Source organism: Devosia sp. P3_B2 (assembly GCF_056402875.1).
The window spans coordinates 274077-328097 of record NZ_JBFUGO010000010.1 but is presented as its reverse complement, the minus strand read 5'-3'; the positions used below and the strand labels follow the sequence as shown (position 1 = coordinate 328097).

Sequence of the window (54021 nt, the reverse complement as noted above, 5' to 3'; positions counted from 1 at the left end):
CCCAGTGGCCAGGTAGCAGTACCAGCCCGAGGTCGGCCTCGTCGCCTTCCCGCTGGAAGCCGCCCCAGCCGGCGAAGGCCCCGTCGATGCGGATGGCCCACGGCCCGTAGCCGTTCTTCTGCCACTGCGCATCCTTGCCTTTCGCCCAGTCTATGGCGCGGGGCTCGTCCCAGTGGTCACCGGCGAGCGGCATGTGCCGTCGCACATCCGGATCGTTGAGTAACCCGACGAGCTCGGCGGCGGGGATGCCGGACAGCGGATGGAAGGTGATTTCGGTCATCGCCGGTTCCTGTCGAGCAGTGGGGCAGTATATCGCAGCCGCGCCGCTGATGGGCGCCCCGGCTTGCCAGAATTGCCGAGCCGTGACAGAACCCGGGCCAACAACAACGGGGAGGGCGCTCCGCCATGGCCAGACTAGTCGGCTTTTATCCCGGCTCCTTCGATCCTCTGACCAACGGCCACCTCGATGTCATCGAGCGTGCCTGCAAGCTGGTCGATACGCTGGTGATCGCGGTGGGGACCCACCATTCCAAGAAGCCGCTGTTCAGCCATGAGGATCGCGTTGCGTTGCTCAAGGCGGTGCTCGAGCCGATCGGCAAGCGCACCGAGACCGAATTCCAGTACGTCGATTTCACCGGCCTGATGGTCAATGCCGCCCGCGCCGCCGGCGCCAAGCTGATCATCCGCGGCCTGCGCGATACCACCGACTACAATTTCGAGATGCAGATGGTGGGCATGAATGCCCAGATGGCGCCTGACCTGCAGACGGTCTTCCTGCCATCCAGCCCGCATGTCCGCCACATCTCGGCCACGCTCGTGCGTCAGATCGCCGAGCTCGGAGGCGACATCAGCGCCTTTGTCCCGCCCATCGTTTTGAAGGCACTGAACAAATAATGTCCGATCCTATCAAGCGCGCCGGCATCATCCTCGGCATTCTTCTCGCCGCGGTCGCCGCCTTTTTCACCGTTTCGATCGCTGCCCCTGCGCACGCCCAGTCCGGCAAGCCGCACTGGATTCTCGAGCTCAAGGACGGTGTGGTCGATATCGAGCTGCTGCCCGAACTGGCGCCCAACCACGTGGCGCGTGTCATCGAGCTGACAGAGAAGGGCTTCTACAACGGCATCGTGTTCCACCGGGTCATCGACGGCTTCATGGCGCAGGGCGGTGACCCGACCGGCACCGGCATGGGCGGCTCCGACCTGCCGGACCTGAAGGCCGAATTCACCACCGCGGAGCACTTCACTCGCGGCATCGTCGCGGCGGCGCGCTCCAGCGACCCGGATAGCGCCAACTCGCAGTTTTTCATCATGTTCGCCGACGCGCCGCACCTCGATGGCCAGTACACCATCTGGGGCAAGGTCGTTTCGGGCATGGAGTTCGTCGACCTGATCAAGAAGGGCGCCGGCGACCAGCCGGTCCAGGACCCGGACAAGATCATCTCCGCAAAAATCGAATACAAGTAAGGAAGGCCCATCTGATGGCTTACGCTGATCCCGAGAACACCCTCGTCATCGAAACCACCAAGGGCAAGGTGGTCATCGCCATGCGCCCGGACCTGGCGCCGAACCACGTTGCGCATATCAAGAAGCTGGCGCGCGAAGGCTTCTACGATGGCATCGTGTTCCATCGCGTGATCGATGGCTTCATGGCGCAGACCGGCGATCCGACTGGCACCGGCACGGGCTCGTCGAAGTACCCGAACCTGAAGCAGGAATTCAACGCCGAGCCGCACGTGCGCGGTGTCGCATCGATGGCCCGTTCGCAGAACCCGGACAGCGCCAACTCGCAGTTCTTCATCGTGTTCAACGACGCCCGCTTCCTCGACCGCCAGTACACGGTCTGGGGCAAGGTCATCGAAGGCATGGAAAACGTCGACCAGATCAAGCGCGGCGAGCCGGTGCGCGATCCGGACTCGATGATTTCCGTGAAGGTCGCGGCAGACATCGCCGAATGATCCGGCTGGCCGCAATTGCCCTGAGCCTTTGCGGCCTCGCCACCCCGTCGCTGGCGACGGAGTGGGTGAACTGCGCGTCGCCCGACGGCGGCGCCAGTTTCGATATTCTCGTCGGCACCACCGACGTGCTCTCTGTCGCTGGCATGACCATCACGGTCGGCGAGAAGGTGTGGGCGACCGACCCCGCCTATGGCCCCGGCGATCCGGTGAGCGTCGGCCAGGCGTTCGAGACCGACACGATGATGCTGGTCGACGCAGTCGATCCGGGTGTCACCACCAAGATCGCCGAGCTGCGCCTGTTCAAGGCCACCGAGGCCGATGCCTCGATCTATGCGGGCACACTCCGCATTCCCGGGCAGGGCGCCTGGGCGGTGAGTTGCACCGGCCCCTGATGCGCGTCGACGATTTCGATTTCGAACTTCCCGCCGAGAGCATAGCGCTCCATCCCGCCGAACCGCGGGATTCCGCGCGCATGCTGATCGTGCGGTCCGGCGAGCCGCTGGAGGATGGTCGGGTAACCGATCTGTTGCGGGTGCTCCGCGCCGGCGACGTGCTGGTGGTCAACGATACCCGCGTGCTGCCGGCCGAACTGATCGGCACTCGTGTCCGGGGCGAGCTTCGCGCCAATGTCAGCTTCAACCTGCACAAGCGGGTGGATGCCAATACCTGGCGGGCCTTTGCACGGCCGGCCAAGAAGCTGCACCTGCTCGACCGATTGGAGCTGGGCGACAATGGCTCGATTGGCGCCACCGTCTCGGGCAAGGGTGAGACGGGCGAGATCACGCTCGAGTTTGACCTCAGCGGTGCGGAACTGGACGAAGCGATCAAGGCGCATGGCGCCATGCCGTTGCCGCCGTACATCGAAGCCAAGCGCCACACCGAAGAGCGCGACAAAACGGACTACCAGACGGTCTACGCCGCGCGTGACGGCGCCGTGGCTGCGCCGACGGCGGGGCTGCATTTCACCGAGGGCCTGCTGCAGCAGCTGGCCGATCTCGGGGTGAGCGTCGAGCGGGTGACACTGCATGTCGGGGCAGGGACCTTCCTGCCGGTGAAGGTCGACGACACCAAGGACCACGTGATGCACGCCGAGTGGGGCGATATCCCCGCGGCGGTGGTGGAGCGCATCCTTGCGGCCAAGGCCAAGGGCGGGCGAGTGGTGGCCGTGGGGACGACCAGCCTCAGGCTGCTGGAGACGGCGGCGCGGGCCACCGGGACGCTGCAGCCGTTCGTCGGCGACACGGACATCTTCATCACTCCAGGGTATCGCTTCAACGCGGTCGACATCCTGATGACAAACTTCCACCTGCCGCGCTCGACGCTGTTCATGCTGGTCAGCGCCTTTGCCGGGTTCGAGACGATGCATGCCGCTTATGCGCATGCCATCGGGAACGGATATCGGTTCTATTCGTATGGAGATGCGAGCCTGCTGTTCCGGGCCGATCCAGCCTAGGTCGGTCTCAATGGCATCCGCGGCGAGACAAACGTCGAGTGCCCCGCAGTCGTTCGCGTAGTACTTCCCTGCATTTGCTTGCCGCGCGTGACGGGAATATCCTCAGCTTGCGGAGGGGAACCCTCCGTCAACAGGGAGGAGCGAAAGATGTCAAAATACATTCTGCTACTCAACTGGACCGACCAGGGTGCCAAGACCGTCAAGGAGTCGACCAAGCGCTACGATGCCGCCAAGGAGGCCGCCAAGGCCGTCGGCGGTACGCTTGAAACCATTTACATGACCTTCGGCGCCTATGACCTCGTGACCGTCCTCGATGCCCCCAATGACGAGGCCGCTGCCACGTTCGTACTGCGCACGGGCATGGCCGGCAATATCCGGGCGACGACCCTCAAGGCCTTTGCCGAAGCCGACTATCGCAAGATCATCGGCAGCATCTGATCGCCGGGCAGGGTGACAGGCGCGCGCCGGCCCGCTAATAGGCGCGCATGACCGACTTCTCCTTCACCCTGCAAGCCACTGACGGCATGGCCCGCCGTGGGCGGATCGACACCTCTCGCGGCGACGTCCAGACGCCTGCCTTCATGCCCGTGGGCACCGTCGGCACCGTCAAGGCAATGTATCCCGAGCAGGTGCGCGAAACCGGCGCGGATATCCTGCTCGGCAATACCTATCACCTGATGCTCCGCCCCGGCGCCGAACGCGTCGCGGCGCTCGGCGGCTTGCACGACTTCATGGACTGGCAACGGCCGATCCTCACGGACAGCGGCGGCTTCCAGGTGATGTCGCTGGCAAAGCTGAGGAAGCTGACCGAGAAGGGTGTCACCTTCCGCTCGCATATCGACGGCACGGCGTACGAGCTGACGCCGGAGCGCTCGATCGAGATCCAGACGCTGCTCGACAGCGACATCATCATGCAGCTCGACGAGTGCATTCCGCTGCCGTCCGAGCACAAGGAAATGCTGCGGGCGATGGAGCTGTCGTTGCGCTGGGCGCAGCGGAGCAAGGACGCGTTCGGGCATCAGCCGCATCGCGCACTGTTCGGCATCGTGCAGGGTGGCGATGACGCGGAACTCAGGGCGAAGTCGGCGGCGGGGCTGAAGTCGATCGGCTTCAACGGCTACTCGATCGGCGGCCTCGCGGTGGGCGAGCCGCAGGAGACGATGTTCCGGGTGCTGTCCGAGATCACGCCGGAGCTGCCGGCGGACAAGCCGCGCTACCTGATGGGCGTGGGCAAGCCTGATGACATTCTCGGCGGTATCGAGCGGGGCGTCGACATGTTCGACTGCGTGCACCCGACGCGGGCCGGGCGGCACGGGCATGCCTACTCGCGCTTCGGTGTCATCAACCTGAAGAACGCCCGGCATAAGGACGATCCGCGTCCCCTCGACGAGACGTCGCCGAACCCGAATTGCCGCCGTTTCAGCCGCGCCTACCTGCACCACCTGATCCGCACCGAGGAAATGCTGGGCGCAATGATCCTGAGCCAGATCAACCTCAGCTACTACCAGCAGCTTTGCATAGGTGCCCGTACGGCGATTGAGGCTGGAAGCTTCGCCGATTATGCGGCACAAACCCGAGCAACATGGGCAGCCGGCGACTTGCCGCCGCTCTGATATCTCCCGGAGAACAGCGTCATGGCCACCCCCCGCAAGTCCCTCCTCAACCCGCTGATGAAGTCGCGGAAGCGGCTTGCGGACACGAACATGCGCGAGCTGTTCGCGGCGGACCCCAACCGGTTCAAGACCTTCTCGGTGAAGGCCGGCGACCTGCTGCTCGACTATTCGAAGAACCGCATCGACGAGAAGGCCATGGCCGCGCTGTTCGACCTGGCGCGCGCCGCCGGCGTCGAGCAGCGGCGTGACGCGATGTGGAAGGGCGAGCACATCAACACCACCGAAGACCGGGCGGTGGAGCACATGGCGCTGCGCTACATGGGCGACAAGCCGGTCAAGGTCGACGGCAAGGACGTGATGCCGGACGTGCGCGGCGTGCTTGCGGCGATGAAGGTGTTTTCGGACGCGGTGCGGGATGGCTCGATCAAGGGCTCGACCGGCGAGGCGTTCACTGACATCGTCAATATCGGCATTGGCGGCTCGGACCTTGGGCCGGCGATGGTGACGCTGGCGCTGGAGCCCTACACAAGGGCGGACCTGCGCGCGCACTATGTGTCGAACGTCGACGGCGCTCATATGCATGACACGCTGAAGCGGCTCGACCCCAAGCGCACGATGTTCATCGTGGCGTCGAAAACCTTCACCACCGACGAGACGATGACCAACGCCGCAACGGCGCGGGCATGGATCGCCGGTGCGCTGGGCGAGGCGGCGGTGCCGGATCATTTCGCGGCGCTCTCGACCAACCTCAAGGCCTGCGCGGATTTCGGCATCAAGTCGGATCGCATCTTCGGATTCTGGGACTGGGTTGGCGGGCGCTACTCGGTGTGGTCGGCGATCGGGGTGCCTGTGGCGATTGCCGTCGGGTACGAGAATTTCGAGGCGTTCCTCAGGGGCGCCTACGAGATGGACCAGCACTTCCTCAAGACCAAGCTCGAGAAGAACCTGCCGGTCATCATGGGCCTGCTCGGCATCTGGTATCGCAACGCCTGGGGGTTCTCGACCCACGCCGTGCTGCCGTACGACCAGCGGCTCAGCCGTTTCGCTGCTTACCTGCAGCAGCAGGATATGGAATCGAACGGCAAGTCTGTGACGCTGGCGGGCAAAACCGTGGACTATCCGACCGGGCCGATCATCTGGGGCGAGCCGGGCACCAATGGACAGCACGCGTTCTACCAGCTGATCCACCAGGGCACCGACGTGATCCCGGTGGATTTCCTGATCGCCGCGCAGCCGCATGAGCAGCTGCCGCCGCACCACGACAAGCTGGTGGCCAATGTGCTGGCGCAGTCCGAGGCGCTGATGCTGGGCAAGACCAAGGACGAGGTGGTGGCGGAACTGACGGCGCAGGGCCTCGACAAAGCCAGGATCAAGGCGCTGACGCCGCACAAGATGTTCCCCGGCAACCGGCCGTCGAACACGCTGATGTATCCCAAGCTGACGCCCGAGCGGCTGGGCAGCCTGATCGCGCTCTACGAGCACAAGGTGTTCGTGCAGGGCACCATCTGGGGCGTCAATTCCTACGACCAGTGGGGCGTGGAGTTGGGCAAGCAACTGGCGAAGGCGCTGCTGCCCAAGGTGCAAGGCACCGAGACGGCGGCCAACCACGACAGCTCCACCAAGGGGCTGGTCGAGGCGTACCTCAAGCTCAAGCAATGATCGAGGCGGTGGAAGAGCAAGGGGTGAAGAAAGCAGCGCCGGTCGGGATCGATCCCGATCGGCTCGCGGCCACGTTTGCCGATTTCGGCCTTGGTGTTCCCGCGGCGATCACCGAACTCCTTGGTGGCGGCGCACGCTCGTTCCGCATCGACCGCGTGGACGGCCAGCCGGTCGTGCTCAAGGTATTCAACGACGCGCTGCCGTACGCGACCGGCAAAGAGACTTATGCGTCGCAGTTGCTACGCGACCTCGATGTGCCGATGACTCGCTTCCTCGCCTCGGACGAGACCCGCACCCGGATGCCGTTCCGCTACACCATCGCCAACTACCTGCCTGGCAGGCAGGTGATGACCTTCAAGGACGCGCCGGACGTCGGCGACCTCTACCGGCAGATGGGTGAGATGCTGCGCCAGCTGCACACCGTGCCGGTGCCCGGCTACGGCGCCTTCGATGCGGACGGCCTCCACGATCCGGTGTCGACCAATACCGAATATCTCGCGCGCCGCTTCGCCCACGGCATCGGCCAGTTCCGCCGCTACGGCGGTGGCGAGGCGCTGGCGCAGCGGCTCGAGGCGATCTTCGCCGCCCATGCGGATGTCATCGCCGAAAGCCGGGGCGCGGTGTTCGCGCACGACGATTTCCAGCCGCACAACGTGCTGGGCGAGCGCGGCATCGATGGCCGCCTGCACCTCACCGGCCTCCTCGATTTCGGCAATGCGCGGGCCTCCGACCCGATCTGCGACCTCGCCAAGGCGCTGTTCTGTTCGGAGCACGATGCGCCGGGCTCGACCCCGCACATCCGGGCGGGCTACGGCTCCATCGATCATCCCGATCCCGAAGCGGCCCTGTGGATCTACACCCTCGTGCACCGCGTCACGATGTGGATGTGGCTGCGGCATGTCGGGGTGATCCTCGAGGGCGAGCGGAATGACCTGATGGCCGACCTCGAGGCAATGGCGGAAGCCGGGAAGTACACCGCGTGACGATCACGACTGAGGCCGACCTCGAAAAGCTGAAGGCTATCGGCCGGGTTTGCGCCGTGGCGCGCGATGCGATGGCGGCAGCGCTGGCGCCGGGGATCACGACGCAGGAACTGGACGACATCGGCCGGCGCATTCTCGATGCGGCCGGGGCACGCTCGGCGCCGGAGATCACCTATGATTTTCCGGGTGCGACCTGCATTTCGGTGAACGAAGAGATCGCGCACGGCATTCCGGGCGGACGGGTGATCCGGGCGGGCGATCTGGTGAACATCGACGTTTCGGCGGAACTCGATGGAGTGTTTGCCGATACCGGTGCGTCTTACCTCGTGCCGGAGGCCGATCCGCGGCTAGTGGCGCTGTGCCGGGATGGCAAGCGGGCGATGTGGGAGGGGATCCGCGCGGTGAAGACGGGTGCACCGCTGAACGGCATTGGTCTCGCCATCGGCGCCTTTGCCAAGAAGCACCGCTACACGCTGATCGAGAATCTTGCGAGCCACGGGGTGGGCGACAGCCTGCATGACGAGCCCGGTGAGATTGCCACCTGGCCGGACAAATCCGACCGGCGGGTGATCACCGAGGGGCTGGTGTTCACGGTCGAGCCGTTCCTGTCGCTGGGCGGAAAGCTTGCCGAGCAGCGCGACGAGGACGATGAGTGGACGCTGGTGGCGAGCCCGGCGGCGCCATGCGTGCAGTACGAGCACACCGTGGTCGCGACGCGTCGTGGCGCCATTGTGGTGACCGCGGCATAAGTGCGGCGCTGCGCTGAATGGTTTCTGAAGGGTCGGTTCCAAACGCGTTCAAAATCAGTGCGCTAGGGTGAATTCAACGCTGCAGATGCGGCACTGATCGAACCCAAGGACTACTGAAATGACCGTTCTCAACACCCTTCGGCAGACCGGCCGCGCCGCGGTCCTCGCCGTCGTCCTCGCCGGCACCGCCCTGAGCGCGGTTCCAGTGCAGGCAGCTCCTCTCCAGGGCTTCTCGCTCGACGTGAAGCCGCAGGGCGGCGAAAACCAGAAGCAGCTCCAACAGTACAAGAAGAAGGACTTCGGCCCGAACGACTTCTTCAACTGGTGCCTGACCGACAAGCAGATCCGCAAGGGTCTCATCAACTACGGCTTTGAGGACGTGCACATCGTCGATCACCTGAGCAAGAACCGGGTGCGCGTCGAGGCCGCCTACGACGAGTGGTACTACTCGTTCCGCGTCAACCGCTGCTCGGGCGTCGTCGACAAGATCAAGAAGCTCTACCCGATCTGGGAAGAGGAAGACGAAGACGACGACGATTGGTACTGAGATCCGAGTGGGGGAGGGGCCGGAAACGGCCCCTTTCTCGTTCCTAGAGATCGATCCGCCGGAACAGCCACCACGGCATATCGCGAACGATACGCATGATCAGCCGCCACCGGCGCGGCGCATATTGCACCGGGCCGCCGTGGTCGGCAGCGCGTCGCACCAGCCGGGCGACCTCATCGGCCGGAACCAAACGTCGCCCGGGCGGGCTGTTGGCGGTCATCGCCGTGGCGGTGGGGCCGGGTTTCACCACGACAGCGCGCGGACCCTTGCCTTCGAAGCGATGCGCGATGCCTTCGACCAACGTGGCGATGCCGGCCTTCGTCGAGGCGTAGATGAAGTTCTTCCGCCGACCGCGATCGCCGGCAACCGACCCAAGCACCACCAGCGAGCCATGGCCCTGCGCTTCGAGCAGGTTGGCGGCGGCGAGCGACCAGAGCGCGGTGGAGGTGTAGTTCGTGGTCATCATCGCTGCCGCCACCGCGAGATCGTTCGCCGCTTCGGTCTGCGTCGGCATGATGGCGTAGGCGATGTGGATGTGGTCGACGCCGCCAAGACTGGCAACGAGGCGCGGCAGTTCGGCGGCCTGATCGGACGCGGCCAGATCCACTACAGCGGTCTCGCAGCGGCTGGCGCCAATGGGCAGCAGGGACTGCGCCACAGCCTTCAGCCGATCGGCGCTGCGACCGACCAGCAGTAGCGACGCACCCTCCGCGGCGTAGATCCGTGCGGTGGCTTCGGCGATACCGGAATTCGCCCCGAGGATCAGGACGCGAAGGGGACTATTGGTACGGCTTTGCGATTCGAGTTCGTGCATGCGTCACGGCTTATCAGCCATATTGAAACATGGCGTTACGGCGGCTCGTGCCACAATTGGAACTGCGAAGTGACGCCGCGGATGGAACAGAGGCTCGTCTGCCATTTCGTCGGCCAAGGCGGGAAACCGGAAAAACCGCAATGTTCCCCGTGCCCATCGTGTCCGGTTGACACGCGGCGTCACTGCTAGAAGTAACACTGCAAACGCCCAAGGGCTGCACGATAGCGACAATTTGAGCGACCGTGTTTCTGCCCCATTGCCGTCCTGCCCGGGCCACACTGGCTCCCTAGCGTTTGTTGGTATCCGCAGCAAATCGGGGGGCATTCCGATGACTGCCTTGACCATCCGTTCGTCCGTCCTGGACGACGACATCTCCAGCGCGCTGGAGCGCGAGAAAAGCCTGTTCGTGGCCCGCAACACCGATCGTTGCAGCCACCTCCTGGTCCGCTTCGGGCCGGACGAGGCCGACAACGACAGCTTCATGATCAGCGCGGCCTTCACGCTTGATGCGGCGCGCAACTGGCATCGGGTCGAAGTGGCGGTGCCGATGCAGGAACTGCGGCGCGAGGACGGGCCGGACCGCGGCCTGATCACCGCCTTTGGCGAACTCGATGAAGGGATCAGCGCGGCACGCATAGCCCGGCTGTTCGCCCCGCTGTCCGTAGCCCAGCGCATGGCCGGGGGGCGTCGCGACTAATTGCAACCGATGGTGGCCGTTATCACGGCCGGGGAGCACATATGAAGACCTGCTGGTTCATCGTCATCGAAAGCATGGACTCCTGGTGGGTCGACTGCGAGGGCAAGTCCTATGGCCCATTCGATACTCGGGATGACGCCCAGAACGAGGCGAGGCGGATCGCCATCACCTATGGCGACGAGGGCCGCCGCTCCGAGGTGTTCGCGCCCGCCACCGACGGCACCCATCGACGCATCTGGGTCGGCCCTGATCCGGGCCGCTAGCGCTGGTCGTTGTAGGGCACCTTCACCGAACCGACGCGGCGGGCGAGCGCCGAGAACGATAGCGCGCCGTCGTCGGCGACGGTGGCATTGGCCATGCGCAGCAGCCGCGCGGGGAACGCCAGGGCATCGCGCTCCGCCGGCCGGAGATTCTCCACAGAGCGATTGTCGTTGATGGCGGTCTGTTCCGCCGCGCGCATGGCGTCGTCGACTTCCTGGCGGGACACCAGCCCCTTGCTGATCATGGTCTCGTGCATTGCCGCGATGACCAGGTAGAGGCCTTCGAGCTGCAGGTTGGCAGTGTTCATGGCTCTGCGTCCTTCCCTCTCACTGAAAGAGGCGGGCTGTAGCCCGCCTCCATTCGATGCTGCGCCAATCCTCAGCGGATGAACAGTACGATGATGATGATCAGCCAGATGGGAACGCCCAGCAGCCAGAGTCCAAGTCCTCTCAGCATTGTTCTTCTCCTCTCTGTCAGACCCGACGGAACACCGAGTGAAACGCGGTGCCCTTGTCGCGGTGATTGCCACCTTGCTGCGCGGCCCAGAACGCGCCGACGGCGCTGACCAGCAGCGAGGCGGCAGTCAGGAAGGCGGCGACGATGCCGGTCTTGCGAGCGGTCTCGGCGGCAGCCGCGGCGTCAGCCTTGGCCTTGTCGACGGCAGTCATTACGTCGTTGACACGCGTGGTCGCTTCTTCAGCGGTGAGGCCGGTGTTGGCCGCAACCACCTGGGCCAGGTAGGCCTTGTCGGGATCGCTCACCGATCCGGCGAGGGCGCCCTGGGCGATGATCCGTCCGGCTTCGCCACGAACCGCAGTGGTGTCAGTCGCAGGTGCGGCGGGCGCGGCGGTTGGCGAGGGCCGGAACAGCGTATCAACGAAGTAGGCGTTGGGATCGATGACGCTACCGGCGTCGTCAGCAACGGTGGCCGCGGCGTTGGTCAACGTCGCCGCCGCGCCTCCGACGGCATTCGCCGCCGCGGTGATGCCACCGACGGCAATCAGTCCGCCGACGACAAGCGCGCCACCCCAGACGAGCAGGCCATGCGCACCATCACGCACGTCGACCTCGTCTTCGTTGGCATCATGGTGACGCCGGCGCAGCCGTCCAGTCACATAGGCGCCGGCCATGAAGCTGGACACTTCGACCCAGAGTAGCCAGAGCGCCGCTGCGATCGCGATCCAGATCGGTGCAACATCGGGGCCGGCGTGGAAGTTGACGAAGCTGAGCCCGATCGCCGAACCGAAGCTGAGCAGCACCAGCGAGATTGCCGAAGCAATCACGATACCGGCGATGATTGCCGGCCAGTCGACATAGGAACTGTTGTCGACATTGACGGCTGGGGGCGCCGTGACGATGACATCTGTAACCGAGGGAATGGTCATGGTGCGTCCCTCAACGAAGGCCGAAGAAGGACAGTACCGCCAGGATCACGACCACGAGGCCGACCAGATAGATAATGCCGTTCATTTTCTTGTTGTCTCCTTGACCTTTACGGTCATGGAGAAAGTCGGATCGAGGCCATTGGTTGCGCCAGATCGGTAGATATTCCTAGTCGGCGTCCTTGGTGTGCCGATCGATCTGTTCGAGAGTGCTTTGATCGCGTTCGACGCGGTCGGCGATCATCTTCTTGAGCTTGTGTAACTCTTGGCCGGTCAGGTCCTCGGCGCCGATCAGCCGGTTGTCCGCCTTGCGTACTGCGAGGATCAGGTCGTCGAGCTTTGCTTGCACGGCCTCGCCGTCGCGGTTCTGTGTGTGCTGCACCACAAACACCATGAGGAAGGTGATAATGGTGGTCGCGGTGTTGATCACCAGCTGCCAGGTTTCCGAGAATCCGAAGAACGGCCCGCTCGCCGCCCACAGGACGATGAGCCCGCAGGCAAGAGAGAAGGCCACCGGCTTGCCGGCGCCTCGGGAAACGAGGTTGGAGAAGCTGTGGAAGAAACTCTGAGACATGATCGAGCCCTGCATCTGTGACGCGTGGCTATCAATCGATGGGGTGTGCAGCGAGTTCCATGGCGCTTGGCCTTGAAACTGCGCGAAAAGTGGTACGCCCGGATCGCCCGCAGAGCTTAGCGATGCGTGTGGCACGGTTTGTGGCACGCCCTCGTAGCGCGGTGCACCGCCAACTAAGATCAGCTGACCGTGCGCCGACCAAGCACGATCGCCGTCGCTAACGAAGTATCAGCGTCGCCATCGTTAGGGCCCGCTTCGCGCCAAAGCGGACTGTGATCCTTTTTGCGCATGGCTCGCCGATGCGATCAGCCAGTATCCGTTGGGAGGCGCTCCTGATCCAGCCTAAGGGCCCCCTCTAAGTCATCCGCTCGGACCTCCAGTGCTTTCACGCCGCCAGTGTTCGGCAGGATTATCGTTCTTGTCAGAAGATGTGCGGTCCAGGAAACGTCCAGGAGCTCTGCCTGACACGGACTTCGAACGTCCCCGGATTGTGTGGTTGCTCGAGGCCTGGAAGGGCGAATGGGTGACGGAAGGTCACCCATTCGGTTGTGGCGGTGTCGGATGACATGGTTCGCTCTCCTCGCTGACTATGTGGACGAAGCTGGCTCCATCGCATCGAGCAGCGCATCGACGCGGATGGTTGCGAAGTTCGAGAAGGTGTCCGACACAGCGTAGGGCAGAATGATGCGGGCGCCGTGACGAATAGCGCCGCAGGTATAGACGACGTTGGGGACGTAGCCCTCGCGCTGCGATGGATCCGGATAGACCAGCGGCTCGCGCGAGCGGGCGAGGACCTTCGTGGGGTCGTGCTTGTCGAGCAGTGCGGCGCCGATGGCGTAGCGGCGGACCGGGCCGACGCCGTGGGTGAATAGCAGCCAGCCTTCGTCGAGTTCGATCGGCGAGCCGCAATTGCCGATCTGCACGAACTCCCAGGGCCATTCTGGCTTCAGGATCGGCATGCCACCCTCCCAGGTGAGCAGGTCGTCGGAATAGATCAGGTAGAGGTTCTCGTTGTCCTGCCGGCCGATCATGGCGTAGCGACCGCCGATCTTGCGAGGGAACAGCGCCATGCCCTTGTTGCCAGCAGCACTGCCTTTGAGAGCGCGCATTCGGAAGCTGGCGAAGTCCTGTGTCTCGAGCAGTTCCGAGCGGATGCCGCGGCCGTCATAGGCGGTGTAGGTGGCGTAGTAGGTCTTAGTTCCCTCATCCTCGAAGCCGACGAAGCGTGCATCCTCGATGCCGTTCGACTGAAACGAGGTCATCGGAAAGATGACCCGCTCGCTGATGTCCTCGCCGGCGTTGAAGGCGAACTCCACCGGCTCGTCGCTAAAGGGCGGAATCGGCGTCTTGAGGCGCGGCATGCTCGCCAGCCGAGCCGTCGGATCGATGGCGACGCTGCCATCCTTCGAGATCGTGCCGGCCCGGAATGTCAGCGACGACACATGCCCCTCTCCCACCGCCCGTAGGCTCAGGATGAAGCGCAGTCCACCAGGTGGGGCGAGGCTCTGATCGGGGTGAGCAACGATGCTCGGATTGAACAGCGCCGAGGACTCGAACGAGTACTCGTGGAGGAAATAAGCGCCGATCAGCTGGCGCTGAACCGGGGTGAACACCAGGTGTTCCGAAAACGCCTCTTCCATTTCGATGGCGCGGGCATCGAACCCGGCGAGCAGGTTCCGGTGCCGTCCGTCGAAATTGTGCAGCACATCCTTGAGCTGCTGCGACGCACTTTCGGCATCGAGCGAGAGGACGCGATCGACGATGTGATTGGCGCGGGTCTTTTCGTGCGGCTTCAGGTCTTTCGGCTCGGTGGCTGGCTTGAACGGCCGGACGATCACCCGAGCCGGATCAGGTCGCAGGTAAAGTGCCTGCCGGTTGAGGAAGGTGACTGGCGACAAGGCGACCTCTGAACTGTTGATGATGTGGTCTCGCGGGGCGGTACAGCAGCGGCAGCGGCTGCAAGACGTCGACGCGTTCGATACGCCGCATGTCAGCGAGTCCGAGCAGGTACGAGACGACGGACTCGCCGCCACAGTTCTCGTTCGGACGGTCCGGATGGAGACCGTCCTTGCAGCTGCCGGTCTCGACATCGACCAAGGGCTTGCCCAGGTCGTTGCTGCCGCGGAACCACGCGAAGGCGCGCCGGGCGGCAGCGCGCCAGCGATCGTCGCCGGTGGTTTTCCAGGCTTCGAGGCAGGCGGCTATGGTCGCTGCAGCTTCGACCGGCTGCTGGTCGAAGGCCTTGGGCGGTTGCCGGACGTCTCCAAAACCTTCGGTGCCGACCGGGCGGAACAGCCCGGATGGGGAGGTCTGTCGCTGCAGCAGCCAATCGAGGGTCCGCAGCCCAGCCTCCGCGTAGCCGGGCAATCCGGTCGAACGGCCGCAGACGATCAGCGCCTCGCAGATGCGGGCGTTGTCGTAGGCGAGCCCTTCCTCGAACCACACCCAGTCGCGGGTCTCGACGTGGCGCAGCAGAGCGACGAGCCGATAGGCCAGCCGCAGGCGGAACTGCGAGGCGAAGTCGTCGCCTGACTGCACCTCGCAATATGCATTGAGCCCGAGCAAGGTGAACGCCCAAGCCCGCGGCGAGCCGAAGCTCTCCACCGGCGGCAGCGCTTCGGCGAACAAGGCTGCGGCCCAATGCCTACGTGTTGCGCTGACATCATCGCGGGCGGTGACACCGAGCGCCCACAGCGTGCGGCCGTGGCTGTCCTCGGAGCCCTGCTCCTCCAGCCAGCGGCGGTCGAAGCCCATGAAGTTGCGGAAGCGCTTGGTGTCGCGATTGAAGGCGTGCTGAACGAAGGCGGCATAGGCCGAAGTCATGGCCTCGGGCAACTGGTCGGCAGTGAAGCCGTGCAGCGAATTGGCAAGCAGCAGTCCGCGGGCATTGTCGTCGACGCAATAGCCGTGCGAGCGGTCCGGAATGGTGTGGATGGCGTGCTGGAACAGTCCGGTGTCGTCGGTCATCGCCTGCAGGTGGCCGATCGAAATCGGCGGCAGGAGCCGGCCATCACCCGGCGGCGTCATGATGTGGATGCGGGCCGGTTGCGGCGCCTGTCGCTTTTTGGCGACCGCCTGGAACAGCTCCAAGTAGCGCTCGGCAGTCTGCGTCCAGGTCATCGAACGGCTGGCGGCATAGGCGCGGTTTCGCATCGCGCGGTGTAGCGGCTCATTGCCGAGCACGTCGGCAATTTGGGCACCCATTGTCGCGGCGTCACCGAACGGCACCAGTATGCCGCGATTGTCCGCCAACAATTCCAATGCATGCCAGTAGGGCGTCGAGACCACGGCCTTACCGAGCCCGAAGCTGTAGGCCAGCGTACCCGACGTCATCTGCGCCTGGTTTAGATACGGCGTGACGTAGACGTCGCACATCGAGATGTATTCGAGCAGCGTCGGCCGGTCGACGAACTGGTCGAGGAACACGACGTGCTTGGATATCCCGAGGTCCGCTGCGCGCGCTACGAGACCCTCGCGATAGGTCTCGCCCTGGTCGCGAACGAGGTTGGGATGGGTGGCGCCAAGCACGACGTAGACCGCATCGGGCCGGCTCTTCAGCACCGCCGGCATAGCATCGATCATTACCTCGATGCCCTTATTCGGCGACAACAGACCAAAGGTGAGGATCACGGTCTTGCCGGCAAAGCCGAGCCGCTCCTTGGCGCCGTCGGGTTCGACGAAGGCGAAATCTGGAATGCCGTGGGGGATCACCCCGATCTTCTCAGGCGCCGCGTCATAGCTGCCGATCAGCAACTCGCGGCCTTTCTCGGCCATCACGACGATGCGGACAGAGATCGCGAGGATTCGTTCCATAACCAGGCGCTGTGAGGGGCTCGGCGACGCCAGCACTGTGTGAAGCGTGGTGACTACCGGAACGGTGAGCCGATCGAGCAGCTTGAGGATATGTGCGCCCGCCTCGCCACCGAAGATGCCGAATTCGTGCTGGAGCGAGACCGCATCATACTCACCCGCGTTGATGATCTGGGCAGCGCGGACGTAGTCTTCCTCATGCTCTTGCCGCACCTCAAAGCTCACGACCGGAGGGTAGACGTAGTCCCGCCCGCTATCGGTCATGGCGACGATGGCCGTCTCAATGCCGATCGGCGAGGCAGCGACCGCTTGCTGCAGATCGGTGGTGAAGGTGGCTATGCCGCAGCGACGCGGCAGTGAGTTGCCGATGAATGCTACGCGGTGGATGGCCTTCATGACTGCCCGCTCCACGGCAGCGTCGGCGCGCCCTTGGAGGAGCGGCCGAGGCCCAGCTCCGGAAAGCGCTCCGCCATCACCTCCATCGGGATGCCGTTACGGCTCTGCAGCAGGGCGGCAATCGGGCTGTTGGCGACATAGGCCATCAGCCCCTTGGCACCGCGCTCGCCGGTGCGGACCGTCGCTCGGTGCCCCTTGAGAAACATTGCTTCGCCGGAGGCGACCTGCATCAGGTCGAATGCCGCCTCGCCCTCGAGGATCAGCACCCAGGTTTCGCTCATCGCATCGACTTCCCAATGCGAGTTGGGCGCGAGGTCGATGCGCTCCAGAACGAAGTAGGGGCTCTGCGCCATTACATTGCGCACATCGGACAACCGGGTCGGGGCGAGCTGCGCGGTCGCCGGTCCGGGGGTAGATGCTCCGACACCGCCATCGAGATGCAGCTCACGCTGCCGGCCGTAGTCGAACAATCGGAATGTCGCGTCGCTGCGCTGCTGGATCTCGGCAATGACGAGGCCCGCGCCAATGGCATGGATGGTCCCCGCCGGGACCAGCAAGGCCTCATCAGCCTTTACCTCCTGCCATTGCACCAGCTCGGGGATCGAGCCGTCGGCGATGGCGGCGCGCAGCTGCGGCGCCGTCAGCTCGCGCTTCAGTCCGAGAGCGACCCGTCCCTCCGCGGTGGCGGAGAGCACGTACCAGGCCTCGGTCTTGCCGTGCGGCAGGCCGATGGACTTGGCGAACGTATCGTCCGGGTGCACCTGGATGGAAAGAGGTTCATCGGTGAAGAGGAGCTTCAACAGCAGCTCCGGTTCCGGCGCGTTACGGTCAGCACGCTGGAACCAAAGCTCTCCTACGGCGACGCCATCGTGACCGAGTTCGCTCCACGGCCGCAGGTCGGTCTTGCCCCAGGGTTTGCGCACCACCGTCGTCGATGAAAGTTCCATGGTCATGGCAAGTCTCCTGGGGTGGTGGGGGCGATGGGCGGGGCGTCGATGACGCCGCTATGCGCGCTTCTTGTTCGATGGGGAACTGGAGAGATTGGCCTTGGCCAGCAGTCCATCGGTGGCGGCCGGCGCCGCCACCTTGATCTGCTTGGGCTTCTTGGCTTCGCGATTGCTGTGTTTCTGGCTCTTGGCCATAGCAGGCTCCTTGCACCGATGGTGCGGTTGGGAACGACGGTGGGGGTAGGGGTCAGACCGATGCGAATGCCCGCTCGGCGAGGTGCGGGTGAGCGGCAGCGACGCCGAAGCCCCGGCGGCTCGCATAGAAGCCGCGGCTCGCCAATGCCGTCGAAACACCATCGCAGTGGCCGGCGAACATGGCGTCGTCGTTCGAAACGGTCGCGATGTAGCGCCAGGGCTGTCCTGTAGGATGGTGCGGCAGCGCCGCAGGGTTGTCCGCGTCGCCGACGAGAGACGGACCACCAGCCCGCGCCCCGAGTGGGGCGCCGGTTGCATAAATCTTCAAAAGCACTTGATGTCCTAAGTCTGCCCAGCGTGCCGAGAAATCACGGCACACCGATATCAATCAGCTCGGGCAGCAGGGAGCTTTATAGCTCTGCGCCTTTTCAGGCGCGTTGTCCAATTTATTCGGGATCGCAATTATCGCGGGCCAGACCAGATACTTTTGAGGTGGACGTAAAAGCTTTAGCTATCGGCAGTTTAGCTCGCTACTCGAACGAATTTGTGGGACGCGCCGGTAAACCGAGTGATATGCCCGCCCCAAGGAGGAGCGCCGATGGCCACCATGTACTTCGTCCAGGGCTTCCGCTCGAAAGGGCGAAAGCTCGAGCCCGACCTGCCGCAACCCGCCAGAAGCCCCGAGGCAGCAATCGCCGCCGCCGAACGATTGTCGCCGACACGCTCAGGCGTCTGGGCCTACTCCGCCAACATCGACCAGGAAACCGACACCTACGACGAACCACGCGAGCTGTTTCGTAGCGGCACCCTGCCTCCCGGGCTGGGGGAATAGCAGCTTGCCTGTTCGGGGCACTTCGACCGGAACCGACATCGACCCTTATTTGTTCGCTTCCTGCAGCACCATACCCGTACTGCGGTCAGGCGCCGCTTCCTCGGTCCCCACTCCCACCTCCTGGCCTAGGTACCCACCCGCAACCCGACCGCACGGCCCGCATCAAGGCTGCGCTGCGGAACCCGGAAGGGTACGACGCCCGGTCGCTGCCGGCTCAGAAGTTCCACGCCCAGATCATCTCGTTCGACCGAGCGGCGTGATCTACACACTGGCACAAATCTGGCACAGAAAGTAACTCTCTGACTGGAGAGTTCCTTAATAACGGCTCTAAAGTACTGAGTTGATTGGAGGATTTTGGTACGCCCGGATGGATTCGAACCATCGACCATCCGATTAAAAGTCGGATGCTCTACCACTGAGCTACGGGCGCCCGGGGCGGGATATGATCCCGCACATGTCAACGATCCTGCCACCTGGGCGGATCGGCGCGGAACATAGGCATTGTGCCCCTGCTGTCAATTGCTATCGGCGAATGGCCGTCAGTTGAGCAGTGGAACCGGCTGGCCGGCATAGGGGGTGGGCTCGCACGGCACACCCGCGCGATCGAGCCGGGCGCAGAGTTCGACGGCGGAGGCGCGGTCGACCAGCGGGCCGGCGACGATGATCTTGCCGTCGGTGCCGTCCTTGTCCGCGAGCACCGGCGACAGGCCCACCAGCATGGTGCCGACCTGCGCAAGCATCTCCTGCCACTGCGCCTCGGCAGTGTCGGGCTGCACGGGGAAACCCAGCGCGACGCCGGGAGCGGTGCCGTCGGGAATGAGGGGCTGCGGCATGGTGCCGGCGAGCGGCACGACCTTCAGCTTCACCTCGTCCGAACCGGGGAGGAGGGGACGCTGCTGCACGGAGACGGAGCCACCGTCGGTTTCGAAGGTCAGGGTCTTGCCGGCGGTGATGGAGCCGGTGGGGGTGTTGTCGACGGCAGTGGGCGCCTTGGCTTCGGCGGCGCGCTCCAGCAGCTTGGGCACGCTGATTTCCAGCGCACCGACGCGCTGGGTCACGGCGCCCGCGGCTTCCTCGTTCATCGAGAAGCGCTGCAGCAATTGGGTGTTGTCGCGCTTCATCTTCGACGTCTCTTCCTCGAGCGTCGCGACTTGGCTATGAAGCTGGTTGAGGGTCGAGCCCTCTAGGCGCGAGGCATGCAGCGCGCCGTAGACGCTAGCAGGGATCAGGCCGGAGAGATTTGCGCCAAGGATTGCCACGGCCCAGATGCCGAGCGCCGTGATGCCCCACAGGGTGACGTCCACCGAACGAAACTGATCAGCTGCCTTGGCCAAAAGTCATATCCCTCCAAAGCCCACGAATCAGGGCCATTTGTGACTTTACCACTCCGTAACCGTGTTATCGGATTCCCAACAACTTGCTGCCATAAACACGGGGGAAACGATGACCCTGAAGAGGGCCCCTCATGACTGAATTGCTGTCGATCATCCTGGCTGCGGGCGAAGGCACCCGCATGCGCTCGGCCGTGCCGAAGGTGCTGCACCAGGTGGGAGGCCTCTCTATCGTCGGCCATGTCGTCAATGCCGCGATAACAGCGGGTTCGAGCCGTGTTGCGGTGGTGACCGGGCCGGGACACGACGCGGTGCGGGAGGCGATCAACGTCTTCGCTCCTGCGGTACAGTTCTTCGAGCAAACCGAGCGCAAGGGTACCGGTCACGCCGCAGCCATGGCACGCCCGGCGTTCGCCGATTTTGGCGGCTACATTGCCGTCATCTATGGCGATCACCCGCTGCTGCGCCCGGAGAACTTCCGGGGAGTGCTCGATCGGCTGGACGCCGGGTGGGACGCGGCGATTCTCGGCTTCGAGCCACCCGATACGCTGACTTATGGCCGGCTGATCACTGACGGCGAGCGCCTCCTTGCCATTCGCGAGCACAAGGACGCGACGCCCGAGGAGCGCGAGATCGGGCTCTGCAATGCCTGCATTCTCACCTTCCGCGCCGAAGTGTTTCGCTCGCTAATCGACAAGCTCGATGCGAACAACGCTGCGGGGGAGTACTACCTCACCGATCTGGTCGAGCTCGCCAATGCCGCCGGCTACAACGTGAGCTACGCGGTCGCGCCGGAAGTGGATGTGATGGGCGTCAACGACCGGGCGCAGCTCGCTCGGGCCGAGGCGCAGTTTCAGGAACTGCGGCGCGACGATTTCATGCGCGCGGGGGTGACGCTGAAAGATCCGGCGTCGGTGTATTTCTCGTACGACACCGAGATCGGGCGGGACGTGACGATCTTCCCGAACGTGGTGTTCGGCCCGGGCGTGAAGATTGCCGACGGGGTCGAGATCCGGGCGTTCTGCGATATCGAGGACGTGAAGATCGGCGAGGGCTCGAGCATCGGGCCGTTCGCGCGCATCCGCGGTGCTGCGGAACTGGGCAAGGACGTGCACCTGGGCAACTTCGTCGAGGTGAAGAAGTCGGTGCTCCATGACGGCGTGAAAGCCGGGCACCTGAGCTATCTGGGCGACGCCGAGATCGGGGCGAAGACCAACATCGGGGCCGGGACCATCACCTGCAACTATGATGGCGTGAACAAATCCAAGACCACCATCGGAGCGAACGCCTTTATCGGCTCGAACTCGTCGCTGGTGGCACCGGTGACTATCGGCGACGGCGCGTATATCGCTTCGGGTAGCGTCGTCACCCATAATGTCGAACCGGATGCACTGGCCATCGGCCGGGCCCGGCAGGAGAACAAGGCTGGTTATGCGCCCAAGCTGAAGGCGCGTGCTGAAGCCGTCAAACGCGCCAAAGCTGGCAAGTAGGGAGGCTCATATGTGCGGCATCGTCGGGATCATCGGGACGGAACCGGTCGCGCCGCGGCTGGTCGATGCGCTGAAGCGGCTCGAGTATCGCGGCTATGACAGCGCCGGGGTCGCGACGATCGACGGTGGCCAGATCGGCCGCCGCCGTGCCGAGGGTAAGCTCGGCAACCTCGCAGCGAAGCTGAGTTTCGAACCGCTCAACGGCAATATCGGCATCGGCCACACCCGCTGGGCGACACACGGGGCGCCGACCGAGGGCAACGCGCATCCGCACGCGACCGACAAGGTGGCGGTGGTCCACAACGGCATCATAGAGAATTTCCGCGAGCTGCTCGCCGACCTCGCCAAGGACGGCTACCTGCCGAAGACGCAGACCGACACGGAATCCGTGGCGCTGTGGGTCACCCGCGAGATCGATCGCGGCCTCGATCCCGAAATGGCGGTGGCGCGGACGCTGAAAGAGCTGCGCGGGGCCTTCGCTCTGGCCTTCATGTTCAAGGGCGAAGATGCGCTGCTGATCGCGGCTCGCAGCGGTGCGCCGCTGGCCATCGGCTATGGTACAACCGAGATGTACCTGGGCTCGGACGCAATGGCGCTTGCCCCGTTCACCTCGCGGCTGAGCTATCTGCTTGACGGAGATTGGGCCGTGCTGACCAAGAGCGGCGTCACCATCCGCGATGGCTCCGACGCGATCGTGCAGCGCGAGATGCTGGTTTCGGCTGCCTCGGCGCTGCTGGTCGACAAGGGCAACCACCGCCACTTCATGGCAAAGGAAATCTACGAACAGCCCGAGACCGTCTCGCACACGCTCAGCCACTATGTGGACATGGGCGCCGAGAAGGTGGCGCTGCGCGAGACGCTGCCGTTCGATTTCGCTCAGCTGTCGCGGCTGACCATTTCGGCCTGCGGCACGGCGGCGTTTGCCGGTACGGTCGCGAAATACTGGTTCGAGCGCTATGCGCGGCTGCCAGTCGATGTCGACGTGGCGTCGGAGTTCCGTTATCGCGAGCCGCCGCTGGAGAAGAACGGGCTGAGCCTGTTCATTTCGCAGTCGGGCGAGACGGCGGATACCCTCGCGGCGTTGCGCTATTGCGCCGGGCAGGGGCAGCACATCGCCTCGCTGCTGAACTCGCCGGAATCGACCATGGCGCGCGAGAGCCAGGTGGTATTTCCGACGCTGTGCGGTCCCGAGATCGGTGTCGCCTCGACCAAGGCGTTCACGGCGCAACTGACGGCACTCGCCAGCCTTGCGATCGCGGCGGGCGTGGCGCGGGGTACCATCGGGCCTGCGCAGGAAGCCGAACTGGTGCGGAGCCTCACCACGCTACCGGCTGCCATCTCGGCAGCGCTGGCGCTCGAGGGGCACGTCGAAGCCATCGCCAAGCGGCTGTCCAAGGCCAAGGACGTGCTCTATCTCGGCCGCGGCCAGATGTTCCCGATTGCCATGGAAGGTGCGCTGAAGCTCAAGGAACTGAGCTACATCCACGCCGAAGCTTACCCCGCGGGCGAACTCAAGCACGGTCCCATCGCGCTGGTCGATGAACTGATGCCGGTGATCGTCGTCGCGCCGTCCGACGAGCTGATGGCCAAGACCCTGTCAAACATGCAGGAAGTCGCGGCGCGCGGCGGCAAGATCATTTTGATCACCGACGAAGTCGGGCAGCAGACCGTGGGTCCCGACGTGGCGGAGGTTATCGTGCTCCCCAAGGTCGCGAGCTTCGTCGCGCCGATCCTGGCGACGATCCCGGTGCAGCTGCTGGCCTATCATACGGCGTCGTTCATGGGCACGGACGTCGACCAGCCGCGCAATCTCGCCAAGAGCGTCACGGTTGAATAAGCCATTCTTCGAGGCAGAGCCCGAACTGAACGTTCATGGCGAGCCGCTGAAGCCGTGTTCGCTCAACCCGCTGACCGGGTTCTTCCGTAACGGCCATTGCATGACTGGGCCGGAGGATGTCGGCCGGCACACGGTGTGCGCCGAGATGACTGCCGAGTTCCTGGCGTTCTCGAAGTCCCGCGGCAATGACCTCAGCACACCGATACCTGAATATGCGTTCCCGGGCCTCAAGCCGGGCGATCGTTGGTGCCTCGTCGCCTTGCGTTGGATCGAGGCCCTGGAGGCCGGGATGGCGCCCAAGGTCGTGCTCGAGGCGACGCATCAGTCAGTGCTCGAATATGTCGAGCTCGAGGTGCTGAGGAAGTACGCGATCGACTAGTCGGGGATGAGGCGCTTCCCGAAGCTGTAGGACGCGTGCTGCTCGTAGCCTTGGCGCACGTAGTAGGCGGCGACGGCCTCGTTCTCGGCGCGAACCAGTAGGTTGAGCTTGGGGCAGCCCATTGCGGTGAGTAACCGCTCGAGTTCGGCGAGAAGCGCGGCGCCGTAGCCCTTGCCGGCATGCCCCTCGGATGCCGCGAGATAATAGACCGAGCCGCGATGTCCATCGTAGCCGCCCATGGCGGTCGCGACGATCTGCCCGTCCAACTCGCCGACGAGGAACAGCTCGGGCTGCACGGCGAGTTTGCGCTCGATGTCCTTCAGCGGGTCGTTCCAGGGCCGCGTCAGGCCACGCGCCTGCCACAGTGCAATGACCGCGTCGGTATCGCGGCGATCGAAGGGGCGGATATGCATGGGCTAGCCCGCTCTCAGCAAAGGGATCGCGAGGTCTTTGCGGAACAGATAGAGCAGGGTGCGCAGCGCCTCGCCATCCGTACCCGTAAGTCCGGGGTTACGCGTCAGCGCATCCTTGGCGTCTTCGTGAGCCCACTCGAGCAGATGGCGGTGCACGTCGGGGACGGCGAGGTGGTAGCCGGGCATGCCGGACTGGCGGGTGCCGAGCACGTCGCCCTGGCCACGGAGCTCGAGGTCCTTCTCGGCGATGACGAAGCCGTCTTCGGTGCCCTTGATGGTCTCGAGGCGGGCCTTAGCGGTTTCGCTCAGCGGCTCCTTGTAGAGCAGCAAGCAGGCCGAGCGCTGGCTGCCGCGTCCGACGCGGCCGCGGAGCTGGTGGAGCTGCGCGAGGCCGAAGCGTTCGGCATGCTCGATGATCATGATGGTGGCGTTGGGAACGTCGACGCCGACCTCGATGACAGTGGTGGCGACGAGCACCTTGGCTTCGTTGCGCTGGAAGCGATCCATCGCTTCCGCCTTGGCGGTGGCGCTCATGCGGCCGTGGATCAGCACCACCTGGTCGCCGAAGACCTTCTTCAGCTCCGCGAAGCGATCCTCAGCGGCGACGACTTCGAGATGCTCGCTCTCCTCGACCAGCGGGCAGACCCAGAAGGCTTGCGCGCCTTCCTCGATGCGTGAGGCGAGCCGCTGGATCACTCGGTCGTACTCACCGATCGACAGCACGGCGGTGTCGATCGGCTGCCGGCCGCGCGGTTTTTCGCGCAGGATGCTGACGGCCATGTCGCCGAAATGGGTGAGCACCAGTGTGCGTGGGATCGGGGTGGCCGTCATGACGAGGAGGTCGGCGTGTGAACCCTTTTCGCTGAGCGCGAGGCGCTGGTGGACGCCGAAGCGGTGCTGCTCGTCGACGACGGTCAGGCCCAGGTTGTGGAACTCGACGCCGGACTGGAACAGCGCGTGGGTGCCGACGACGATGCTGGTCGAGCCATCGGCAATGCCCGAGAGCACGGCGCGGCGTTCGGCGGCGCTCATCTTGCCGGTGAGCAGCACGATGCCGAGACCGACCTGGTCGCACAGCGGCTTCAGCGTCTTGTAGTGCTGGCTGGCGAGGATTTCGGTCGGCGTCATCAGTGCCGACTGCGCACCGCTCTCGGCCATCCCGGCCATCGCCATCAGCGCCACCACGGTCTTGCCGGCGCCGACGTCGCCCTGCAGCAGGCGGGACATGCGCTCGGGCGCGGCGAGGTCGTTGCGGATGTCCTCGACGGCGAGGCGCTGGCCTTCGGTGAGGGTGTAGGGCAGGGCGGCCTGCACCCTGGCGGTAATCTCGCCGGTAAACGTGCGGGCGATGCCGCGTGGGGCGATCAGCTGCGAGCGGACGATCAGCAGCGCCAGCTGGCCGGCGAGGTACTCGTCATAGGCGAGGCGCATGCGGTTCTTCGACCAGAGCTGCGCGTCCTCCGGATCAACCGGCGCATGCGACGAAGTCATGGCGGCGCGGAAGGTGGGCCAGCCGAACTCGGTGATACGCTGGGCGGGCATCCATTCGGGGAGATCGGGCAACGACTCGAGCACCTGGCGGGTGAGCTTGATCAGGGCGCGGGAACTCAGGCCCTGGGTGAGCGGATAGACCGGCTCGACCAGCGGCATGTCCTCGAACTTGTCGGCCTCGACGACGTAGTCGGGGTGGGTGATCTGTTTTTCGCCCTGGAAGAAGCCGATGGTGCCGGAGACGTAGCGCGTCTCGCCGACCGGCAGGAGTTTCTCCACCCAGCCGCCCTGTGCCCGGAAATACACCAGCTGGATCTCGCCGGTCTCGTCATGCGCGAACACGCGGTGTGGGATGTTCGGACGACCCTTGGGCGGCGGCTGATGGCGGTCGATGTGGAGCTTCAGCGTCGCGATGTTGTTGTGCACGGCGCCGGCGATGCCATCCATGCGGCGGCGATCGACGATGCCGGTCGGCATGTGCATCAACAGGTCGAGCGCGATCGCTTCTTGTCCCTCGGGTGCGCCGAAGAAGCGGGTGAGCAGCGCGGACAGTTGCGGCCCCACGCCCTTGATGGAGTGGAGCGAGCGAAACAGCGGATCGAGGGCAGGCGGACGGGACACGAGTCGGGGAACCTCCGGGCCAGAACCTAGCCGAGACAGTTCAGGTCTGCCACGTGACAGAGGGTCGATATCCGCGTAAACACGCCATCCACATCCCCGAGACCACCCAATCATGGCCCTTCAAAAAGACGCCGGTGAAGAATTGTCTATGCGGCTCCGGCGCCTCCGCTATCGCGCCTGGCACCGCGGCACCAAGGAGATGGACCTGATGCTCGGGCCCTACGCAGATGCCCGGCTGGGGGAGATGGAGGTTGCGGAACTCGATCGCTTCGAGACGCTTCTGGAGGAGGCGGACACCGATCTCCTCAAGTGGCTGATGGGGCAGGAGCCGACGCCCGCCGACGCCGACGCCGAACTGCTCGCCGATTTGCTCAAGTTCCGAACCGCCAAATGACCGACCAGCGCGCCGACCGCACGATCGCCAACGTCCCCGACGGCATGCAGCCGGTGGTGCTCGCGCGCCTGGTCGAGGACCGGCTGAAGGCCGCACCCGATGCGACCGTGAGCGCGGTGTTCGTCGCCCGCGACGGCCGGCGGCTGCAGCGCATGGTGGAGATCCTTGAGCAGATGATGCCGGGGCACCAGATCCTGACGCTGCCGGCATGGGACTGCCTGCCGTATGACCGGGTGTCGCCGAACGGCGTGACCATCGCGGCGCGGATGACGACGCTCTCGACCGTCGCCAGCGGTGCGGCGAAAGGCGCGATCGTCCTCACCACGGTCAACGCGCTGGTGCAGAAGTTGCCGCCGCGCGACGCAGTGGCGGGGATGAGCTTTGCTGCCGCGGCGGGGCAGGTGGTGGACAGCGAGAAGCTGATCGCCTGGGCCTCGGGCAATGGCTATCTGCGCGTGCCGACGGTGCGCGAGACGGGTGAATACGCGGTGCGCGGCGGGTTGATCGACCTGTACCCGGCCGGCGTCGAGTTTCCGCTGCGCTTCGACTTCTTCGGGAAGCAACTGGAGACCATCCGGACCTTCGATCCGGATACGCAGCGCACCACCGGCAACCTGAAGCGCATCGCGCTGGCGCCAATGAGCGAAGTTCTCCTCAGCGACGAGGCGATCCGTCGCTTCCGGGCACGCTACACCACGATGTTCGGCGGAAATACCGTCGATGATCCGCTCTATGCGGCGGTGAGCGCTGGGCAGCGCTACCCGGGCGTCGAGCACTGGATGGCGTTTTTCTACGACGAGTTGGACCACCTCGGCGCCTATGCCGGCGATGCACCGTTCGTGTTCGACGATCAGGCGAGGGAAGCGTTCGCCGACCGGCAGACGCAGGTTTCCGACTACTATCAGGCGCGCGAGGATGCGCGGCACGAGAAGCAGTCCTCGCAGGGCGCCGCCCCGTATAAGCCGGTACCGCCGGAGCAGCTCTACGAGATGGAGCGGCATCCCTACGCGCTGGCACCGGACAGGGGCGTGGTGCAGCTGTCGCCGTTCGCGACGCCCGACATGAAGCATGCCGACGATGCCGGTGGGCGCGTAGCGCCGAGCTTCGCCGCAGAGCGGCAGGCGCAGGACGTCAACCTGTTCGAGTCGGTGGTGAACCTGTTCCGCGCCGAGCGGAAGAAGGCGCGGAAGACCATCATCGCGTGCTGGTCGGAAGGTTCCCGCGACCGCATGGCGCAGGTGCTCGCCGATCATGGTCTTGCGCATCCGCGCCTGGCCGAGAACTGGCGCGACGCGGAGACGACATCGCCGGAGACCACGGCGCTGGTGGTGCTGGGGCTCGAGACCGGCTTCCAGACCGACGACATGCTGGTGCTGTCCGAGCAGGACATCCTCGGCGAACGCCTGCTGCGGCCACAGAAGCGCAAGCGGGCCTCGGATGCGCTGACCGAAGCCGCTGGCCTCGCCGCCGGCGACCTCGTGGTGCACGTCGATCACGGCATCGGGCGGTTCCTCGGGCTAAAGACCATCGAGGTGCAGGGCGCGCCGCACGATTGCGTCGAGATCGAGTACGCGCAGAACACCAAGCTCTATCTGCCGGTCGAAAATATCGAGCTGCTGTCGCGCTATGGCGCAGACGCGATCATCGAGCTCGACAAGCTCGGCGGCGTGGCGTGGCAGGCCAAAAAGAGCAAGCTCAAGAAGCGCATCCGCGACATGGCGGAGCAACTGATCAAGATCGCAGCGCTGCGGCAGCTGTCGACCGTGCAGCCGATGGACGTGCAGCCGGCGCTCTACGAGGAGTTCGCGGCGCGGTTCCCGTACGACGAGACCGAGGATCAACTGGCGGCGATCAACGCCGTGTTCGAGGACCTGTCGTCGGGCCGCGTGATGGACCGGCTGGTGTGCGGCGACGTCGGCTTCGGCAAGACCGAAGTGGCGCTGCGGGCCGCGTTCGCAGTGGCGATGTCAGGGCGGCAGGTGGCGGTGGTGGTGCCGACGACGCTGCTGTCGCGGCAGCACTTCAAGACCTTCACCGAGCGCTTCTCCGGGTTGCCGCTTAGGATCAGGCAGGCGTCGCGTCTGGTCTCTTCGAACGAGCTGAAATCGACGAGGGAAGAGCTGACCAAGGGCACCGTCGACATTGTCATCGGCACCCACGCGCTGCTCGCGAAATCTATCCAGTTCAAGGATCTCGGGCTTCTCATCATCGACGAGGAGCAGCACTTTGGCGTCGGCCACAAGGAGCGGCTAAAGGAGCTGAAGGGCAATGTGCACGTCCTGACGCTGACCGCGACACCGATCCCGCGCACCCTGCAGCTGGCGCTCACCGGCGTGCGCGACCTGTCGCTCTTGGCGACGCCCCCGATCGACCGCTTGGCCATCCGCACGTTCGTTTCGCCTTTCGATCCGCTGAGCGTGCGCGAGGCACTGCTGCGCGAGAAGTATCGCGGCGGGCAGGCGTTCTACGTAGTGCCCAAGATCAAGGACCAGCCCGATATCGCCGAGTTCCTGCGCCAGCAGGTGCCGGAGGTCAGCTACGTCGTGGCCAACGGCCAGATGCCGCCGAGCGAGCTCGACGACATCATGAACAACTTCTACGACGGCAAGTTCGACGTGCTGGTGGCCACCACGATCGTCGAATCGGGCCTCGATATCCCGAACGCCAACACGCTGGTGGTGCACCGGGCCGACAATTTCGGGCTCGCACAGCTGTACCAGATCCGCGGCCGCATCGGCCGGGCCAAGCAGCGCGCCTATGCGCTGTTTACGATCCCGCCGGACCGCAAGCTCAACGACACGGCTGAGAGGCGGCTGACGGTGCTGCAGTCACTGGAAACGCTCGGTGCAGGTTTCCAGTTGGCGAGCCACGATCTCGATATCCGCGGCGCCGGCAACCTGCTTGGCGACGAGCAGTCGGGCCACATCCGCGAGGTCGGTTTCGAACTCTACCAGGCGATGCTGGAAGAGGCGGTGGCGGCGCTGCGCGACGGCGATGCCGAGTACGAGGATCGCGGCGAGTGGAGCCCGACAATTTCGCTGGGCATGCCCGTGATGATCCCCGAGTACTATGTGCCCGACCTGCAGCTCAGGATGCAGCTCTATCGTCGTCTCGGCGATCTCTCGGATGCGCGCGAGATCGACGCGGCCGGTGCCGAGCTGATCGACCGCTTCGGGCCGTTGCCGGAAGAGGTCGAGGCGCTGCTGAAGGTCATCCTCGTGAAGGCGCTGTGCCGCACGGCCAATGTCGAGAAGGTGGATGCCGGCCCGAAGGGCGCGGTCGTGACCCTGCGGCACAAGGAATTCCCGAACCCCGCCGGACTGGTACGCATGGTCTCCGACCCGCAGATGCAGGTCCGGATCAAACCCGATCAGAAACTCGTGTTCAGTCGTGACTGGCCGAGCCCGGAGGCGCGGCTGAAGGGAACGGCGGCAATTCTGTCAAGGATGGCCCGGCTGGCCTCGGAGTCAGGCGCTGCGGCAACACTTGCAGGTTAAAGCTTTCGGAAGCCCTCTCGGTCATGTTATTGCCGCGTTTCGTGCCTTGAAGAGCGCACGAACAAGGGTGGCCGGGAGAGCCACCGATGGTAGGACACCACAAGGAAATTCAATGACCCTCAAAAAGCTCGTCGTTGCTGGTTTCGCGGTCGCCGCACTGATGATGCCCTCTTTCGGGGCGCTCGCGCAGGACGCCGCCCCGGCAGCCCCCGCCGAGGGTGCGGCCGCACCGGCGGCGCCTGCTGCGGATGCAGCCGCCGCGCCGGCAGCCGCTGCCAACCCGGGCCAGAACTGGCTCAAGGTCTGCGACCCGATCGACGGCGGCAAGCAGGCTTGCATCATGCGCCAGGTCGTCGTCGCCAACGGCCAGTTCCTCGGCTCGTTCCTGTTGCGCGACGATCCGGGCCAGGAAAGCCGCCTGCTCGCCGTTGCGGCGGTGCCGCTCGGGGTGCTGCTGCCCTTCGGCCTCACCTGGCAGATCGACGGCGGCAAGCCGATCCGCGTGCCGTTCATGCTCTGCGATCCGCAGAGCTGTGCCACCCAGCTGGTGATCAACGAGGCCTACGTGAACAGCCTCAAGAAGGGCGGCGTGCTGAAGCTCACCGCCAAGAATCGCCAGAACAAGGATCTTGTGATCGACATCACGCTGGCCGGTTTCACCACCGTCTATGACGGCGAGGCGGCGATGACCTTCGACGAGTTCAACAAGCAGTCGACCGCGCCGACCGCGCTGGAAAAGCAGCTGCAGGATCGCGCCGAAGAACTGCGCAAGCAGCTCGGCACCGATGGCGCTGCTCCGCCGGCGACGCCTCCCGCACAGTAAGCGGGTCCGACGATTGAATTGAAAAGGGCGCCCTCGGGCGCCCTTTTTCGTGTCAGCGGCTGCCCATGCCGAGGCCGAAGGCCTGCTTGCGTAGCGGCGGCAGCAGGCGCAACGCCCAGAGGCCGCCAGCGCGCAGCGCTTGTGCCGGCAGGAAGTCGCTGAGCAGGGAGCGGAACAGCGCGTCGACCATGCCGCCGGTGCGCTCGAGATCGTCGGCGCGGCGAGCGGCGTAGTCGGTGCTGACGGCGTTGGCCCAGCCGGGAGCGCCGCGGTTCACGTTTATGAGCGACGCAGCGAGGTCCGCGACATCGCGCAGGCCGAGATTGAGCCCCTGGGCGCCGATGGGCGGGAAGGCGTGCGCTGCCTCGCCGGCTAGCACGATGCCATCCATGCCGGCCCGCTCAACGGTAAGCGTCGAGAGCAGGAACATGTGCGCCGGCGTCAGCAGCTTGATGTCGCCGAACAGCCGCTGCGATTTCTTGAGGAAGATCTCGCGCAGCCCTTCCGGGCCGGCGGCCTGCGCTGTCTTCAGGACCTCGCGATCGTCGATCCAGACGAGGTTGGCGCGAGCGTCGCCGGCAGGGACCAGGGTGAACGGCCCCTGCTCGTAATGAAACTCGACGGAAGCGCCGCCGAGCGGCCGGCCGAGCTCCAGGTCGCAGACCAATGCCGACTGGGTAAAGCCGTGCTCGCGGGCGCGGAAATCCGTCGCAACGCGCACCAGCGACTTCTTGCCGTCCGAGCCGACCACCAGCGGCGCTTCGATGATGCTGCCATCGGCGAGGGTGAGCACCCAGCCGTTGTCGCCGCGATCGATGCTGGAGAGGGCCACTTCGCGCGTCTCGAGATTGTCGCGCGTTGCACGCGCCGCCTCGAAGGCTTCGAGCAGCTTGATGTTGGGGAAGTTCCAGCCGAAGGCATCGAGGCCCGCGTCCTTGCTGTCGAACAGCGTCTCCGGCGCCCGGATCAGCCGATCGGTGGCGTCGATGATGCGGATCTGGGTCAGCGGGTGGCCCAGCGCGGCAGGGTCGGTGACCAAGCCGGAAGCGCGGAGGTAGTCGACACTCGGCCCCATCAGGGCGGAGGTGCGGCGATCGGGCGGCCCCTTGGGCGCGAGGTGGACGGTACGCAGCCCGGCGCGCGCTACGGCGACCGCAGCAGCGACCCCGGCGAGCCCACCACCCACGACGACAGCTTCGGGCGCGCCGCTCATCGGGCCAGCGCCAGCCGCTTGTCGCGTCCGCTCGGGATGATCAACGCACCGGCATAGGAGCCGGCGAACATCGCAAGGAGGAACAGCAGCAGGTTGTCGGGCCAGAAGGCGATCAGCGAGATAGCCGGGCCCGGGCAGATGCCCGACATGCCCCAGCCGATGCCGAACAGCGCGGCGCCACCGACCAGCGGGGCGTCGATATGGTGGAACTCGGGCTCATGGAACTGCGCGTCGAACAGCGGCGCCTGGCGCCGGCGGCCGATGCGGATGGCAATGAACATCACCCCGATCGCCGCGACGATGACGAAGGCGAGGCTCGGATCCCAGCCGCCGGTGGGAATGGCGGTGAAGTCGAGGAAGCGCAGGACCTTCAGGGGATCCACCATCTGCGAGATGTAGAGCCCGGCACCGAACAGCAGGCCGCTGACGGCGGCGGTGGCGAGATAGGGGAGGCGGATGGAGGCGGCCATGTCAGACGATCCCGGTGATGGCGACAGTGAGGATGGCAACGGAAAAGAACACGCCGACCGCGACGAACGAGCGCCTCGATAGCCGCGCGATACCGCAGACGCCGTGGCCGGAGGTGCAGCCGTTGCCGATCTTGGTGCCGAATCCGATCAGCAGGCCCGACACAGCGATCCAGAGCGGGGTGGGGATGCCCCAGCCCGCCGGCGGTGCGGCAAGCTGCGCCGGCTGACCGCCGGGACCGCCGACGCCCAATCCTGGGAAGAGGTACGACGCCGCAAGGGCGCCTAGTACCAGAGCCGCGAGGAACACCAGGCGCCACACAACGGTGCGCGCCGGCGGCAGCAACTGCCCAAAAATCCCAGAGATGCCGGCGATGCGGCCGTTGCCGAGCCACAGCACCGCCGAGGCGAGCCCGATGAGCACACCGCCAATCAAGGCGGGGATAGGAGAGAACGAGTCCATTGAGGAACTTTCGAATGGGATCTGGCACTTACAGTATCAGCGGCAGGGTCGACGGACCAGCTTCGGGACGATGCGATCATCCCACGGCCAGGGGGCGCGGTGAAAAACCGCACCCTGTGCTGAGCGGGCCGCGAACTCTTTCAACTGTGGGCTCAGCGCCCTAAGTATGTCGCCACGCCAAAAACAAAACGGAGCTGTCGATGCTGGAACTCCTCTACGATCCCAACGTGTGGGCCGCCTTCCTGACCCTCACTGTGATGGAGATCGTTCTCGGCATCGACAACATCGTCTTCATCTCAGTACTGGTTTCGCGCCTCCCCAAGGAGCAAGCCGACAGGGCTCGCCGCCTCGGCCTGTCGCTGGCGCTGATCTTCCGCATCCTGCTGTTGCTGGTGATTTCGTGGGTCATCGGCCTGACCCAGCCGGTATTCGACTTCAACGGCTTTGCCCCGTCGTGGAAGGACATCATCCTCATCGCCGGTGGCGCCTTCCTGATCTACAAGGCGACGCACGAGATGCATGCCGAGATCGAGGAGCCGCACGAGCCGGACCTGAAGAAGCAGGCGAGCATGGCCTTCGCCGCGATCATCAGCCAGATCATCGTGATCGATATGGTGTTCTCGATCGACTCGATCGTTACGGCCGTTGGCATGGCCGACCACGTCGAAGTGATGATCGCCGCGGTTATCGTCGCGGTCGGCATCATGTTCGTGGCGTCCGGCCCGGTGGCCGACTTCGTCGCCAAGCATCCGACCACCAAGATGCTGGCGCTGGCCTTCCTGCTGCTGATCGGCGTGTCGCTGGTCGGCGATGGCCTCGGTTTCCACATTCCCAAGGGCTATATCTACGCCGCGATGGGCTTCTCGGTGCTGGTCGAAGCGATCAACATCATTGCCAAGGAGCGCCGGAACAAGCGCGCCGCCGCAGCCGGCCTGCCGCACAAGGCCGCGGCCGCCGCGCTGGTGCCGGCAAACGCCGCCGCCGAGGCGATCGCGCCGTCCAAGCCGAAGCCCAAGTCCACGCCGTCGTCGCGCGCCCGTGCGAAGCCCAAGTCAGCCCCGAGGAAGTAAGCCATGAGCCGCGCCTTCGTCGTCCGAGAGTATGGTGGCCCCGAGCAGCTGAAGCTCGAACAGGTCGAAGTTGGTGCGCCCGGCGAAGGGCAGCTCAAGATCCGCAACAAGGCGATCGGGCTCAACTTCGTCGATGTCTACCAGCGCAGCGGGCTCTACAAGACGCCACTACCGTTCACCGCGGGCAACGAGGGGGCCGGCGAGGTGATCGCTGTGGGGCCGGGCGTCGCCGGCTTCAAGGTCGGCGATCGCATCGCCTATCAGGGACCAGTAGGGGCCTATGCCGACGAGCGATTGCTGCCGGCCGAGAAGGCCGTGCATCTGCCGGACGGCATCAGCTACGAGGTGGCCGCCGCCGCGTTGCTGAAGGGCGCCACCGCATTCTACCTGCTGCACTGGACGCATGAGCTGAAGGCGGGCGAGACCATCCTAGTCCACGCGGCCGCCGGCGGCACCGGGCAGATCCTCACGCAGTGGGCCAAGGCCATCGGCGCCAATGTCATCGGCACCGCCGGCTCCGAGGAGAAGTGCGAGATCGTTCGCAAGAACGGCGCCGACCTAGCGATCAACTACAAGACCGACGACTTCGTGGCGCGGGTGAAGGAGTTCACCGGGGGCAAGGGCGTCGACGTGGTCTATGACGGGGTGGGGCAGGCGACGTTCGAGCCGTCGCTCGACTGCCTCAAGGTGCGTGGCCTGATGGTCAGCTTCGGCAACGCCTCGGGCCCCGTGTCGATCCCAAAGCTCGGCATCCTTGCCGAGAAGGGGTCGCTTTATGTCACGCGACCGACCGGGGCGGGGTACTTCCGTACGGCGGAAGACCTGCGCATCGCCGCAGACGCACTGTTCAACCTGATCGAGCTGGGCAAGATCAAGATCGCCATCGACCAGACTCGCCCCCTCGCCGAAGCCGTGGAAGCGCAGAAGGCGCTCGAGGCGCGGGCCACCACGGGCTCGACGCTGCTCTTGCCGTAAGGCGCGGCTGACGCTAAACGCGTGACCGTCGGGCAGGTGGCAGAGCGGTTGATTGCTCCGGTCTTGAAAACCGGCGAACGTGAAAGCGTTCCGGGGGTTCGAATCCCTCCCTGCCCGCCATTCCACCAGATCGACAGCTGGAGCGACCGGACGGATGCCCGGTCGCCAAGAGCCGACTAGCGCCAGCCGAGCGCGGGCGCTACGTGGGTCAGGATGGATTCGATTACGTGGGCGTTGTAGTCGACGCCGAGCTGGTTGGGGACGGTGAGCAGCAGCGTGTCGGCCGCCTTGATGGCTTCGTCCTCGGCCAGTTCCTTGATCAGCATGTCGGGCTCGGCGGCGTAACTGCGGCCGAAGACCGCCTGCTTGCCCGGCTCGATGTAGCCGAAATGGTCCTGGCTCTGGCCATCGCCGCCGAAATAGGCGCGGTCCATGTCGTTGACCAAAGCGAAGATCGAGCGGCTGACCGAGACGCGCGGCGTGCGCGTGTGGCCGGCATCGGCCCAGGCCTTGCGGTAGGCGGCGATTTGCTCGGCCTGCTGGATGTGGAAGGGCTTGTCGGACTCGGCCATGACGAGGGTCGAGCTCTGCAGGTTCACCCCGAGCGTGCCGGCCCATTGCGCCGTGGGGGTCGTCGCGGCGCCCCACCAGATGCGGTCGCGCAATCCCTCCGAATGGGGCTCGAGACGCAGTAGCCCGGGCGGATTGGCAAACATCGGCCTTGGGTTGGGCTGCGCGAAGCCCTTGCCCTGCAGCACGTCTAGGAAGACCTCGGCATGGCGGCGGGCCATGTCGGCGTCGGTCTTGCCTTCCTCTGGGGCGTAGCCGAAGTAGCGCCAGCCATCGATTACCTGCTCGGGCGAGCCACGGCTGATGCCGAGCTGCAGGCGGCCGCCGGCGATGATGTCGGCGGCGCCGGCGTCCTCTGCCATGTAGAGCGGGTTCTCGTAGCGCATGTCGATGACAGCGGTGCCGATCTCGATGCGGCTGGTCTTGGCGCCGACGGCCGCCAGTAGCGGGAACGGTGAAGCCAGCTGGCGCGCGAAATGGTGGACCCGGAAATAGGCGCCGTCAGCCCCCAGCTCTTCGGCCGCGATCGCAAGGTCGATTGATTGCAGCAAGGCGTCGGAGGCCGACCGGGTCTGCGACTGCGAGGAGGGCGTCCAATGCCCAAACGAGAGAAAACCGATCTTCTTCAATGTCGTGCAACCTCGAGTTTTCGCGGAAAGGGCGGCTCACCATGGGGCGGCGCGGCCTTATGACGGTATTCCGTCGACGGCATTTAGCAAGAACCGGGCGCCGACGCGACCCTTGACAGTCCTTGCGAAAGAGAGCGCCGTAACTTTGTCCGCCGGATCACGGCGGCATCAGGCTCATCGCCCGTTCTTCAACCGAAGGGGACTGACATGCCAAACCACGTCTACAAGAAGATTGATCTCGTCGGCTCGTCGTCGGTATCCATCACCGATGCTGTCGAGGGGGCCATTGCGCGGGCCAGCAAGACCACGAGGAACCTCGAATGGTTCGAGGTCGAGCAGGTGCGCGGCTCCATCTTCGAGGGGAAGGTCGCCCAGTATCAGGTGGTGCTGAAGGTCGGCTTCCGCATCGAAGATCCGAGCTGATCGCTTACGGGCGCACCCACTGGGTCTGCACCACGCCACGGTCGATCAGTTCCATGTCGCGAGCTTCGAGGCCCGCGCCGGGAAGGACGAAGCGTGGGTGTCCCTTGCTGAAGCAGGGGATGCCATCCTCGAGGCTGAGCCCACGAACTTCCGACAGTACGAAGCGGTCGTAGAAGGGGATGAAGTGGTCGAACGTGCCGGTCCCGCCGGTGATGGCGATCACGCCTTCGGCGATGCCGAGGCGCTCGAGCACCACGCCGATCTCCATGCCGGACGGGTTCCACAGTGTGGTCAGCGCGTCGTCCGGATCGGGCCGCAGGTCGGCCACGGAGCGGCTGAGCACGAGACGGCGACGGCCGGGATTGGGATGCCGTGTGTGCCCGAGCCGTCCCAGCACCACCAACGCCGCCGCGTCGAGCGCCGCCTGGAAGATGCGCCAGTCGGCCTCGTTGCGCAGCGCCGGCGGCATGGTGCCGTCGGCGGCGGCGATCATGCCGTCCACCGAGACGATGGCGTGGCCTTCGACGATGACGCTGGAGTCGGGAATGGACATGATCCGGCTCTAGCGCGCCGCACGACCGGCAGCAAATGGAGATTGGGGCTTTCGGCGCGGCGGGCCCATGCTAGGTCAGGAGCGTGAGCGTCCGGAGCCCAAATTGACACCGCTGATCCTGCCACTGGGCGACCGGGGACTGCTGGTGCGGTTCGGCGAGACGTTGTCCGACGAGGCCAACCGCGCGGCGATTGACCTTGCGACGCGGGTTGAGGCGGCAGACGTTCCCGGTGTCGTCGAGGTAGTGCCGAACCTTGTCTCGGTGCTGCTGCGTTACGAGCCCGCGACGATCACTTTCGACCGACTGGCTGGTGAGGTGCGGCTACTGATCTCCGGTCCGGGTAACGCGGTGCCCCCTGGGAGGCAGCACAAGGTGGCGGTGACGTTCGATGGCGAGGACGTCGAGGAGGTGGCGAGTCTTGCGAAGCTGTCGGCTACAGCATTCGTCGCGGGCCACAACGCCGCGCCGCTGCGCGTGCTGGCGACCGGGTTTGCGCCGGGGTTCATTTATTGCGGCATGCATGCGGAGGCGCTGATCGTGCCGCGGCGCACGGTCGTGCGACGGCAGGTGCCGGCTGGTACCGTGCTGTTTGCGGCGGGGCAGACGGCGATAACGTCGACGCCGATCCCGACCGGGTGGCATGTCATCGGCCGCACCGGCTTTCGGAATTTCGATCCTGCTCGTGAACCACCAACGACGGTGCGCGCCGGCGACCAGATTCGCTTCGAGGTTGCCTCGTGAGCTCGATCCGCATCGTTCGTGCCGGGCCGCTGGTAACACTGCAGGATGGTGGGCGGCCGGGGCTGCTGCGACATGGGATCAGCGCCTCGGGTCCAATGGATCGCGCGGCGTTCGAGCGCGCCGGGGGCTGGCTCGGCGCGGCTGGGGCGACCGGGATCGAGTTCACGATGGCAGGGTTGAGCTTTGCGGTCGGCGGCAGCGTGAGCATGGCCTGCGATGGTGGAGTGTTCGAACTGAGCATCGACGGCGTGGCTCAGTCCTGGCCGACGCGGGCGGTGCTGAAGGCGGATGCCGTAGTCGACATCAGGCCGGGCCCGGCGGGCAATTATGGCTATCTGCGGTTCGATCGGGAGATCGACGTGCCCTTGGTGATGGGCAGCCGGTCCACCAGTTCGATCGCCGGGATTGGCGGGTATGGTGGACGGGCCCTGATGGCTGGTGATGTCCTGAGCCTTGGCGACTCGTCGCCCCGGCGTCCATCGCAACATCCGCGGCCGACGCCGGTGACGGATGGCCCCATTCGTATCGTCTGGGGTATCCACGCCGATCGCTTCTCGGCCGTGACGCGTCAGCGGTTCGTTACGGAAAGCTTCGTCGTGTCGCCGCAGTTGGACCGGATGGGGGTGCGACTGGGAGACCGCGGTGGGGTGTTCGCCGATGCGAAGATACTGTCGCTGGTTTCCGATGCCGTGGTGCCGGGGGATATCCAGATCCTCGGCGATGGAACACCGATCGTGCTGATGCGGGATCACCAGCCGACCGGGGGCTATCCGCGGATCGCGACCGTTGCATCGGCGGATTTCGATCGGTTCGCGCAGTTGCGGCCAGGGGCCGAGGTGCGGTTCGAGCCAGTGACGGTGGCGCATGCTGAAGGACTGAAGCGGTGAACGAACTCGATCTCAATGCCGACCTTGGCGAGGGCATGCCGCACGATGCCGCGCTGCTCGACATCGTCTCGTCGGCCTCGATTGCCTGTGGCGGGCACGCAGGCGACGAGACGACGATGCGGCTGGCCCTGCGCGCTGCCAAGGCGCGCGGCGTGGCAGTGGGGGCGCATCCGGGGTTTGCCGATCGCGAGCATTTCGGACGGCGTCGGCTGTTCCTGCCGCCGGAGCAGCTAGACGAGCAGGTGCGCAGCCAGGTGCGGATGCTGGTGGAGTTCGCCGAGGAGGAAGGTGTCCCGGTGCGCTATCTGAAGCTGCACGGGGCGCTGGCCAACATGGCCGCCGAAGAGCCGGCGGTGGCGGCGTTGTGCTTCGCCTCGGTCACCGGACTGGTGCCGGGGCTGGCGGTGCTGGCGATAGACGACAGCGCACAGGTCGAGGTGGCGGAGACGCTTGGCTATCCGGTGGTGCGGGAGGCGTACGCCGATCGCGCCTATCAGCCCAACGGGCTACTGGTGCCGCGGTCGGAGTCGGGGGCGGTGCTGCACGACGCTGGCGCGATTGCAGAGCGGGCAGTGCGGCTGGCGCGGGCTGGGGAGTTGGTGGCGATCGACGGGTCGGTGATCCAGACCCGGGCCACCTCGCTCTGCATTCACGGCGATACCGACGAGGCGGTAGCGATTGCGCGCGCCGTGCGGCAGGCGCTGCAGGCGGAAGGGATCGCGATCCGCGCGCCTTACTGAGGTTGCACCGACGCGCGACTTGTTCCATATCGGCGGCTCCAGCCCAAGGAGCCTCCATGACCGCCAAGATCATCGACGGAAAGACCTATGCCGAGGGGCTGCGCGCGCGCATCGCCGGCCATGTCGAGCGGCTGAAGCGGGAGCACGACGTGACGCCGGGGCTGGCTGTGGTGATCGTCGGGCATGATCCCGGTAGCCAGATCTATGTGAGTCAGAAAGCCAAGCAGACCGTCGAGGTCGGCATGCACTCGGAAAAGTACGAGCTGCCCGAGGACGCTTCGGAGGCCGAAGTGCTGGCGCTGGTCAAGAACCTCAACGAGGATCCGGCCATCCACGGCATCCTGGTGCAGCTGCCGCTGCCCAAGCAGATCGACCCCAACAAGGTCATCGCCACCATCTCGCCGGACAAGGATGTCGACTGCTTCACCCCGGCTAGTGTAGGCAAGGTGCAGATCGGCCTTCCCGGCCCGGTATCGTGCACGCCTCTCGGCTGCCTGATGCTGCTGCGCGACACGCTCGGCTCGCTCGAGGGACTGAACGCAGTGATCGTCGGGCGCTCGAACCTCGTCGGCAGGCCCATGGCGCAACTGCTGCTGCGCGAGAACTGCACGGTGACGGTGGCGCACTCCAAGACCAAGGATCTCGCGGACGTTGTGCGCCGGGCCGATATCGTCGTTGCGGCGGTGGGGCGGCCCCAAATGATCAAGGGCGACTGGATCAAGCCGGGAGCCACGGTGATCGATGTGGGCATCAACCGCATCCCGGCGCCGGAGCGCGGCGAGGGCAAGACGCGGCTGCTTGGGGACGTCGACTTCGCGGCCGCGTCGGAAGTGGCAGGAGCGATCACGCCGGTGCCAGGTGGTGTCGGGCCGATGACCATCGTGTGCCTGTTGGCCAATACGGTGACGACGGCATCGCTGATCAACGGCATCGAGCCGCCGAGGGATTTGACGCCCTAGGACTTCGAGGCGGCGTACGCGTCGGCCAACCGCTTCGGGGCGCGGAACCGCCAGGCGTCCTCCAGTCGCAGCGACAGTTCTTCGTCGCCAATGACTTCGAGCCGCACCAGCAGACCCGGCCAGCCTTTGAAGTGGTCAGTCTGCCAGTAGATGTCGGGCGCCATCTCCATCAGCAGCTCTTTCTGCTCAAGCGGGCAGTGGAGGACCATCTCCTGCGGGCCGCGCACCGAGGCGAAATTCTTGCCCTTCACTTTGATCGATGGCGCGCCGTAGCTGGTGGACTGACTGACCTCGGGCAGGCCTAGCGCCGAGCACAGGCGCAGCATGCGGGCCATCTCGGCTTCCTTGGTCCTCGCCATCGCCATCTCCCTCTGAGCGAAGCAAAAAACAGCGGTCGACTGGGCAGCAAGTCTGGCGCATCTGCAACCGATTGGCTACACCAGCCTTGAACCCGAAGCGCCAGCCTCCCGGGGTCTCCATGACCAACGAATCCGACATCGCGGAAATCGGGGAAACCCGGCCCGATCCGAACGCGCTTCGCGGCCCGGACGATCACCTCAACCAGGAGTGGATCGAGCGCCTGCGCGCCCACTTGTCGGCTGGCGAAGAGCATGATGTCGCCGAGATGATGGAGCCGCTGCACGCATCCGATGCGGGCGACGTGCTGGAGGCGCTGGAGCAGGACGAGCGCGTCGCGCTGGTCCAGATGCTGGGCGACAAGTTCGACTACCTGGCGCTGACCGAGGTCGACGACAACGTTCGTACCGACCTGATCGAGGAACTGCCTGCCGAGGACGTGGCGCGCGGCGTCGCGACGCTCGACAACGACGACGCCGTCTACATCCTCGAGGACATGGATGCCGGCGACCGCGAGGAGATCCTCGCGCAGCTGCCGGCCTTCGAGCGGCTGAGCCTCAAGCGCAGCCTCGATTTCCCCGAGGACTCCGCCGGCCGGCGGATGCAGACCGATTTCATCGCCATCCCGCCATTCTGGGCGGTCGGGCAGACCATCGACTACCTGCGGGTCGAGAAGGATCTGCCGGACGAGTTCTTCCAGCTCTACGTCGTCGATCCGAGCTACCGGGTGCTGGGCACCATTCCGCTCGACAAGTTCCTGCGCGCCAGGCGGCAGGTGCGGATCGAAGACCTGATGAACCGCGATGTCCTCACCGTCGATGCGACCGAAGACCAGGAAGAGGCAGCGCGCGACTTCGAGCGCTACGATCTCGTCGAAGTGGGTGTGGTCGATGAGAACAAGCGGCTCGTCGGCGTGCTGACGGTCGACGACATCGTTGACGTGATCCACGAAGAGGCCACCGAAGACATCAAGCTGCTCGGCGGCGTGGGTGATGAAGAACTGTCGGACAACGTGCTGTCGACCGTGCGCAGCCGTGCGCCGTGGCTGGTGGTGAACCTCTTCACTGCGATGCTGGCCTCGTTCGTCATCAGCCTGTTCAACGGCACAATCGAGCAGATGGTGGCGCTTGCCGCACTGATGCCCATCGTCGCCTCGATGGGCGGCAACGCCGGAACGCAGACCATGACGGTGACGGTGCGTGCGTTGGCGACGCGCGACCTCGATCGCGGCCGGGTCCGCCGGCTGATCACCCGCGAAGTCACCGGCGGCTTCCTCAATGGCTGCATCTTCGCGGTGCTGATCGGGTTGGTCACCTGGCTGCGCTACGCAAATCTGAGTCTGGGGCTGGTGATCGGCCTCGCCATGATCATCAACATGATTGCGGCAGGCAGCGCTGGAATATTGATCCCGCTGAGCCTCAACAGGCTGAAGGTCGACCCCGCGATCGCCTCCTCGGTGTTCGTCACCACCGTGACCGATGTCATTGGATTCTTCGCGTTTCTTGGGCTGGCGGGGCTGTGGTTCGGGCTGTTCTGAAAGCCGTCCACAAGTAATACACGACCTATCCACTGTGGCTTTCCCGCCACTTCCCAACCACGCCCTTGCCGGGTTAACGAATCATTACTGTCGCAATTCCGTCACTGTGTGTGGTTGCGGCAGCCCTGTGAACGGCAAGAAGGAGCTTTGATGAGAGGCCAATCAAAGACCGAATGGTGGCGTTCGGCAGTGCCGACGGTGTCCTGGACACTGGTCTGTTTGCTGGCAATGTCACTCGTGTTCACTATCGTTGCCGGCGCCTAGGACGGAGCGCAACTGGACCTGAAGGTCCTTCGATAGTACAGAATTTTGGAAGGGCGCCGGGCCACCGGCGCCCTTCCGCATTTGAGGCCTACCATGAAGCTAATCTTCGGCAACCGTAACTACTCGAGCTGGTCGCTGCGCGCCTGGCTGGTGCTCCGCCACTTTGGAATCCCCTTCGACGAGGACCTGGTCCTGCTCAGCGGCGAAGGCTGGAAAGAAAACCTCCGCAAGAAATCGCCGAGCGGCCGGGTGCCGGTGCTGGTGGATGGCGACGTCGTGCTCCCCGAGACGACCGCCATTTTTGAGTACCTGCACGACAAGTACCCGGCCAAGGGCATCTGGCCGTCTAACCGGGTCGAGCGGGCATATGCGCGCTCTGCTGCAGCCGAGATGCATGGCGGTTTCAACGCGCTGCGCGACGCTGCGCCGATGAACCTGCGTGCCTCGCATCCGGGCAAGGTCGATTTCGACGAGGTCGCCGATGACCTGAAGCGCATCGAGCGGCTGTGGGGCGATCTGCTGTCGCGCTCGGGCGGGCCGTATTTGTTCGGCGCGTTCAACGCCGCGGACGCGATGTTCGCGCCGGTCGCCACTCGCATCCGCACCTACGAGCTGCCGGTCAGCGACCTGGCGCAGGAATATGTCGAGGCGATCTATGCGCTGCCGGCGTTCCAGGAGTGGTTGGCCGAAGCGGTGAAGGAGCCCTGGGTGGTCGAACAAGACGAGATTGACATCATCAACGCCAAGCGGGACGCGGCCGGCAACGCATGATGCATATGATCAAGCTCTGCGTCGGTGTGGCGACGCTGGAGGAACTGGAGAGCTATCGCAACGAGCGGGCTCACTGGTGGGGCGCCGACTATGGCGAGGACGTCCATGTCCACCGCACCCGCACCATGCCCAAGCGCAAGGACGAGATGGAGGGTCAGGGCTCGATCTATTGGGTGATCTCGGGTGTCGTGCGCTGCCGCCAACCGATCCTGCGGCTCGCCGAAGCGGTGGATGAGCAGGGCCTGAAGTGCTGCGACATCATCATGGCGCCGGATATGGTGCGCACGATCCCGCGGCCGAAATCGCCGTTCCAGGGGTGGCGCTATCTCGACCCGAAGGACGCTCCGCCCGACATTGGCGAGGGCGGCTTCGAGGAGGAGGGCTCGATAGAGATCGCCGAGGAACTGGCACGATTGGGATTGATCTGATGGACTTGACTGAGATCAAGGGCGTCACTGTTGGCTTCTACGAGGGGCCGACCATCGCGACCGAAGCGGACTCGAACGATGTAATCGGCTCGACCTACGGGTTGGGCGTCGATCTCATCGCGATTCCTGTGGAGCGGCTGGTGGATGACTTCTTTTGGCTGAGCAGCAGGCTGGCCGGTGCCGTGCTGCAGAAGTTCCAGCAGTATGGCTTCCGGGTCGCCATCCTTGGCGACATTTCCCGCTTCACCGTCGAGAGCCCATCGCTGCGCGACTTCGTCTATGAGAGCAACAAGCGCGGGCAGGTCCTGTTTCTCGCCGACCGCGCGGAGCTGGAAGCGCGGCTTTAGGGTGACGGTCCACGCCCGTCATCGGCAGATGCTGAAACACCCCTTGAACGGTGCAGGCGATCTCATCAATAGTTCCGGCGGGCAGATACATACCGAATCCCGAAATCGCGTCGCTTCGGGTCACCGGAGCGGCAGGGGAGACTGATGGGCAGGACAGGGACGCATGTCATTGTCGTGGGCAATGAGAAGGGCGGCTCAGGCAAGTCGACCACTGCATTCCATCTCGCCGTTTTCCTGATGTATCAAGGCTTTCGCGTCGCCTCGATCGACGTCGACAGCCGCCAGCAGACCCTCACCCAGTACGTCCGCAACCGCCGCAACTGGGCCCAGGCACACGACCTGAAGCTGCCGCATGCGACGCACTATCACCTGCCACTGTCGAAGTCGGATTCGGTCAAGGAGAACCAGCGAGTCGAGTTCGACCTGTTCCGGCAGGCGATCATCGAGGTCGAGGGCGACGCGGACTTCCTGATCGTCGATACGCCGGGTTTCGACACCCATCTGACTCGGCTGGCGCACTCGCTGGCCGATACGCTGATCACCCCGCTGAACGACTCGATCATCGACCTCGACGTGATGGCGCATGTGGATCCGGTAACCGGCGATCCGCGGGAGATGAGCCATTACGCACGGCTGGTGCAGCGGGCGCGGACCGAGCGGCTGTCGATCGATGGGCGGACCATCGACTGGGTGATCGTGCGCAATCGCATCTCGATGCTGCCGTCGCGCAGCACCAGGATCGTACAGGGCGCCATAGAGAAGATTGCAGTAAGGCTCGGTTGCCGTGTGGCAGAAGGCATAGCGGAGCGCGTGATCTTTCGCTCGCTGTTCCCCACCGGCATGACCGTGTTCGATCCTCTCGATGAAGAGATGCTCGGCGGGCTGCCTTCGATGTCGCATCTCAGTGCCCGGCAGGAGTACCGGGCGTTGGTCGAGGCGCTGAGGCTGCCGGTAAGCGAGCGGGCCAAGGCGCGGATCGAAGGCGAGAAGGCGCTGGCCGCCACGGCGGGCGAGCCGGTCACCTTCGAGCACATGGCCGGCGAATAGACCTCGGGCGCGACGCGGCAGAACTCAGGTTCGCCGGGGCAGGGTGATGTGGACGGCGCGGGCGCCATCTGGATCAAACACGTCGAGTTCGATCTCGACATGCGGCATCAGCATGCGCCGGGTGCGGGCGCTGAGCGCCATCACCACGCCGAGCAGATCCCCGACACCGCGGCGCTTGAGGCCCGGATTGAAGCGCGTCACCATGGCGTTGACCGCCTGCCTGCGGACAACGGCATCTTCGGACGCGAGAGCCGACTGCCCTACAAATCGGGCGAGTTCGGATAGGCTAGACGTATCGCTCATTTGGGCTACTCCAACACAGGCCACAAATTCGCTTCCCTGGGGCGGCTGCTTTTTGCGTGCTTAGGACTGCATCGCGAGGCAGCTCATCTTGGCTTTCTTGAGCTCGTTGCACACACCGGCCGCGTCTTCACGGCCACCGAAACCGCCGAAGCGGGCGCGGAAGAACACTTGCCCGTTCTTCTCGAACCGTTCGACGTAAGAGCGGAACCCGGTGAGGTCACCAACCTTGGACGAGGCATCGGTGATCAGCGAGTTGGCGCCGCCCTCGGTGGGCGCTGCGCCGATCTGGACGATCCAGCCACCGGTGACGGCCTGCGGCTCCTCGGCCACGGCTGCAACCTGCAGCGCCGGCGGAGGGGTCTGGTCCTCGATGATATCTGGCGCGGTGTCGCCGATGCCGCCCGACGTCATCAGGTCGATCGGCTGGCCTTCCTCGCCGATGCCGACAGGCGGCAGCAGCGGAGCGGACGGGGCGGTCTGGCCCAGCGGGGCCGGGGCTGCGCCGAGCGAGAAGGTATCGCTGAGCCAGGCGCCGATCACATCGAGCGGACGCTCTTCCTGCGGGGCGATGCTGGCGATGGTCGGCCGGGTGGCGAGAGTGTTCGCTGCCTGTACTGCCTCGTCGAAGCCGAGGTCGGCCGGACGTGCCTCCGGCAACGGCGCGGCTTCGCCGATCGAGGCGACCACGATATCGTCGGGCTGCTGCGCGGCTTCTACCGGCTGCAGCTTGGCCGTGACGCTCACCGTGTCGCTACCGAGGCGGAAGGACGGGTAGGGCGCTGGCATGACCGGCACCGGATCGGCGGACGCGACCATGACGGTGGCGCCCTTGCGGCCCGGCTGCGGGATCATCGCGACATCGAGATAGCCGCCGCTGCGGCTCTTGGGCAGGTACTTCTTGACCAGTTCGCGCACCTTGGCATCGCGGGCGCCGCTGGAATCGAAGCCGAACCCGGCAACGACGATGTGGTGTCCATCGGCGCGGGCGGCGGTGAGCAGGTTGAAACCCGAGGCATTGGTGTAGCCGGTCTTGATGCCGTCCACGCCGTTGTTGCCGAGCAGGCGGTTGTGGTTGCCGTAGGTGCGCTTGCCGTACGAGAAGCTCTTGGTCTGGAAGAACTCGTAGTAGTTCGGGAAGTGCTGGTAGACGGCGATGCCGAGGATGGCCTGGTCGCGCACCGTGGTCACCTGGCCCTTGTCCGGCAGGCCCGAGGCGTTGCGGTAGGTGGTGCTGGCCATGCCGAGCGCCTTGGCTGTCGACGTCATGCGCTTTGCGAACGCGCTCTCTGAGCCTGAGATGTTCTCGGCGATGACGCGGGCAATGTCGTTGGCGGAAATGGTGACGATCGCCTTGATGGCGTTCTCGACAGTGATGGTCGAGCCGGCCTTGAGGCCGAGCTTGGTCGGCACCGCCTGCGAGGCGTATTTCGAGACGGTGAACTTGGTCTTCAAGGTAATGTTACCGGCCTCGAGTTCCTGGAACAGGACATAGAGGGTCATCACCTTGGTGACGGACGCCGGGTAGCGCGCGGCGTTCGCCGAGCTCTCGTACATCACCTTGCCGGATTTGGCGTCGATCACGATGCCCGCGAACTTGCGCGGCACGGATCCGGCGTCGGCTGCGCTGACCATGGGCAGGATCAATGCGAAGGCCAGCATCACCGCTGCCGTAAGGCGCGAAAACAGCCCGCGCATAAGGGAAAAATGCTTTTGCGAAAGCACCCGGTACTCCAAATACTCTCGGGCGGTAACGCCACCCGTACTCTACTCTTGGAGAAGCGGCGGTAGGTCCTCCCCAAACGAGACCCGCCACGCTCCCTGTCAGACGGCAGCTTAGGCAAGCGGTCTTACCATTCCGTAAAATGCGATGGATTTCGGGCACTTGGTTAAGCGGAGGTGACCCGCGCGACCTGCTCCAAAGTTTAGGTAGTTGGGCACTTAACAGTGGGGGAGTTTTGCCTACATAATGGCCTCACCATGCTGCTTCGAACCGATCTTCCCCAGACCCGAGCCATGCGTGCAGCCATCGACCTGACGCTCCTGACGGTTGGCGCCTCTGGCGTGCCGCTGCGCGGGGCCGACGACGACCGCAAGGACGGCAACGGCAATGGGGGAAGCAAGAACGATACGGCGACCATCACCAAGCCGAAGACCAAGAGCAAGCGGCCCAGCCTCTACCGGGTGCTGCTGCTGAATGACGATTACACTCCCATGGAGTTCGTCGTCCTGGTGCTGCAGGATGTGTTCAACAAGACCCGCGAAGAGGCCATGCGCATCATGCTTCACGTCCACAACCAGGGCGTAGGCGAATGCGGCGTGTTCCCCTTCGAGGTGGCCGAGACCAAGGTCACCCGGGTCATGGACGCGGCGCGCAAGAACCAGCACCCACTTCAGTGCGTGATGGAAAAGCAATAGGAACCGACATATGCCCTCTTTCTCCCGCGGACTTGAGAAGGCCCTCCATCAGGCAATGAACCTGGCCCGCGAGCGGGCGCATGAGTTCGCGACCCTGGAGCACCTGCTGCTTGCCCTGACTGACGACCGCGACACCATCGCAGTGCTGACAGGTTGCGACGTCGACATCGAGGCTCTGAAGTCGGACCTCGAGGACTTCATCAACGAAGAGCTCGACAGCCTCGTGGTGCCCAATGGGCAGGACGCACGGCCGACGGCAGCATTCCAGCGCGTCATCCAGCGCGCGGTGATCCACGTCCAGTCGTCCGGTAAGGAAGAGGTTACGGGCGCGAACGTGCTCGTCGCCATCTTTGCCGAGCGCGAGAGCCACGCTGCCTATTTCCTTGAGCAGCAGGACATGACGCGGCTCGACGCAGTCAATTTCATCTCGCACGGCATCACCAAGTCCGGCCAAACCGAGGAGCGGCGCGTGCGTGGCGCCGAAACTCCGAGTGGCAGCGGGCAGGGCGAGGAAGGCGAGCGGTCCGGCAACGGGCAGAGCTCAGCCTTGGCCGACTTCTGCGTGAACCTCAATGAGAAGGCCCGGGCCGGCAAGATCGACCCGCTGATCGGCCGCGACGCCGAGCTGCGCCGCACGATCCAGATCCTTTGCCGGCGGTCGAAGAACAACCCGCTCTATGTCGGCGACGCCGGCGTGGGCAAGACCGCCATTGCCGAAGGCCTGGCCCGCAAGATTATCGAAGGCGACGTGCCCGAGGTGCTGCGCGAGTCGGTGATCTACGCACTCGACATGGGCTCGCTCCTGGCCGGCACCCGCTATCGCGGCGACTTCGAAGAGCGGCTGAAGGCCGTGATGAAGGAGCTCGAGAAGCACCCGGACGCCATCCTGTTCATCGACGAGATCCACACCGTGATCGGCGCCGGTGCCACTTCGGGCGGCGCGCTCGATGCCAGCAACCTGCTGAAGCCGGCTCTGGCTTCGGGCAACATCCGCTGCATCGGCTCGACCACCTACAAGGAGTACCGCCAGTTCTTCGAGAAGGACCGGGCCTTGGTCCGGCGCTTCCAGAAGATCGACGTCGCCGAGCCGACGATCCCCGATGCGATCGAGATCGTGAAGGGGCTACGGCCGTATTTCGAGGACTACCACAAGCTCAAGTACACCGATGACGCCCTGAAGGCGGCCGTCGAGCTGAGCGCGCGGTACATCAATGATCGGAAGCTCCCGGACAAGGCGATCGACGTGATCGACGAGACCGGTGCCAGCCAGATGCTGCTGACCCCGGAGAACCGTAAGACCACGATCGACGTGGAGGATATCGAGCAGACCATCGCCACGATGGCCCGCATCCCGCCCAAATCTGTGTCGAAGTCGGATACCGAACTGCTCGCCAACCTGGAGAGCAACCTCAAGACGGTGGTGTTCGGCCAGGACCAGGCGATCACTGCGCTCGCTTCGGCGATCAAGCTGGCCCGTGCCGGCCTGCGCGAACCGGAAAAGCCGATCGGTTCGTACCTGTTCACCGGCCCGACCGGCGTCGGCAAGACCGAGGTGGCAAAGCAACTGGCGGATACGCTGGGTGTGGAACTGCTGCGCTTCGACATGTCCGAGTACATGGAGCGGCACACGGTTTCGCGGCTGATCGGTGCCCCTCCGGGCTATGTCGGCTTCGACCAGGGCGGCCTCCTCACCGATGGCGTGGACCAGCATCCGCACTGCGTGGTGCTGCTCGACGAAATCGAGAAAGCCCACCCGGACCTGTTCAACATCCTGTTGCAGGTGATGGACCACGGCAAGCTGACGGACCATAACGGCAAGTCCGTCGACTTCCGCAACGTCATCCTGATCATGACCTCGAACGTCGGGGCCATGGAGCTCTCCAAGGCGCCGATCGGTTTCGGCCGCAAGCGCGAGCAGGGCGACGACGAGGATGCGGTGAACCGGATGTTCACGCCGGAGTTCCGCAACCGCCTCGATGCCATCATCTCGTTCGGGCCGCTGCCGCCGGCAACGGTGCGTCGCGTGGTCGAGAAGTTCGTGCTGCAGCTCGAAGGCCAGCTGGCCGAGCGTGGCGTGACGATCGAGCTGACCCCGGAAGCGGCCGAGTGGCTGGCCGTCCGTGGCTATGACGAGAAGATGGGTGCGCGTCCGCTGGGCCGTGTGATCCAGGAGCACGTCAAGAAGCCGCTGGCCGACCAGGTGCTGTTCGGCGAACTGCAGAACGGCGGTTCGGTCACTGTCGCCGTGGTCGGTATCGGCCCGGATGCCAAGCTCGAGCTGATCGCGGTTCCGCCGCGGCCGGCCCGGCCCAAGGCGATCCCGGCACCCAAGGCCAAGAAGCCCGCAAAGGCGGCCGACAAGCCGGCAGAAGAGAAAAGCTGAGTTTCCATGCAGGGACTAGACGAGGCCGGGAGCGATCCCGGCCTTTTTCTTGAGGGCGAGGGTTTGGGGAGGGACGAATGGGACTTGAAGGCAAGACCATCGCCATAACCGGCGCGGCGCGGGGGTTGGGAGCGGCCCTCTCCATCGTCGCGGCCGACCGCGGCATGATCCCGCTCCTGCTCGGCCGGAATGCGGCGGGCATTGGAGCGGTGGCCGAGGCGATCGAGGCGCGGACGGGGAAGCGCCCGGATGCCTTCGTGTGCGACCTCGCCGATCCGGTGTCGGTGGCCGGTGCGGCAAGCAAGATCGGCGCGGTTTGCCCGGAGCTCGACATCCTGGTCAATTCCGGGTCGCAATGGGTGGGCGGGGCTTATCAGGCGATGACCGACGCGCAGATCGCGGCGGTCGTGGATTCCACCGTGACCGGGACCATGGCGCTGACGCGGCGGCTGCTGCCGCTGTTGCGGGCGCGGCCAGCGGCGGACATTCATACGGTCGTCTCGATGAGCGGCTTGCCCTATGCGCGGATGCGTGGATCGTCGGTTCCGTTCGTGGCGGCCAAGCACGCACAGAACGGCTTCGTGCAGGCGCTGACCGAGGAGATGATCGGCACGAGCGTGCGGGTAACGTCGGTGCATCCGGGACACATCGAGGATAGCTCGCCGCTCGAGGAGGGCTGGGACGTGCCGCGCGGCGCGGCCGATCCCCTGACCGATCGCGATGTGGTGGAGGCGATCCTCTATGTGCTCGGCCAGCCGCCGAACGTGGCGATCCGCTCGCTGGTGATCGAGCGGCAGCAGACCGAGTTCCTGTCCTGACCTAGGCCGGAACAGCGGGTTCCGAGGCGCTTCGTCGGGTGATTTCGCGGTGCGCTGCGACGATTGCAGCTTCGATGGTGCTTTCGTAGAGCACCTCTGGCGGCCGTACCCCGTGCGACGTCAGGGACTTTCGCACGGCAGGCGTGGTGCCCGAGATCAGCAGCACGACGTGGTGGCGGGCGGCTTTGCGGGCGATGCCCTCGATGGTGTTGGCGGCGGTCGAGTCGATGAAAGGTACCGCCGAGAAGTCGATGACGAAGGCGCGGTGCTGGTCGGCGATGCGATCGAGGACCGAGCCGACCGTTGATGCCGCGCCGAAGAAGAAGGCGCCGGTGATGCGGTAAACGGCGACATCGGGATCGGTGGCGATGCTGGGATCGTAGGGCCGGCGGGCCGCGCCGGCGGTGTCCGCCTGATCCTCGGGGATGGGCGGTACATGCACCTCTACGCCGGCCGATTGCGCCATGCGGTGGATGAACAGCAGCGCGCCGAGCGCGAAGCCGACGACGATGCCCTCGGTGAGGCCGCGGAAGACCGTGAGGCCGAAGGTCGCGAGCAGCACCACGGCGTCGCCGGGTGACGTCCGGAGCAGCGTGGCGAAGGCCTGCTTCTCCGCCATGTTCCAGGCAACGACCACCAGCACACCAGCCAGCGCCGCAAGCGGGATGAAGCTCGCCAGAGGTGCCGCGACCAGCATGAACAGCACGATGAAGGCGGAGTGGAACATGCCGGCGAGCGGGCTGCGGGCGCCCGAGCGGACGTTGGTGGCAGTACGGGCCACAGTGCCGGTGGCGCAGATGCCGCCGAACAGCGCCGAGCCGATATTGGCTATGCCCTGGGCGACGAGCTCCATGTTTGATCGATGCCGCCGGCCGGTCATGCCGTCGGCCACCATGGCGGAGAGCAACGACTCGATGGCCCCGAGCAGGGCGAATGAGATGGCGTCGGGCAGGACGGCCTGCGCCTTGTCGAGCGAGAACGACGGCAGCGAGGGACTGGGCAGGGAGTTGGGGATGCCGCCGAAGCGGGTGCCGATCGTCTCGACGGGCAAGTTCAGCAGCGCCGCGGCCAGCGAAGCGGCAATGACGGCGATGAGAATGCCGGGCCAGTGCGGCCGCCAGCGCCTCAGCCCCACGATGATGCCGACGCTGAGGGCAGCGATGCCGAGCGCGGCGGGGCTCGTCGTGCCAATGCCGCCGGCAAGCGCCTCGAGTTTGGGAAGAATATCTCCGGGAACTGCAACCGGCAGCTTGAGTCCGAACAGATCCTGGATCTGGCCGACGAACAGGATCACGGCGATGCCGGAGATGAAGCCGACGGTCACCGGGTAGGGGATGAACTTGATGTAGCTGCCGAGGCGGAACACCCCCATCAGCAGCAGGAATATCCCGGCCATGATGGTGGCGAGCAGCAGCCCGTCGAGCCCGTGCCGGCTGATGGTGGCGGCGACCAGCACGGTGAAAGCGGCAGCCGGGCCGCCGATCTGGAAGCGGCTGCCGCCCAGCGCCGAGATCAGGAAGCCCCCGATAGCGGCCGTGAACAGCCCCCGCTCGGGCGTCGTGCCGGAGGCGATGGCAATGGCCATGGAGAGCGGCAGCGCGACGATGGCGACAGTCAGCCCGGCCAGAACGTCCGCCCGCAGGTCGGCTAGACCATAGCCCTCGCGGAGGACAGTGATCAGTTTGGGGGTGAACAGGTCGGCGAGTGCAGGTGGCGGCGCGGCGCGGGAAGTCGGGGCAGTACTGGCCATCGGATCATTCGCCTTTCGCGAACAAGCGCGGCGATCATCGGGGGCTGGGGCCGTGATCGCCCGTATGACGTCTGGAACTCAATCGATCTTGGGCATGGGTCGTCGGAGGCGCACGCCGCGGCCGCCCGTGTCGCTGCGGGCGTTGTCGCCGATCAGTTCGACGCCAGCCTCGTTCAGCGCTTCGATCACCTTGGTGAGGGTTTCGACGATGCCGCGCACGGTGCCGTCGCTGGCCTCCATCCGCTGGATGGTCGGCAGCGACACCCCGGCCATGTCGGCCAGCGTCTTCTGGTCGATGCCGAGCAGGGCCCGGGCGGCGCGGAGTTGCGAGGCAGTCATCATCGTGTGCTAACGCCTGGACCAGCAAGTCTAGGGTAGAATGTCGACGAACTAATGCTCAGAACATCACTGTTGAGAGGCTAGCACCTCTGCCCGGAGTCGCAAAGCGTGTGGACTAGTCCGGCCTGCGGACGATGAAACCGGCCATGAACAGCAGGTACACCGCTCCCGGGATGACCAGCGCCCCGACTTGCCAATATCCGTAGGCGGCAGCGCCAATGAAGGCGCCGAACAGTAGCGCGAACCAGACCAACAGGTGCTGGGCCCAGCGCAACGGCGGGGCTTCGCGGCGGACGGCGCGCGCCATATCCTGGCCCACAGCGAACAGCGTCCCGGTGACGAAGGTCGTGCCGAGCCGGGCGGCTCCGGTTTGCGGCAGCACCGCATTCTGTGCGCCTGCGGCAGCCGCCAGCGCGAGCATCGCCTGTG

The 54021-nt window shown here is 65.2% G+C and carries 59 protein-coding genes and 2 tRNA genes (2 of these 61 running past the window's edge); 36 read left to right on the top strand and 25 right to left on the bottom strand.

The genetic code is table 11. The features are described 5' to 3' along the window. On the bottom strand, window positions 1–280 hold the 5' portion of the coding sequence (locus AC1DV8_RS16675) for a GNAT family N-acetyltransferase (protein WP_477158212.1). 185 nt of this gene lie to the left of the window's left edge; only the first 280 of its 465 coding nucleotides appear in the window; the start codon lies at window positions 278–280; its stop codon lies beyond the left edge, outside the window. A gap of 125 nt (window positions 281–405) precedes the next feature. On the opposite strand from AC1DV8_RS16675, the gene coaD reads away from it, so the two are divergent. The 11 genes from coaD (at window position 406) to AC1DV8_RS16620 (ending at window position 8958) form a co-directional block, all read left to right on the top strand. Further along, on the top strand, window positions 406–894 hold the full coding sequence (gene coaD / locus AC1DV8_RS16670; protein ID WP_477152006.1) for a pantetheine-phosphate adenylyltransferase: 489 nt from the start codon (window positions 406–408) through the stop codon (window positions 892–894). Then, window positions 894–1463, top strand: a complete 570-nt coding sequence (locus AC1DV8_RS16665) for a peptidylprolyl isomerase (RefSeq protein WP_477152005.1) — start codon at window positions 894–896, stop codon at window positions 1461–1463. Before coaD ends, AC1DV8_RS16665 begins: the two co-directional genes overlap by 1 nt. Window positions 1464–1477: 14 nt before the next feature. Beyond that, on the top strand, window positions 1478–1954 hold the full coding sequence (locus AC1DV8_RS16660) for a peptidylprolyl isomerase (protein ID WP_477158211.1): 477 nt from the start codon (window positions 1478–1480) through the stop codon (window positions 1952–1954). Then, complete coding sequence (locus tag AC1DV8_RS16655) at window positions 1951–2346, top strand: hypothetical protein (RefSeq protein ID WP_477158210.1); 396 nt, start codon at window positions 1951–1953, stop codon at window positions 2344–2346. The genes AC1DV8_RS16660 and AC1DV8_RS16655 overlap by 4 nt, the downstream gene beginning before the upstream one ends. Then, complete coding sequence (gene queA / locus AC1DV8_RS16650) at window positions 2346–3407, top strand: tRNA preQ1(34) S-adenosylmethionine ribosyltransferase-isomerase QueA (RefSeq protein WP_477158244.1); 1062 nt, start codon at window positions 2346–2348, stop codon at window positions 3405–3407. Before AC1DV8_RS16655 ends, queA begins: the two co-directional genes overlap by 1 nt. A 147-nt stretch (window positions 3408–3554) precedes the next feature. After that, entirely contained in the window at window positions 3555–3845 is a 291-nt protein-coding gene (locus tag AC1DV8_RS16645; RefSeq protein WP_477152003.1) for a GYD domain-containing protein, read from the top strand. Window positions 3846–3892: 47 nt separating this feature from the next. After that, a complete protein-coding gene (gene tgt, locus AC1DV8_RS16640; protein ID WP_477152002.1) occupies window positions 3893–5020 on the top strand; it encodes a tRNA guanosine(34) transglycosylase Tgt in 1128 nt (375 codons plus the stop codon). Window positions 5021–5041: 21 nt separating this feature from the next. Then, on the top strand, window positions 5042–6679 hold the full coding sequence (gene pgi, locus AC1DV8_RS16635; RefSeq protein WP_477158209.1) for a glucose-6-phosphate isomerase: 1638 nt from the start codon (window positions 5042–5044) through the stop codon (window positions 6677–6679). A 23-nt stretch (window positions 6680–6702) separates the two neighbouring features. Further along, complete coding sequence (locus AC1DV8_RS16630) at window positions 6703–7662, top strand: phosphotransferase family protein (protein WP_477158208.1); 960 nt, start codon at window positions 6703–6705, stop codon at window positions 7660–7662. Beyond that, window positions 7659–8411, top strand: a complete 753-nt coding sequence (gene map, locus AC1DV8_RS16625; protein ID WP_477158207.1) for a type I methionyl aminopeptidase — start codon at window positions 7659–7661, stop codon at window positions 8409–8411. The genes AC1DV8_RS16630 and map overlap by 4 nt, the downstream gene beginning before the upstream one ends. 118 nt (window positions 8412–8529) lie before the next feature. Next, complete coding sequence (locus tag AC1DV8_RS16620) at window positions 8530–8958, top strand: hypothetical protein (protein WP_477158206.1); 429 nt, start codon at window positions 8530–8532, stop codon at window positions 8956–8958. A 43-nt stretch (window positions 8959–9001) separates the two neighbouring features. On the opposite strand, the gene AC1DV8_RS16615 is transcribed toward AC1DV8_RS16620, so the two are convergent. Beyond that, the gene (locus tag AC1DV8_RS16615; protein WP_477158205.1) at window positions 9002–9772 is read right to left on the bottom strand and encodes an SDR family NAD(P)-dependent oxidoreductase; all 771 of its coding nucleotides are present in this window, start codon (window positions 9770–9772) and stop codon (window positions 9002–9004) included. Window positions 9773–10100: 328 nt separating this feature from the next. Between AC1DV8_RS16615 and AC1DV8_RS16610 the strand changes: the two genes are divergently transcribed. Together AC1DV8_RS16610 and AC1DV8_RS16605 are read left to right on the top strand one after the other, a co-directional pair. Beyond that, entirely contained in the window at window positions 10101–10469 is a 369-nt protein-coding gene (locus tag AC1DV8_RS16610; RefSeq protein WP_477158204.1) for a hypothetical protein, read from the top strand. Window positions 10470–10510: 41 nt separating this feature from the next. Next, complete coding sequence (locus tag AC1DV8_RS16605; protein ID WP_477151995.1) at window positions 10511–10732, top strand: hypothetical protein; 222 nt, start codon at window positions 10511–10513, stop codon at window positions 10730–10732. On the opposite strand, the gene AC1DV8_RS16600 is transcribed toward AC1DV8_RS16605, so the two are convergent. The 8 genes from AC1DV8_RS16600 to AC1DV8_RS16565 form a co-directional block, all read right to left on the bottom strand. Continuing rightward, on the bottom strand, window positions 10729–11037 hold the full coding sequence (locus AC1DV8_RS16600; protein WP_477158203.1) for a hypothetical protein: 309 nt from the start codon (window positions 11035–11037) through the stop codon (window positions 10729–10731). The genes AC1DV8_RS16605 and AC1DV8_RS16600 overlap by 4 nt on opposite strands. A 166-nt stretch (window positions 11038–11203) precedes the next feature. After that, window positions 11204–12115, bottom strand: a complete 912-nt coding sequence (locus AC1DV8_RS16595; RefSeq protein WP_477158202.1) for a hypothetical protein — start codon at window positions 12113–12115, stop codon at window positions 11204–11206. 166 nt (window positions 12116–12281) lie between these two features. Further along, complete coding sequence (locus AC1DV8_RS16590) at window positions 12282–12686, bottom strand: low affinity iron permease family protein (RefSeq protein WP_477151992.1); 405 nt, start codon at window positions 12684–12686, stop codon at window positions 12282–12284. A gap of 587 nt (window positions 12687–13273) precedes the next feature. Then, entirely contained in the window at window positions 13274–14584 is a 1311-nt protein-coding gene (locus AC1DV8_RS16585) for a glycoside hydrolase family 130 protein (RefSeq protein ID WP_477158201.1), read from the bottom strand. Then, on the bottom strand, window positions 14535–16892 hold the full coding sequence (locus tag AC1DV8_RS16580) for a glycosyltransferase family 4 protein (protein ID WP_477158200.1): 2358 nt from the start codon (window positions 16890–16892) through the stop codon (window positions 14535–14537). The genes AC1DV8_RS16585 and AC1DV8_RS16580 overlap by 50 nt, the downstream gene beginning before the upstream one ends. Further along, window positions 16889–17845 (bottom strand): class I mannose-6-phosphate isomerase, encoded by a 957-nt coding sequence (locus AC1DV8_RS16575; protein WP_477151989.1) that lies wholly within the window; start codon window positions 17843–17845, stop codon window positions 16889–16891. The genes AC1DV8_RS16580 and AC1DV8_RS16575 overlap by 4 nt, the downstream gene beginning before the upstream one ends. Window positions 17846–17896: 51 nt before the next feature. Next, on the bottom strand, window positions 17897–18034 hold the full coding sequence (locus AC1DV8_RS16570) for a hypothetical protein (RefSeq protein ID WP_477151988.1): 138 nt from the start codon (window positions 18032–18034) through the stop codon (window positions 17897–17899). A gap of 52 nt (window positions 18035–18086) precedes the next feature. After that, window positions 18087–18362: a hypothetical protein gene (locus AC1DV8_RS16565; RefSeq protein ID WP_477158199.1), complete on the bottom strand. Its 276-nt coding sequence runs from the start codon at window positions 18360–18362 to the stop codon at window positions 18087–18089. A 270-nt stretch (window positions 18363–18632) separates the two neighbouring features. Here AC1DV8_RS16565 and AC1DV8_RS16560 point away from each other — a divergent pair, with 270 nt between their 5' ends. Continuing rightward, entirely contained in the window at window positions 18633–18866 is a 234-nt protein-coding gene (locus tag AC1DV8_RS16560; RefSeq protein WP_477158198.1) for a hypothetical protein, read from the top strand. 355 nt (window positions 18867–19221) lie between these two features. Here the strand turns inward: AC1DV8_RS16560 and AC1DV8_RS16555 are convergent. Together AC1DV8_RS16555 and AC1DV8_RS16550 are read right to left on the bottom strand one after the other, a co-directional pair. Next, window positions 19222–19296: transfer RNA gene (locus tag AC1DV8_RS16555), tRNA-Lys, on the bottom strand. A gap of 109 nt (window positions 19297–19405) precedes the next feature. Continuing rightward, on the bottom strand, window positions 19406–20200 hold the full coding sequence (locus AC1DV8_RS16550) for a hypothetical protein (protein ID WP_477158197.1): 795 nt from the start codon (window positions 20198–20200) through the stop codon (window positions 19406–19408). A gap of 131 nt (window positions 20201–20331) precedes the next feature. Here AC1DV8_RS16550 and glmU point away from each other — a divergent pair, with 131 nt between their 5' ends. The 3 genes from glmU to AC1DV8_RS16535 are packed head-to-tail and all read left to right on the top strand — an operon-like array spanning window position 20332 to window position 23903. Then, window positions 20332–21687 carry a bifunctional UDP-N-acetylglucosamine diphosphorylase/glucosamine-1-phosphate N-acetyltransferase GlmU gene (gene glmU / locus AC1DV8_RS16545; RefSeq protein WP_477158196.1) on the top strand — a complete coding sequence of 452 codons (1356 nt, stop codon included), beginning with the start codon at window positions 20332–20334 and terminating at the stop codon, window positions 21685–21687. A gap of 10 nt (window positions 21688–21697) precedes the next feature. Further along, on the top strand, window positions 21698–23524 hold the full coding sequence (glmS, locus tag AC1DV8_RS16540) for a glutamine--fructose-6-phosphate transaminase (isomerizing) (RefSeq protein ID WP_477158195.1): 1827 nt from the start codon (window positions 21698–21700) through the stop codon (window positions 23522–23524). Further along, a complete protein-coding gene (locus AC1DV8_RS16535) occupies window positions 23517–23903 on the top strand; it encodes a DUF2237 family protein (RefSeq protein WP_477149111.1) in 387 nt (128 codons plus the stop codon). The genes glmS and AC1DV8_RS16535 overlap by 8 nt, the downstream gene beginning before the upstream one ends. On the opposite strand, the gene AC1DV8_RS16530 is transcribed toward AC1DV8_RS16535, so the two are convergent. Beyond that, on the bottom strand, window positions 23900–24316 hold the full coding sequence (locus AC1DV8_RS16530) for a GNAT family acetyltransferase (protein ID WP_477158194.1): 417 nt from the start codon (window positions 24314–24316) through the stop codon (window positions 23900–23902). The two genes, AC1DV8_RS16535 and AC1DV8_RS16530, sit on opposite strands and share 4 nt — an antisense overlap. Before the next feature lie 3 nt (window positions 24317–24319). Further along, window positions 24320–26428, bottom strand: coding sequence for an ATP-dependent DNA helicase RecG (gene recG / locus AC1DV8_RS16525; RefSeq protein WP_477158193.1), 2109 nt, complete (start codon window positions 26426–26428; stop codon window positions 24320–24322). A gap of 148 nt (window positions 26429–26576) precedes the next feature. Between recG and AC1DV8_RS16520 the strand changes: the two genes are divergently transcribed. The 3 genes from AC1DV8_RS16520 (at window position 26577) to AC1DV8_RS16510 (ending at window position 31142) form a co-directional block, all read left to right on the top strand. Next, complete coding sequence (locus tag AC1DV8_RS16520) at window positions 26577–26822, top strand: FAD assembly factor SdhE (protein WP_477149114.1); 246 nt, start codon at window positions 26577–26579, stop codon at window positions 26820–26822. Beyond that, window positions 26819–30319 carry a transcription-repair coupling factor gene (gene mfd / locus AC1DV8_RS16515; RefSeq protein ID WP_477158192.1) on the top strand — a complete coding sequence of 1167 codons (3501 nt, stop codon included), beginning with the start codon at window positions 26819–26821 and terminating at the stop codon, window positions 30317–30319. Before AC1DV8_RS16520 ends, mfd begins: the two co-directional genes overlap by 4 nt. 112 nt (window positions 30320–30431) lie before the next feature. Next, window positions 30432–31142, top strand: coding sequence for an invasion associated locus B family protein (locus AC1DV8_RS16510; RefSeq protein ID WP_477149116.1), 711 nt, complete (start codon window positions 30432–30434; stop codon window positions 31140–31142). A 52-nt stretch (window positions 31143–31194) separates the two neighbouring features. Here AC1DV8_RS16510 and AC1DV8_RS16505 read toward each other — a convergent pair whose 3' ends face one another. The 3 genes from AC1DV8_RS16505 to AC1DV8_RS16495 are packed head-to-tail and all read right to left on the bottom strand — an operon-like array spanning window position 31195 to window position 33285. Continuing rightward, window positions 31195–32355 carry an FAD-dependent monooxygenase gene (locus tag AC1DV8_RS16505; RefSeq protein ID WP_477158191.1) on the bottom strand — a complete coding sequence of 387 codons (1161 nt, stop codon included), beginning with the start codon at window positions 32353–32355 and terminating at the stop codon, window positions 31195–31197. Beyond that, the gene (locus tag AC1DV8_RS16500) at window positions 32352–32825 is read right to left on the bottom strand and encodes a DUF6691 family protein (protein WP_477149118.1); all 474 of its coding nucleotides are present in this window, start codon (window positions 32823–32825) and stop codon (window positions 32352–32354) included. Before AC1DV8_RS16500 ends, AC1DV8_RS16505 begins: the two co-directional genes overlap by 4 nt. 1 nt (window position 32826) lies before the next feature. Then, window positions 32827–33285, bottom strand: a complete 459-nt coding sequence (locus AC1DV8_RS16495) for a YeeE/YedE family protein (protein ID WP_477158190.1) — start codon at window positions 33283–33285, stop codon at window positions 32827–32829. A 200-nt stretch (window positions 33286–33485) separates the two neighbouring features. On the opposite strand from AC1DV8_RS16495, the gene AC1DV8_RS16490 reads away from it, so the two are divergent. From AC1DV8_RS16490 to AC1DV8_RS16480, 3 genes are all read left to right on the top strand, one after another. Beyond that, the gene (locus tag AC1DV8_RS16490) at window positions 33486–34355 is read left to right on the top strand and encodes a TerC family protein (RefSeq protein WP_477158189.1); all 870 of its coding nucleotides are present in this window, start codon (window positions 33486–33488) and stop codon (window positions 34353–34355) included. A gap of 3 nt (window positions 34356–34358) precedes the next feature. Further along, window positions 34359–35330: a quinone oxidoreductase family protein gene (locus AC1DV8_RS16485; protein WP_477158188.1), complete on the top strand. Its 972-nt coding sequence runs from the start codon at window positions 34359–34361 to the stop codon at window positions 35328–35330. Window positions 35331–35360: 30 nt separating this feature from the next. Then, window positions 35361–35450: transfer RNA gene (locus AC1DV8_RS16480), tRNA-Ser, on the top strand. Window positions 35451–35506: 56 nt separating this feature from the next. On the opposite strand, the gene AC1DV8_RS16475 is transcribed toward AC1DV8_RS16480, so the two are convergent. Next, window positions 35507–36529 (bottom strand): LLM class flavin-dependent oxidoreductase, encoded by a 1023-nt coding sequence (locus tag AC1DV8_RS16475; RefSeq protein ID WP_477158187.1) that lies wholly within the window; start codon window positions 36527–36529, stop codon window positions 35507–35509. A 207-nt stretch (window positions 36530–36736) separates the two neighbouring features. Here AC1DV8_RS16475 and AC1DV8_RS16470 point away from each other — a divergent pair, with 207 nt between their 5' ends. Further along, a complete protein-coding gene (locus tag AC1DV8_RS16470) occupies window positions 36737–36952 on the top strand; it encodes a dodecin (protein WP_477158186.1) in 216 nt (71 codons plus the stop codon). A 4-nt stretch (window positions 36953–36956) separates the two neighbouring features. Here the strand turns inward: AC1DV8_RS16470 and AC1DV8_RS16465 are convergent, their stop codons facing one another. Then, window positions 36957–37505 carry a dihydrofolate reductase family protein gene (locus AC1DV8_RS16465; RefSeq protein ID WP_477149124.1) on the bottom strand — a complete coding sequence of 183 codons (549 nt, stop codon included), beginning with the start codon at window positions 37503–37505 and terminating at the stop codon, window positions 36957–36959. Between the two features lie 103 nt (window positions 37506–37608). On the opposite strand from AC1DV8_RS16465, the gene AC1DV8_RS16460 reads away from it, so the two are divergent. From AC1DV8_RS16460 to AC1DV8_RS16445, 4 genes are read left to right on the top strand one after another with little or no spacing between them, the layout of a single operon-like run. Further along, a complete protein-coding gene (locus AC1DV8_RS16460; protein WP_477158185.1) occupies window positions 37609–38247 on the top strand; it encodes a 5-oxoprolinase subunit B family protein in 639 nt (212 codons plus the stop codon). Beyond that, window positions 38244–39134, top strand: a complete 891-nt coding sequence (locus tag AC1DV8_RS16455; RefSeq protein ID WP_477158184.1) for a 5-oxoprolinase subunit C family protein — start codon at window positions 38244–38246, stop codon at window positions 39132–39134. The genes AC1DV8_RS16460 and AC1DV8_RS16455 overlap by 4 nt, the downstream gene beginning before the upstream one ends. After that, window positions 39131–39874, top strand: coding sequence for a LamB/YcsF family protein (locus tag AC1DV8_RS16450; RefSeq protein WP_477149127.1), 744 nt, complete (start codon window positions 39131–39133; stop codon window positions 39872–39874). The genes AC1DV8_RS16455 and AC1DV8_RS16450 overlap by 4 nt, the downstream gene beginning before the upstream one ends. Before the next feature lie 56 nt (window positions 39875–39930). Continuing rightward, complete coding sequence (locus AC1DV8_RS16445) at window positions 39931–40833, top strand: bifunctional methylenetetrahydrofolate dehydrogenase/methenyltetrahydrofolate cyclohydrolase (protein ID WP_477158183.1); 903 nt, start codon at window positions 39931–39933, stop codon at window positions 40831–40833. Here the strand turns inward: AC1DV8_RS16445 and AC1DV8_RS16440 are convergent. Next, window positions 40830–41192, bottom strand: a complete 363-nt coding sequence (locus tag AC1DV8_RS16440) for an MmcQ/YjbR family DNA-binding protein (RefSeq protein WP_477149129.1) — start codon at window positions 41190–41192, stop codon at window positions 40830–40832. The genes AC1DV8_RS16445 and AC1DV8_RS16440 overlap by 4 nt on opposite strands. Window positions 41193–41311: 119 nt before the next feature. On the opposite strand from AC1DV8_RS16440, the gene mgtE reads away from it, so the two are divergent. The 5 genes from mgtE (at window position 41312) to AC1DV8_RS16415 (ending at window position 45584) form a co-directional block, all read left to right on the top strand. Next, complete coding sequence (gene mgtE / locus AC1DV8_RS16435; RefSeq protein ID WP_477149130.1) at window positions 41312–42727, top strand: magnesium transporter; 1416 nt, start codon at window positions 41312–41314, stop codon at window positions 42725–42727. A gap of 357 nt (window positions 42728–43084) precedes the next feature. Continuing rightward, window positions 43085–43762 carry a glutathione S-transferase family protein gene (locus AC1DV8_RS16430; RefSeq protein WP_477149131.1) on the top strand — a complete coding sequence of 226 codons (678 nt, stop codon included), beginning with the start codon at window positions 43085–43087 and terminating at the stop codon, window positions 43760–43762. Further along, complete coding sequence (locus AC1DV8_RS16425) at window positions 43759–44190, top strand: DUF1489 family protein (protein ID WP_477158182.1); 432 nt, start codon at window positions 43759–43761, stop codon at window positions 44188–44190. The genes AC1DV8_RS16430 and AC1DV8_RS16425 overlap by 4 nt, the downstream gene beginning before the upstream one ends. Beyond that, window positions 44190–44537, top strand: coding sequence for a DUF4180 domain-containing protein (locus AC1DV8_RS16420; protein WP_477158181.1), 348 nt, complete (start codon window positions 44190–44192; stop codon window positions 44535–44537). Before AC1DV8_RS16425 ends, AC1DV8_RS16420 begins: the two co-directional genes overlap by 1 nt. A 144-nt stretch (window positions 44538–44681) precedes the next feature. After that, complete coding sequence (locus AC1DV8_RS16415; protein ID WP_477158180.1) at window positions 44682–45584, top strand: division plane positioning ATPase MipZ; 903 nt, start codon at window positions 44682–44684, stop codon at window positions 45582–45584. A 24-nt stretch (window positions 45585–45608) separates the two neighbouring features. Here the strand turns inward: AC1DV8_RS16415 and AC1DV8_RS16410 are convergent, their stop codons facing one another. Together AC1DV8_RS16410 and AC1DV8_RS16405 are read right to left on the bottom strand one after the other, a co-directional pair. Continuing rightward, window positions 45609–45887: a hypothetical protein gene (locus AC1DV8_RS16410; protein WP_477149135.1), complete on the bottom strand. Its 279-nt coding sequence runs from the start codon at window positions 45885–45887 to the stop codon at window positions 45609–45611. Between the two features lie 60 nt (window positions 45888–45947). Then, window positions 45948–47609, bottom strand: a complete 1662-nt coding sequence (locus AC1DV8_RS16405; protein WP_477158179.1) for an SPOR domain-containing protein — start codon at window positions 47607–47609, stop codon at window positions 45948–45950. Between the two features lie 291 nt (window positions 47610–47900). On the opposite strand from AC1DV8_RS16405, the gene clpS reads away from it, so the two are divergent. The 3 genes from clpS (at window position 47901) to AC1DV8_RS16390 (ending at window position 51503) form a co-directional block, all read left to right on the top strand. Next, complete coding sequence (gene clpS / locus AC1DV8_RS16400; RefSeq protein WP_477158178.1) at window positions 47901–48302, top strand: ATP-dependent Clp protease adapter ClpS; 402 nt, start codon at window positions 47901–47903, stop codon at window positions 48300–48302. 10 nt (window positions 48303–48312) lie between these two features. Then, window positions 48313–50685, top strand: coding sequence for an ATP-dependent Clp protease ATP-binding subunit ClpA (gene clpA / locus AC1DV8_RS16395; RefSeq protein ID WP_477149138.1), 2373 nt, complete (start codon window positions 48313–48315; stop codon window positions 50683–50685). Between the two features lie 77 nt (window positions 50686–50762). Further along, window positions 50763–51503 carry an SDR family oxidoreductase gene (locus tag AC1DV8_RS16390; protein ID WP_477149139.1) on the top strand — a complete coding sequence of 247 codons (741 nt, stop codon included), beginning with the start codon at window positions 50763–50765 and terminating at the stop codon, window positions 51501–51503. Window position 51504: 1 nt separating this feature from the next. Here AC1DV8_RS16390 and AC1DV8_RS16385 read toward each other — a convergent pair whose 3' ends face one another. The 3 genes from AC1DV8_RS16385 to AC1DV8_RS16375 form a co-directional block, all read right to left on the bottom strand. Continuing rightward, window positions 51505–53253 carry a SulP family inorganic anion transporter gene (locus AC1DV8_RS16385; protein ID WP_477158177.1) on the bottom strand — a complete coding sequence of 583 codons (1749 nt, stop codon included), beginning with the start codon at window positions 53251–53253 and terminating at the stop codon, window positions 51505–51507. Window positions 53254–53331: 78 nt separating this feature from the next. Continuing rightward, window positions 53332–53595, bottom strand: coding sequence for a helix-turn-helix domain-containing protein (locus AC1DV8_RS16380; protein WP_477149141.1), 264 nt, complete (start codon window positions 53593–53595; stop codon window positions 53332–53334). Window positions 53596–53707: 112 nt separating this feature from the next. Next, window positions 53708–54021, bottom strand: the 3' portion of a protein-coding gene (locus tag AC1DV8_RS16375) for a YoaK family protein (RefSeq protein ID WP_477149142.1). 286 nt of this gene lie beyond the right edge of the window; 314 of the gene's 600 nt are visible here — the last part of the coding sequence; its start codon lies off the right edge, out of view; the stop codon is at window positions 53708–53710.

Excerpts from the sequence above, each read along its gene's own strand:
- AC1DV8_RS16465 (WP_477149124.1), bottom strand. The coding sequence starts at position 37,505 with ATGTCCATTCCCGACTCCAGCGTCATCGTCGAAGGCCACGCCATCGTC.
- AC1DV8_RS16410 (WP_477149135.1), bottom strand. The coding sequence starts at position 45,887 with ATGAGCGATACGTCTAGCCTATCCGAACTCGCCCGATTTGTAGGGCAG.
- AC1DV8_RS16605 (WP_477151995.1), top strand. The coding sequence starts at position 10,511 with ATGAAGACCTGCTGGTTCATCGTCATCGAAAGCATGGACTCCTGGTGG.
- AC1DV8_RS16430 (WP_477149131.1), top strand. The coding sequence starts at position 43,085 with ATGAAGCTAATCTTCGGCAACCGTAACTACTCGAGCTGGTCGCTGCGC.
- AC1DV8_RS16600 (WP_477158203.1), bottom strand. The coding sequence starts at position 11,037 with ATGAACACTGCCAACCTGCAGCTCGAAGGCCTCTACCTGGTCATCGCG.
- AC1DV8_RS16575 (WP_477151989.1), bottom strand. The coding sequence starts at position 17,845 with ATGACCATGGAACTTTCATCGACGACGGTGGTGCGCAAACCCTGGGGC.
- AC1DV8_RS16530 (WP_477158194.1), bottom strand. The coding sequence starts at position 24,316 with ATGCATATCCGCCCCTTCGATCGCCGCGATACCGACGCGGTCATTGCA.
- AC1DV8_RS16440 (WP_477149129.1), bottom strand. The coding sequence starts at position 41,192 with ATGGCGAGGACCAAGGAAGCCGAGATGGCCCGCATGCTGCGCCTGTGC.
- AC1DV8_RS16520 (WP_477149114.1), top strand. The coding sequence starts at position 26,577 with ATGCGGCTCCGGCGCCTCCGCTATCGCGCCTGGCACCGCGGCACCAAG.
- AC1DV8_RS16645 (WP_477152003.1), top strand. The coding sequence starts at position 3,555 with ATGTCAAAATACATTCTGCTACTCAACTGGACCGACCAGGGTGCCAAG.
- AC1DV8_RS16665 (WP_477152005.1), top strand. The coding sequence starts at position 894 with ATGTCCGATCCTATCAAGCGCGCCGGCATCATCCTCGGCATTCTTCTC.
- AC1DV8_RS16490 (WP_477158189.1), top strand. The coding sequence starts at position 33,486 with ATGCTGGAACTCCTCTACGATCCCAACGTGTGGGCCGCCTTCCTGACC.
- AC1DV8_RS16505 (WP_477158191.1), bottom strand. The coding sequence starts at position 32,355 with ATGAGCGGCGCGCCCGAAGCTGTCGTCGTGGGTGGTGGGCTCGCCGGG.
- AC1DV8_RS16590 (WP_477151992.1), bottom strand. The coding sequence starts at position 12,686 with ATGTCTCAGAGTTTCTTCCACAGCTTCTCCAACCTCGTTTCCCGAGGC.
- mfd (WP_477158192.1), top strand. The coding sequence starts at position 26,819 with ATGACCGACCAGCGCGCCGACCGCACGATCGCCAACGTCCCCGACGGC.
- AC1DV8_RS16415 (WP_477158180.1), top strand. The coding sequence starts at position 44,682 with ATGGGCAGGACAGGGACGCATGTCATTGTCGTGGGCAATGAGAAGGGC.
- AC1DV8_RS16560 (WP_477158198.1), top strand. The coding sequence starts at position 18,633 with ATGGCCACCATGTACTTCGTCCAGGGCTTCCGCTCGAAAGGGCGAAAG.
- AC1DV8_RS16385 (WP_477158177.1), bottom strand. The coding sequence starts at position 53,253 with ATGGCCAGTACTGCCCCGACTTCCCGCGCCGCGCCGCCACCTGCACTC.
- AC1DV8_RS16495 (WP_477158190.1), bottom strand. The coding sequence starts at position 33,285 with ATGGACTCGTTCTCTCCTATCCCCGCCTTGATTGGCGGTGTGCTCATC.
- glmU (WP_477158196.1), top strand. The coding sequence starts at position 20,332 with ATGACTGAATTGCTGTCGATCATCCTGGCTGCGGGCGAAGGCACCCGC.
- AC1DV8_RS16660 (WP_477158211.1), top strand. The coding sequence starts at position 1,478 with ATGGCTTACGCTGATCCCGAGAACACCCTCGTCATCGAAACCACCAAG.
- queA (WP_477158244.1), top strand. The coding sequence starts at position 2,346 with ATGCGCGTCGACGATTTCGATTTCGAACTTCCCGCCGAGAGCATAGCG.
- AC1DV8_RS16425 (WP_477158182.1), top strand. The coding sequence starts at position 43,759 with ATGATGCATATGATCAAGCTCTGCGTCGGTGTGGCGACGCTGGAGGAA.
- AC1DV8_RS16470 (WP_477158186.1), top strand. The coding sequence starts at position 36,737 with ATGCCAAACCACGTCTACAAGAAGATTGATCTCGTCGGCTCGTCGTCG.
- AC1DV8_RS16380 (WP_477149141.1), bottom strand. The coding sequence starts at position 53,595 with ATGATGACTGCCTCGCAACTCCGCGCCGCCCGGGCCCTGCTCGGCATC.
- glmS (WP_477158195.1), top strand. The coding sequence starts at position 21,698 with ATGTGCGGCATCGTCGGGATCATCGGGACGGAACCGGTCGCGCCGCGG.
- AC1DV8_RS16595 (WP_477158202.1), bottom strand. The coding sequence starts at position 12,115 with ATGACCATTCCCTCGGTTACAGATGTCATCGTCACGGCGCCCCCAGCC.
- AC1DV8_RS16390 (WP_477149139.1), top strand. The coding sequence starts at position 50,763 with ATGGGACTTGAAGGCAAGACCATCGCCATAACCGGCGCGGCGCGGGGG.
- AC1DV8_RS16500 (WP_477149118.1), bottom strand. The coding sequence starts at position 32,825 with ATGGCCGCCTCCATCCGCCTCCCCTATCTCGCCACCGCCGCCGTCAGC.
- mgtE (WP_477149130.1), top strand. The coding sequence starts at position 41,312 with ATGACCAACGAATCCGACATCGCGGAAATCGGGGAAACCCGGCCCGAT.
- AC1DV8_RS16570 (WP_477151988.1), bottom strand. The coding sequence starts at position 18,034 with ATGGCCAAGAGCCAGAAACACAGCAATCGCGAAGCCAAGAAGCCCAAG.
- AC1DV8_RS16420 (WP_477158181.1), top strand. The coding sequence starts at position 44,190 with ATGGACTTGACTGAGATCAAGGGCGTCACTGTTGGCTTCTACGAGGGG.
- coaD (WP_477152006.1), top strand. The coding sequence starts at position 406 with ATGGCCAGACTAGTCGGCTTTTATCCCGGCTCCTTCGATCCTCTGACC.
- AC1DV8_RS16445 (WP_477158183.1), top strand. The coding sequence starts at position 39,931 with ATGACCGCCAAGATCATCGACGGAAAGACCTATGCCGAGGGGCTGCGC.
- pgi (WP_477158209.1), top strand. The coding sequence starts at position 5,042 with ATGGCCACCCCCCGCAAGTCCCTCCTCAACCCGCTGATGAAGTCGCGG.
- AC1DV8_RS16610 (WP_477158204.1), top strand. The coding sequence starts at position 10,101 with ATGACTGCCTTGACCATCCGTTCGTCCGTCCTGGACGACGACATCTCC.
- clpA (WP_477149138.1), top strand. The coding sequence starts at position 48,313 with ATGCCCTCTTTCTCCCGCGGACTTGAGAAGGCCCTCCATCAGGCAATG.
- AC1DV8_RS16615 (WP_477158205.1), bottom strand. The coding sequence starts at position 9,772 with ATGCACGAACTCGAATCGCAAAGCCGTACCAATAGTCCCCTTCGCGTC.
- AC1DV8_RS16620 (WP_477158206.1), top strand. The coding sequence starts at position 8,530 with ATGACCGTTCTCAACACCCTTCGGCAGACCGGCCGCGCCGCGGTCCTC.
- clpS (WP_477158178.1), top strand. The coding sequence starts at position 47,901 with ATGCGTGCAGCCATCGACCTGACGCTCCTGACGGTTGGCGCCTCTGGC.
- AC1DV8_RS16485 (WP_477158188.1), top strand. The coding sequence starts at position 34,359 with ATGAGCCGCGCCTTCGTCGTCCGAGAGTATGGTGGCCCCGAGCAGCTG.
- AC1DV8_RS16655 (WP_477158210.1), top strand. The coding sequence starts at position 1,951 with ATGATCCGGCTGGCCGCAATTGCCCTGAGCCTTTGCGGCCTCGCCACC.
- AC1DV8_RS16510 (WP_477149116.1), top strand. The coding sequence starts at position 30,432 with ATGACCCTCAAAAAGCTCGTCGTTGCTGGTTTCGCGGTCGCCGCACTG.
- AC1DV8_RS16580 (WP_477158200.1), bottom strand. The coding sequence starts at position 16,892 with ATGAAGGCCATCCACCGCGTAGCATTCATCGGCAACTCACTGCCGCGT.
- tgt (WP_477152002.1), top strand. The coding sequence starts at position 3,893 with ATGACCGACTTCTCCTTCACCCTGCAAGCCACTGACGGCATGGCCCGC.